This window comes from Brevibacillus laterosporus DSM 25 (genome assembly GCF_002706795.1).
Classification (GTDB): domain Bacteria; phylum Bacillota; class Bacilli; order Brevibacillales; family Brevibacillaceae; genus Brevibacillus_B; species Brevibacillus_B laterosporus.
This window is the reverse complement of the sequence record NZ_CP017705.1, coordinates 3,658,625-3,716,295: the sequence shown is the minus strand read 5'-3', so window position 1 is coordinate 3,716,295 and position 57,671 is coordinate 3,658,625. Positions and strand designations below refer to the sequence as shown.

Annotated in this window: 54 protein-coding genes and 1 other annotated feature (2 of these 55 running past the window's edge); of the genes, 15 read left to right on the top strand and 39 right to left on the bottom strand. The window is 41.2% G+C overall.

The annotated features are described in order from the left end of the window. From BrL25_RS17655 to hemW, 9 genes are all read right to left on the bottom strand, one after another. Window positions 1-96 carry the 5' end (the start) of an NUDIX hydrolase gene (locus tag BrL25_RS17655; RefSeq protein ID WP_018672902.1) on the bottom strand. It extends 336 nt beyond the left edge of the window, so 96 of the gene's 432 nt are visible here — the first part of the coding sequence; it begins with the start codon at window positions 94-96; its stop codon lies beyond the left edge, outside the window. Continuing rightward, window positions 93-1,454 (bottom strand): tRNA (N(6)-L-threonylcarbamoyladenosine(37)-C(2))-methylthiotransferase MtaB, encoded by a 1,362-nt coding sequence (mtaB, locus tag BrL25_RS17650; RefSeq protein WP_018672903.1) that lies wholly within the window; start codon window positions 1,452-1,454, stop codon window positions 93-95. The genes BrL25_RS17655 and mtaB overlap by 4 nt, the downstream gene beginning before the upstream one ends. 31 nt (window positions 1,455-1,485) lie before the next feature. Further along, window positions 1,486-2,217 carry a 16S rRNA (uracil(1498)-N(3))-methyltransferase gene (locus tag BrL25_RS17645; RefSeq protein ID WP_018672904.1) on the bottom strand — a complete coding sequence of 244 codons (732 nt, stop codon included), beginning with the start codon at window positions 2,215-2,217 and terminating at the stop codon, window positions 1,486-1,488. A gap of 21 nt (window positions 2,218-2,238) precedes the next feature. After that, window positions 2,239-3,177, bottom strand: a complete 939-nt coding sequence (gene prmA, locus BrL25_RS17640; protein ID WP_018672905.1) for a 50S ribosomal protein L11 methyltransferase — start codon at window positions 3,175-3,177, stop codon at window positions 2,239-2,241. A 35-nt stretch (window positions 3,178-3,212) separates the two neighbouring features. Next, window positions 3,213-4,334 carry a molecular chaperone DnaJ gene (gene dnaJ, locus BrL25_RS17635; protein ID WP_018672906.1) on the bottom strand — a complete coding sequence of 374 codons (1,122 nt, stop codon included), beginning with the start codon at window positions 4,332-4,334 and terminating at the stop codon, window positions 3,213-3,215. 146 nt (window positions 4,335-4,480) lie between these two features. Then, window positions 4,481-6,322 (bottom strand): molecular chaperone DnaK, encoded by a 1,842-nt coding sequence (gene dnaK / locus BrL25_RS17630; RefSeq protein ID WP_018672908.1) that lies wholly within the window; start codon window positions 6,320-6,322, stop codon window positions 4,481-4,483. A gap of 65 nt (window positions 6,323-6,387) precedes the next feature. Next, window positions 6,388-6,954: a nucleotide exchange factor GrpE gene (gene grpE, locus BrL25_RS17625; RefSeq protein ID WP_018672909.1), complete on the bottom strand. Its 567-nt coding sequence runs from the start codon at window positions 6,952-6,954 to the stop codon at window positions 6,388-6,390. A gap of 70 nt (window positions 6,955-7,024) precedes the next feature. Further along, window positions 7,025-8,083 (bottom strand): heat-inducible transcriptional repressor HrcA, encoded by a 1,059-nt coding sequence (gene hrcA / locus BrL25_RS17620; protein WP_018672910.1) that lies wholly within the window; start codon window positions 8,081-8,083, stop codon window positions 7,025-7,027. Between the two features lie 273 nt (window positions 8,084-8,356). After that, window positions 8,357-9,502: a radical SAM family heme chaperone HemW gene (hemW, locus tag BrL25_RS17615; protein ID WP_018672911.1), complete on the bottom strand. Its 1,146-nt coding sequence runs from the start codon at window positions 9,500-9,502 to the stop codon at window positions 8,357-8,359. 1,083 nt (window positions 9,503-10,585) lie between these two features. Here hemW and BrL25_RS17610 point away from each other — a divergent pair. Then, window positions 10,586-11,101, top strand: a complete 516-nt coding sequence (locus BrL25_RS17610; RefSeq protein ID WP_018672912.1) for a hypothetical protein — start codon at window positions 10,586-10,588, stop codon at window positions 11,099-11,101. 678 nt (window positions 11,102-11,779) lie between these two features. On the opposite strand, the gene lepA is transcribed toward BrL25_RS17610, so the two are convergent. Further along, window positions 11,780-13,594, bottom strand: coding sequence for a translation elongation factor 4 (gene lepA, locus BrL25_RS17600; protein WP_026315273.1), 1,815 nt, complete (start codon window positions 13,592-13,594; stop codon window positions 11,780-11,782). 299 nt (window positions 13,595-13,893) lie between these two features. On the opposite strand from lepA, the gene BrL25_RS17595 reads away from it, so the two are divergent. The 5 genes from BrL25_RS17595 (at window position 13,894) to BrL25_RS17575 (ending at window position 18,614) form a co-directional block, all read left to right on the top strand. After that, on the top strand, window positions 13,894-14,196 hold the full coding sequence (locus BrL25_RS17595) for a hypothetical protein (RefSeq protein ID WP_236848050.1): 303 nt from the start codon (window positions 13,894-13,896) through the stop codon (window positions 14,194-14,196). Window positions 14,197-14,622: 426 nt separating this feature from the next. Continuing rightward, entirely contained in the window at window positions 14,623-15,585 is a 963-nt protein-coding gene (locus BrL25_RS17590; protein ID WP_018672916.1) for a metal ABC transporter solute-binding protein, Zn/Mn family, read from the top strand. A 16-nt stretch (window positions 15,586-15,601) separates the two neighbouring features. Then, window positions 15,602-16,390, top strand: a complete 789-nt coding sequence (locus BrL25_RS17585) for a metal ABC transporter ATP-binding protein (protein WP_018672917.1) — start codon at window positions 15,602-15,604, stop codon at window positions 16,388-16,390. After that, entirely contained in the window at window positions 16,387-17,733 is a 1,347-nt protein-coding gene (locus BrL25_RS17580) for a metal ABC transporter permease (RefSeq protein WP_018672918.1), read from the top strand. Before BrL25_RS17585 ends, BrL25_RS17580 begins: the two co-directional genes overlap by 4 nt. Further along, window positions 17,730-18,614, top strand: a complete 885-nt coding sequence (locus tag BrL25_RS17575; protein WP_018672919.1) for a metal ABC transporter permease — start codon at window positions 17,730-17,732, stop codon at window positions 18,612-18,614. Before BrL25_RS17580 ends, BrL25_RS17575 begins: the two co-directional genes overlap by 4 nt. A gap of 94 nt (window positions 18,615-18,708) precedes the next feature. On the opposite strand, the gene BrL25_RS17570 is transcribed toward BrL25_RS17575, so the two are convergent. Next, window positions 18,709-19,467 carry a TrmB family transcriptional regulator gene (locus BrL25_RS17570; protein ID WP_018672920.1) on the bottom strand — a complete coding sequence of 253 codons (759 nt, stop codon included), beginning with the start codon at window positions 19,465-19,467 and terminating at the stop codon, window positions 18,709-18,711. A gap of 156 nt (window positions 19,468-19,623) precedes the next feature. Between BrL25_RS17570 and BrL25_RS17565 the strand changes: the two genes are divergently transcribed. Further along, complete coding sequence (locus tag BrL25_RS17565; protein ID WP_018672921.1) at window positions 19,624-20,790, top strand: MFS transporter; 1,167 nt, start codon at window positions 19,624-19,626, stop codon at window positions 20,788-20,790. 17 nt (window positions 20,791-20,807) lie between these two features. After that, window positions 20,808-21,443, top strand: a complete 636-nt coding sequence (locus tag BrL25_RS17560; protein ID WP_018672922.1) for an NUDIX hydrolase — start codon at window positions 20,808-20,810, stop codon at window positions 21,441-21,443. 116 nt (window positions 21,444-21,559) lie between these two features. On the opposite strand, the gene BrL25_RS17555 is transcribed toward BrL25_RS17560, so the two are convergent. The 9 genes from BrL25_RS17555 to gpr all read right to left on the bottom strand — a co-directional run bounded on the left by BrL25_RS17555 (window position 21,560) and on the right by gpr (window position 31,711). Continuing rightward, window positions 21,560-22,654: a M24 family metallopeptidase gene (locus BrL25_RS17555; RefSeq protein ID WP_026315274.1), complete on the bottom strand. Its 1,095-nt coding sequence runs from the start codon at window positions 22,652-22,654 to the stop codon at window positions 21,560-21,562. Window positions 22,655-22,879: 225 nt separating this feature from the next. Next, the gene (locus tag BrL25_RS17550; protein WP_035312156.1) at window positions 22,880-23,758 is read right to left on the bottom strand and encodes an ABC transporter permease; all 879 of its coding nucleotides are present in this window, start codon (window positions 23,756-23,758) and stop codon (window positions 22,880-22,882) included. A gap of 36 nt (window positions 23,759-23,794) precedes the next feature. Continuing rightward, window positions 23,795-24,799 carry an ABC transporter permease gene (locus BrL25_RS17545; RefSeq protein WP_018672925.1) on the bottom strand — a complete coding sequence of 335 codons (1,005 nt, stop codon included), beginning with the start codon at window positions 24,797-24,799 and terminating at the stop codon, window positions 23,795-23,797. Window positions 24,800-24,913: 114 nt separating this feature from the next. Continuing rightward, a complete protein-coding gene (locus tag BrL25_RS17540) occupies window positions 24,914-26,560 on the bottom strand; it encodes an ABC transporter substrate-binding protein (protein ID WP_026315275.1) in 1,647 nt (548 codons plus the stop codon). Between the two features lie 183 nt (window positions 26,561-26,743). Then, the gene (locus tag BrL25_RS17535; protein ID WP_026315276.1) at window positions 26,744-27,712 is read right to left on the bottom strand and encodes an ABC transporter ATP-binding protein; all 969 of its coding nucleotides are present in this window, start codon (window positions 27,710-27,712) and stop codon (window positions 26,744-26,746) included. Window positions 27,713-27,734: 22 nt separating this feature from the next. Continuing rightward, on the bottom strand, window positions 27,735-28,703 hold the full coding sequence (locus BrL25_RS17530) for an ABC transporter ATP-binding protein (protein WP_018672928.1): 969 nt from the start codon (window positions 28,701-28,703) through the stop codon (window positions 27,735-27,737). A 253-nt stretch (window positions 28,704-28,956) separates the two neighbouring features. Continuing rightward, on the bottom strand, window positions 28,957-29,262 hold the full coding sequence (locus tag BrL25_RS17525; protein WP_018672929.1) for a DUF3679 domain-containing protein: 306 nt from the start codon (window positions 29,260-29,262) through the stop codon (window positions 28,957-28,959). A gap of 8 nt (window positions 29,263-29,270) precedes the next feature. Continuing rightward, window positions 29,271-30,461: a stage II sporulation protein P gene (gene spoIIP, locus BrL25_RS17520; RefSeq protein WP_018672930.1), complete on the bottom strand. Its 1,191-nt coding sequence runs from the start codon at window positions 30,459-30,461 to the stop codon at window positions 29,271-29,273. Window positions 30,462-30,607: 146 nt separating this feature from the next. Further along, complete coding sequence (gene gpr, locus BrL25_RS17515) at window positions 30,608-31,711, bottom strand: GPR endopeptidase (protein ID WP_018672931.1); 1,104 nt, start codon at window positions 31,709-31,711, stop codon at window positions 30,608-30,610. A 244-nt stretch (window positions 31,712-31,955) separates the two neighbouring features. Between gpr and rpsT the strand changes: the two genes are divergently transcribed. After that, the gene (rpsT, locus tag BrL25_RS17510) at window positions 31,956-32,231 is read left to right on the top strand and encodes a 30S ribosomal protein S20 (protein WP_003338252.1); all 276 of its coding nucleotides are present in this window, start codon (window positions 31,956-31,958) and stop codon (window positions 32,229-32,231) included. Window positions 32,232-32,287: 56 nt separating this feature from the next. On the opposite strand, the gene BrL25_RS17505 is transcribed toward rpsT, so the two are convergent. From BrL25_RS17505 to BrL25_RS17485, 5 genes are all read right to left on the bottom strand, one after another. Then, window positions 32,288-32,551, bottom strand: a complete 264-nt coding sequence (locus tag BrL25_RS17505; RefSeq protein WP_026315277.1) for a CPCC family cysteine-rich protein — start codon at window positions 32,549-32,551, stop codon at window positions 32,288-32,290. Window positions 32,552-32,750: 199 nt separating this feature from the next. After that, window positions 32,751-33,794 carry a DNA polymerase III subunit delta gene (gene holA, locus BrL25_RS17500; protein ID WP_018672933.1) on the bottom strand — a complete coding sequence of 348 codons (1,044 nt, stop codon included), beginning with the start codon at window positions 33,792-33,794 and terminating at the stop codon, window positions 32,751-32,753. Window positions 33,795-34,298: 504 nt separating this feature from the next. Next, the gene (locus BrL25_RS17495) at window positions 34,299-35,606 is read right to left on the bottom strand and encodes a hypothetical protein (protein ID WP_018672935.1); all 1,308 of its coding nucleotides are present in this window, start codon (window positions 35,604-35,606) and stop codon (window positions 34,299-34,301) included. Beyond that, window positions 35,603-36,151 carry an RNA polymerase sigma factor gene (locus BrL25_RS17490; RefSeq protein ID WP_003338255.1) on the bottom strand — a complete coding sequence of 183 codons (549 nt, stop codon included), beginning with the start codon at window positions 36,149-36,151 and terminating at the stop codon, window positions 35,603-35,605. Before BrL25_RS17490 ends, BrL25_RS17495 begins: the two co-directional genes overlap by 4 nt. Before the next feature lie 72 nt (window positions 36,152-36,223). After that, the gene (locus BrL25_RS17485) at window positions 36,224-38,644 is read right to left on the bottom strand and encodes a DNA internalization-related competence protein ComEC/Rec2 (protein ID WP_026315278.1); all 2,421 of its coding nucleotides are present in this window, start codon (window positions 38,642-38,644) and stop codon (window positions 36,224-36,226) included. 154 nt (window positions 38,645-38,798) lie between these two features. Between BrL25_RS17485 and BrL25_RS17480 the strand changes: the two genes are divergently transcribed. From BrL25_RS17480 to comER, 6 genes are all read left to right on the top strand, one after another. After that, on the top strand, window positions 38,799-39,230 hold the full coding sequence (locus BrL25_RS17480) for a deoxycytidylate deaminase (protein ID WP_018672937.1): 432 nt from the start codon (window positions 38,799-38,801) through the stop codon (window positions 39,228-39,230). Between the two features lie 265 nt (window positions 39,231-39,495). Further along, complete coding sequence (asnB, locus tag BrL25_RS17475; RefSeq protein WP_018672938.1) at window positions 39,496-41,421, top strand: asparagine synthase (glutamine-hydrolyzing); 1,926 nt, start codon at window positions 39,496-39,498, stop codon at window positions 41,419-41,421. Between the two features lie 106 nt (window positions 41,422-41,527). Continuing rightward, window positions 41,528-42,340, top strand: a complete 813-nt coding sequence (locus BrL25_RS17470) for a ComEA family DNA-binding protein (protein ID WP_018672939.1) — start codon at window positions 41,528-41,530, stop codon at window positions 42,338-42,340. A 308-nt stretch (window positions 42,341-42,648) separates the two neighbouring features. Beyond that, window positions 42,649-42,981: a DUF485 domain-containing protein gene (locus tag BrL25_RS17460; RefSeq protein WP_018672940.1), complete on the top strand. Its 333-nt coding sequence runs from the start codon at window positions 42,649-42,651 to the stop codon at window positions 42,979-42,981. Then, window positions 42,981-44,513, top strand: coding sequence for a solute symporter family protein (locus tag BrL25_RS17455; RefSeq protein ID WP_018672941.1), 1,533 nt, complete (start codon window positions 42,981-42,983; stop codon window positions 44,511-44,513). Before BrL25_RS17460 ends, BrL25_RS17455 begins: the two co-directional genes overlap by 1 nt. 434 nt (window positions 44,514-44,947) lie before the next feature. Beyond that, the gene (gene comER, locus BrL25_RS17450) at window positions 44,948-45,772 is read left to right on the top strand and encodes a late competence protein ComER (RefSeq protein WP_018672942.1); all 825 of its coding nucleotides are present in this window, start codon (window positions 44,948-44,950) and stop codon (window positions 45,770-45,772) included. Between the two features lie 291 nt (window positions 45,773-46,063). On the opposite strand, the gene leuS is transcribed toward comER, so the two are convergent. The 14 genes from leuS to BrL25_RS17380 form a co-directional block, all read right to left on the bottom strand. Continuing rightward, window positions 46,064-48,535, bottom strand: a complete 2,472-nt coding sequence (gene leuS, locus BrL25_RS17445) for a leucine--tRNA ligase (protein ID WP_018672943.1) — start codon at window positions 48,533-48,535, stop codon at window positions 46,064-46,066. Window positions 48,536-48,687: 152 nt separating this feature from the next. After that, window positions 48,688-48,946, bottom strand: a binding site (T-box leader). Between the two features lie 39 nt (window positions 48,947-48,985). Then, window positions 48,986-49,729 (bottom strand): class I SAM-dependent DNA methyltransferase, encoded by a 744-nt coding sequence (locus tag BrL25_RS17440; protein WP_018672944.1) that lies wholly within the window; start codon window positions 49,727-49,729, stop codon window positions 48,986-48,988. Between the two features lie 9 nt (window positions 49,730-49,738). Further along, window positions 49,739-50,089, bottom strand: a complete 351-nt coding sequence (gene rsfS / locus BrL25_RS17435) for a ribosome silencing factor (protein WP_003338264.1) — start codon at window positions 50,087-50,089, stop codon at window positions 49,739-49,741. A gap of 11 nt (window positions 50,090-50,100) precedes the next feature. Next, window positions 50,101-50,670 carry a bis(5'-nucleosyl)-tetraphosphatase (symmetrical) YqeK gene (yqeK, locus tag BrL25_RS17430; protein WP_018672945.1) on the bottom strand — a complete coding sequence of 190 codons (570 nt, stop codon included), beginning with the start codon at window positions 50,668-50,670 and terminating at the stop codon, window positions 50,101-50,103. Then, entirely contained in the window at window positions 50,651-51,241 is a 591-nt protein-coding gene (locus BrL25_RS17425) for a nicotinate-nucleotide adenylyltransferase (protein ID WP_018672946.1), read from the bottom strand. The genes yqeK and BrL25_RS17425 overlap by 20 nt, the downstream gene beginning before the upstream one ends. A 16-nt stretch (window positions 51,242-51,257) precedes the next feature. Then, window positions 51,258-51,548 carry a ribosome assembly RNA-binding protein YhbY gene (gene yhbY, locus BrL25_RS17420; RefSeq protein WP_018672947.1) on the bottom strand — a complete coding sequence of 97 codons (291 nt, stop codon included), beginning with the start codon at window positions 51,546-51,548 and terminating at the stop codon, window positions 51,258-51,260. Further along, complete coding sequence (locus tag BrL25_RS17415) at window positions 51,549-52,382, bottom strand: shikimate dehydrogenase (protein ID WP_018672948.1); 834 nt, start codon at window positions 52,380-52,382, stop codon at window positions 51,549-51,551. 107 nt (window positions 52,383-52,489) lie between these two features. Then, window positions 52,490-53,629, bottom strand: a complete 1,140-nt coding sequence (yqeH, locus tag BrL25_RS17410; protein WP_018672949.1) for a ribosome biogenesis GTPase YqeH — start codon at window positions 53,627-53,629, stop codon at window positions 52,490-52,492. After that, on the bottom strand, window positions 53,608-54,135 hold the full coding sequence (locus tag BrL25_RS17405) for a YqeG family HAD IIIA-type phosphatase (protein ID WP_018672950.1): 528 nt from the start codon (window positions 54,133-54,135) through the stop codon (window positions 53,608-53,610). The genes yqeH and BrL25_RS17405 overlap by 22 nt, the downstream gene beginning before the upstream one ends. Before the next feature lie 111 nt (window positions 54,136-54,246). Further along, the gene (locus tag BrL25_RS17400) at window positions 54,247-54,441 is read right to left on the bottom strand and encodes a hypothetical protein (protein ID WP_026315281.1); all 195 of its coding nucleotides are present in this window, start codon (window positions 54,439-54,441) and stop codon (window positions 54,247-54,249) included. A gap of 5 nt (window positions 54,442-54,446) precedes the next feature. Next, entirely contained in the window at window positions 54,447-54,800 is a 354-nt protein-coding gene (locus BrL25_RS17395; protein WP_018672952.1) for a thiol-disulfide oxidoreductase DCC family protein, read from the bottom strand. A gap of 1 nt (window position 54,801) precedes the next feature. Further along, window positions 54,802-55,875 carry a DNA polymerase IV gene (locus BrL25_RS17390; RefSeq protein ID WP_018672953.1) on the bottom strand — a complete coding sequence of 358 codons (1,074 nt, stop codon included), beginning with the start codon at window positions 55,873-55,875 and terminating at the stop codon, window positions 54,802-54,804. Between the two features lie 73 nt (window positions 55,876-55,948). Further along, window positions 55,949-57,307: an MATE family efflux transporter gene (locus BrL25_RS17385; RefSeq protein ID WP_018672954.1), complete on the bottom strand. Its 1,359-nt coding sequence runs from the start codon at window positions 57,305-57,307 to the stop codon at window positions 55,949-55,951. A gap of 224 nt (window positions 57,308-57,531) precedes the next feature. Next, a protein-coding gene (locus tag BrL25_RS17380; protein ID WP_018672955.1) for a nitroreductase family protein crosses the window boundary here: on the bottom strand, window positions 57,532-57,671 show its 3' portion. 460 nt of this gene lie beyond the right edge of the window; the window shows 140 of its 600 coding nt (coding positions 461-600); its start codon lies beyond the right edge, outside the window — the gene reads right to left on this strand; it ends in the stop codon at window positions 57,532-57,534.

Sequence of the window (57,671 nt, the reverse complement as noted above, 5' to 3'; positions counted from 1 at the left end):
TACCGTTACCTTGCCAAAACGATCCTTAATCATCAATAAGGTAAGCTCCCCATCTTGTTTCCGATAGACGACGCCGCCTGCAGAGATTTCTTTCATACTGCTTTTCCTTTGCTGTCCATTTCGATAGGTAGGGATTCCAAAACTCGAACGAACGTTCCTGAACAATATTCAGCATCAACCTCATCCAGACGGACTTTACAAATTTTACCAATCATATCCTCTGTACCTTCAAACACTACGTTCAAGTAATTATCGGAATAACCCATTAGCTTACCGCTAGTTGGGTCTTCCTTATATGGACGCTCAGGAATGATTTCTAATACATCACCGATGAATGGTTGTGCATATTCCACAGCTAGCTGTTGATTTAATTCAATAAGTTTAGCTACACGTTCCTTCTTCACTTCTTCATCCACTTGATCTTCCATGCGTGCAGCAGGGGTTCCTGTGCGCATGGAGTACGGGAAGACATGCAACTCAGCAAAGCCTAGTTCTTTAATAAAGTTATAGCCCGTTACAAATTGTTCCTCAGTCTCGCCTGGGAATCCAACAATAACATCTGTTGTGATAGCAACCCCAGGTAACGCCTTACGTACTTTACGAATTCGATCCATAAATTCTGCAGTCGTATATTTGCGACGCATGCGTTTTAATACCGCATCATCGCCTGCTTGTAGTGGTACATGCAGATGACGACAAATCTTCTCGGAACGGTCAATAACTGCGACAACCTCGTCAGTAATTTGACTCGCTTCAATAGAACTAATACGAATACGTTTTAAGCCCTCCACTTTTTCCAATTCAACAAGTAACTTAGCCAGATTGTAATCCTCTAGATCCTCTCCATATCCACCTGTGTGGATACCAGTCAGAACGATCTCAAGATATCCCTCTGCGACTAGTTTTTGGGCCTGTTCGATGACGCTCTCAGGTTTACGGGAACGCATTAGTCCACGTGCCCACGGAATAATACAGAAGGTACAGAAGTTGTTACAGCCTTCTTGAATTTTAAGAGAAGCACGCGTACGATCGGTAAAGTTAGGCACATCCAACTCTTCAAATTCACGTGTTTTCATGATATTTCCTACCGCGTTGATCGGTGTACGTTCTCCACGGATCTGTGCGATATATTCCAATAAACGATCGCGGCCTTGTGTACCTACCACGATATCCACACCTGGAATTTCGGCTATCTCCTTTGGTGAGGTTTGTGCATAGCATCCCGTGACAGCAACAATCGCCTCGGGGTTACGACGGATAGCACGACGAATCACTTGACGGCTTTTTTTGTCACCAGTATTGGTAACCGTACAGGTATTAATAATGTATACATCGGCTACATCCTGCTCAAAGTCAACCCGTTCATAGCCATTCTGCTTGAACAGGTTCCAAATCGCCTCTGTTTCATAACTGTTTACTTTGCAGCCCAATGTATGGAAAGCAACCTTATTCATTGCTCTCCTCCTTTCAACTGTTACGTATGACTTATTCAAACTGATAAGAAACGGCACTTAGCAAATACTGACTAGCTGTTTCCGTGCGTAAAATTCTGGGACCAAGCGAAACAGAATGGATACCATTCTCTTCTGCATACTGAATTTCACTTTCAGAAAATCCACCTTCTGGTCCAATCATGACGAAAAGCGAGTCGCCAACAGACAAGTTTGACAGTACCTCGCCCAATCTTTTGGTATCTTCTTTTTCATAAGCAATAACGGCAGTCGTATAGCTTTTCGCATGTTCAACCACTTGCTTAAAGGAAAGCGGAGTTAAAACCTCAGGTAAATAGGCCCGATGTGATTGCTCAGCCGCTTCTTTTACAATTTTTGACCAACGCTCTAGCTTTTTTGCTTCTTTCTTTGCATCTAGTTTAACGATGGTACGCTCTGATTGAAACGGTACAAAGGAAGTAGCTCCAAGCTCCGTTCCCTTCTGTAAAATCCACTCTAGTTTGTCCCCTTTTGGCAAACCCTGACCAATCGTCACCGATACAGGTAACTCTGTTTGTTTTGTGATTTGCTCCACGATCTCAGCGCGCACTTCTTTGGGCTCCAAGGCAGAAAGACGGGCTTTAACCACCCGTCCTCTCCCATCGCTAACCAAAATATGATCGCCAATCTCTGTGCGCATAACCTTCACAATGTGGTGAACATCGTCCCCGGTAATAACCACATGATTGTCAAAAAATTGTTGGCTATCTATAAAATAACGTTGCATCTGATTATTAACCCCATTATTCTAACGTTTTTTCGCGATAATTGCTACCCAGTCTTCCATGTAAACTGTTTCTATAACTTCCAATTTCGAGGCTGCTAATGCCTCTTTTACATCGTTTTCACGCGCCCCAATAATACCAGAAGCAATAAATGTACCGCCTGGTAATAAGACACGATGAACATCATCCGTGAAACGAATAATTACTTCTGCTAAGATATTGGCAACTACTACTTCAACTTTTTCGTTGATTCCATCGAGCAGATTGTTCTGTTTCACTAAAACCTTGTCATCTACTTTGTTGATGACACAGTTCTCTTGCGCAGAACGAACCGCAATCTCATCTAAGTCCATGGCAGTCAAGGAAGAGGCTCCTAATTTAGCAGCAGCAATACTTAAGATCCCTGTTCCAGTTCCCACATCATAGACGCGATCCCCTTTTTTCAGGTAGCGTTCAATCGCACGAATACACAGCACAGTGGTTGGATGTGTACCTGTACCAAAAGCCATGCCAGGGTCCATCTCGATAATAAGCTCCCCTTCTCGCTTCGGTTTGTACTCCTCCCAGATAGGCGTGATCGTGATATGATCTGAAATCGCAACTGGCTTATAATATTTTTTCCAAGCAGATGCCCAATCATCTTCATGAACCTCTGTCATAGTAACAGTTCCTTTTCCGACATCCAATCCGAAGGTCAGAAGTTCGTTTACCTGTGTTTTAATCTCTTCAACGGTTTCACCCAAATAACTATTCACAGGAAAATATGCTTTGACAATCACACCATCAGTAGGAAAGTCATCTGGTGAGAGGTGGTAGATTTCACCAAAAGGCGTGCTCCACTCACGGGATAAAATTTCGGGATCTTCAATGACAACGCCACCTGCTCCCGCTTCGTACAAAATACTAGAGACAGCCTCAACCGCCTCTGCCGTGGTGTGAATACTAACTTCTGACCAATTCATGCTCTACCATCCCCCATCTAGCTTTCCACAACATATTATTCGCCGCGTAATCTACGCTTGATTTTATCAAAAAAGTTCTCTTCTGGCTGTTCATGTAGGGGAGCACCATCCTCTAATCCCCCTAATTCACGTAACAGATCTTTTTGACGATCAGTTAATTTCGTAGGTGTCACTACTTTAATCTTCACGTGCTGATCACCTCGCGCGTTTCCACGTAAGTGTGGCACACCTTTCCCACGTAAGCGGAAGAAAGTGTTAGTTTGCGTTCCTGCTGGGATTTTCAGCTTCACACGGCCATCTACTGTTGGCACTTCAATCTCATCACCCAAGGCTGCTTGAGCAAAATGAATAGGCATCTCACAAAAGATGTCGTTTCCATCGCGTTCGAAGAAGTCGTGTTTACGCACACGGAACATAACATAAACGTCACCCGCTGGTCCACCATTCACACCAGCTTCACCTTCGCCAGTAATTCGCATTTGCTGTCCATCATCTACCCCAGCAGGGATGTTAATGTGAATCGTGCGCTTGATTTTTTGGCGACCAGTACCTCTGCAAGTTGTACATCTTTCCTTGATCTGCTTTCCTTTACCATTACAAACAGAGCAAACACGACGATTAACGACGCGTCCAAATGGAGTGTTTGCCTGAACTTCCTCCTGTCCAGATCCATTACATCTAGAGCAGGTTTCTACCTTCGTGCCAGGTTTAGCCCCACTTCCGTGACACGTATCGCATTCCACTTCACGTTGAATCTCGATGTCTCTTTCTTTGCCAAACACAGCATCCAAGAAGTCAATGTTGATCGCATACTCCAAATCAGCACCACGGCGCGGTGCATTTGGATTAGCACGACGTCCACCGCCACCAAAAAACATATCAAAGATATCACCAAAGCCACCCATTCCAGAAGCATCAAAGCCTCCGCCAAAGCCTTGGTTCGGATCTTGATGTCCAAAGCGATCATATTGGGCACGTTTTTGGTCATCTGAGAGTACATCATATGCATCTTTTACTTCTTTAAATTTGGTTTCAGCATCCGCTTCTTTATTAACGTCTGGATGGTACTGCCTCGCCAATTTTCGATATGCCTTTTTTATATCATCTGCACTGGCGTCTTTTCCAAGTCCCAGCACCTCATAATAATCTCGTTTCATACTTGTCTATCACTCCCGTATCCAAGACAATCAAAGATAATCTTAGCATGTATACTTGCAAGCTTCAATAGAATCCCCATTCCATAAAGGAAAAGAGTCAAAGTCAACATTGTGACTTTGACTCCTCTAAATCTCTGTATCTATTCTTATTGTTTTTTCTCTTCGTCAACTACTTCATAGTCAGCATCTACTACATTGTCTTTTCCTGCTTGATCTGCACCTTCACCGTCAGCATTTTGAGCCGCTTGTTGTGCTTGTGCTGCTTGCTCATACAGTTTAATAGACAATTGTTGAACGATTTCAGAAAGCTCTTCTTTTGCCGCTTTAATCTCGTCGAAGTTACCGCCTTCTAAAGCTTTTTTCGTTTTTTCTTTCGCTTCGTTTGCTTTATCGATCTCGGCTTGCTCTACTTTACCTTCAAGATCTTTAAGTGTTTTCTCGGTAGTAAACACTAACTGATCTGCTTCGTTACGAATTTCTACTTCTTCTTTGCGCTTCTTATCTGCTTCGGAGTTTAGTTCCGCTTCTTTTACCATGCGGTCGATTTCCTCGTCAGAAAGACCAGAGTTAGAAGTGATTGTGATTGCTTGTTCTTTACCTGTACCCAAATCCTTAGCTCGAACGTTTACAATACCGTTAGCGTCAATGTCAAAGCTAACTTCTACTTGTGGAACACCACGTGGAGCTGGTGGGATATCGCTCAATTGGAAACGGCCCAACGTTTTGTTGTCTGCTGCCATTTGACGCTCCCCTTGCAACACATGGATATCAACCGCTGTTTGGTTGTCCGCTGCTGTAGAGAACACTTGAGATTTACTTGTTGGGATTGTTGTGTTACGGTCGATCAATTTTGTGAACACTCCGCCCAATGTTTCAATACCAAGAGAAAGTGGTGTTACGTCAAGAAGTACTACGTCTTTTACATCACCAGTTAAAACACCCGCTTGAACAGCAGCACCAAGAGCTACTACTTCGTCTGGGTTTACACCTTTATGCGGATCTTGACCAATGAACTTCTTGATTGCTTCTTGTACCGCAGGGATACGAGTGGAACCACCAACAAGAAGAACACGATCAATTTGGTTTGGAGAAAGACCAGCATCGGATAGAGCTTGACGAGTAGGACCCATAGTACGCTCTACCAAACCAGCTGAAATCTCTTCAAATTTCGCACGAGACAAGCTGATTTCCATATGTTTAGGACCAGAAGCATCTGCTGTGATAAATGGTAGAGAGATCGTAGTAGTGACAACACCGGACAAATCTTTTTTCGCATTCTCAGCTGCATCTTTCAAACGTTGCATAGCCATGCGATCTTGAGCTAGATCAATGCCGTTTTCTTTTTTAAATTCAGCTACCAAATAATCCATGATCACTTGGTCAAAATCGTCTCCACCTAATTTGTTATCTCCAGAGGTTGCTTTTACTTCAAAGAAACCTTCAGACAACTCAAGGATAGATACGTCGAATGTACCGCCACCCAAGTCATAAACAAGGATTGTTTGGTCTTCATTTTTCTCTAAACCATAAGCAAGTGCCGCTGCTGTAGGCTCGTTGACGATACGCAAAACTTCTAAACCAGCAATACGTCCAGCATCTTTAGTAGCTTGGCGTTGGCTGTCATTGAAGTAAGCAGGAACTGTGATAACTGCTTGCGTTACCGGTTGGCCCAGATATGCTTCTGCATCAGCTTTTAGTTTTTGCAAGATCATTGCAGAAACCTCTTGCGGTGTATAATCTTTGCCTTCTAATGTTTCTTTATGATTTGTACCCATCCAACGTTTGATGGAGATAACCGTATTATCAGCGTTTGTAATTGCTTGGCGTTTTGCTGTTTCACCAACAATGCGCTCTCCGTTTTTGAAAGCTACTACAGAAGGTGTCGTACGGTTACCTTCAGCGTTGGCAATAACGATAGGTTCGCTACCTTCCATAACTGCTACACAAGAGTTAGTTGTACCAAGGTCAATACCAATTACTCGACTCATAAATCTTTTCCTCCTCGATTATCTACAATATGTGAATGATTCTTTTGCTTAAAAGCACAACTTACTTACGCGTTTACTTTAACCATTGCAGGACGGATAACGCGGTCCTTAAATTGATAACCTTTTTGTAATTCTTCTACGACAGTGTTTTCTTCGTAATTAGAATCTTCCACTTGCATCACAGCTTGGTGTACATGTGGATTGAACGCATGCCCTACTGAGTCAATAGCCTGTAGGCCTTCTTGCTCGAATACTTGCACCACTTGACGGTACACCATTTGCACCCCTTGCAAAATGCTTTCAGCGGTAGCGGTACTAGGATCAACAGCAAGAGCGCGTTCAAAGTTATCAAGCGCCGGCAATAAGGATTCTACTACCTTTTGAGAAGCATATTTTTGCAAATCCTCTTGCTCTTTACGTGAGCGACGACGCATATTATCCATATCCGCCAAATTGCGTAGCAAACGGTTTTCTTGCTCTTGCAATTGAGCTTGTAGACGCTCTACTTCCATTGCTAGGTCAAGTGTTTCACCTGTTTCTGTTGCCTCAGTTTCAGCTTGCTCATTTTGCTCAGCGTGGTCTTGAGCCATTTCCTCTTGCTCAAGTTCAACCTTTGCTTTCTCTTCGCTCAATCTGATTACCTCCTCTGTGTGACTAATAATCTATGTAAGCGAGCAACCATAACCCGCCCGCCCTTGTTCGTCATGAATCCTCTTGCTCCTCTGAAGATCGTCCTTCTATCTGTGCATTTAACATCTGCGACAATCCCAAAGCAATGAAATCCAGGACAGCAATCACTTTACCATACTCCATGCGCGTAGGTCCAAGTATACCAATCGTACCTACGGGCTTACCGTTAAAGGAATAATTGGTCGTTACAATGCTACAATTCTTCATGGCGTCGAGATGATTTTCGTGACCGATGCGTATCTGTAATCCCTTCTCATTGGTTTCAAACAAATGCGTCATTTGATCACTGCGTTCAAACAGCTCCAAAATTTCTTTGACTTTTTCTACATCCTGAAACTCTGGTTGCTCCATGAACTTAGTAGTTCCTCTTAACAACAAACGCTCAGATGAATCACTTTCAATAGCATGACTAATCATGTTTAACATCTCTTCATAATGATCAACATGGCGTTTCAATTCATCTGATACTTCTTGATACAAGCGTTGGCGCAGTTGCCATAGTGGTGTATCTTGCAATTTTGTGTTTAAAACATTAACCAATTTCTCCATATCGCTCGGTGATAGTCCCGCCGGCAAATCAATACGCTTATTTTCTACACGCCCTGTTTGAGTCACAATAATCGCCACAGCTTGTGTGTCGCTCAATGGGATAATTTGCAGATGCTTCAAGCGATGTTCAAAGATTTCTGGTCCAAGAACCACTGCCGTGTAGTTGGTCAATTGTGATAGAACCGAAGCTGTCTGCTCCACGGCATTTTCAAAATGCAAGATTCGATCAGCAAACATTTGCTTCCAAGTGTTCGCATCTACATTGTTCTTCAGTACATTAGGCTCCACTATGTGGTCCACGTAAAAGCGATAGCCTTTCGTGGAAGGAACACGTCCCGCAGAAGTATGCGGCTGCTCCAAATAACCCAAATCCTCCAAATCAGACATTTCGTTGCGGATCGTAGCCGAACTGAAGGTTATTTCGGGCCGTTTTGAAATGGTCCTGGAGCCAACGGGTTCTGCCGAATGAATATAATTTTCAATAATAGCTTGTAAAATCAGCTTTTGTCGCTCCGATAACATACCTAACGCCCTCCTTCTGATAATGTTTGGCTATGTCGATTGACAACTTCTGGTCCGGTTTTGTTAGCACTCAGATCAAGCGAGTGCTAACGGATACTATTAACTTATCAAGTGACAGCTGATTTGTCAACTTCTCTCCTGTGAAAAATGCAAAAAAATAGGAGAAAAAAAGCACTTTTTTCGGATTTTTCCGCATAAAAGTGCTTCTTGAGCTGATTTTTTATTTATCGAAACCGAGCCTCTTATTCCTAGTTCATTCACATGCTCTACCAACTACACTCGTAAAAAAGCAGCAAATACTTCGTTGCCAAGAGGTAAGCCTTTTGACGTAAGACGTACATGATGATCTACGATTTCTAGCATTCCTTTCTGGAGTTCCTGCTGTAATGGCTCCCCGAACTCTTCTTGAACGGTTCGACCAAAACGCTTTGCAAAACTCTCCATGTCTACCCCTTCACGCAAACGTAAGCCCAGAATCATCTGCTCTTCCATTGCTTCCTTCTGCGTTACCTCAAATTCCTCTACACGTGGAGAGCCTTCCATAGCCATACGTGTGTAAACAGCTAGTGGTCCTGCATTGACATGTCTTCTGCCGTTTACATATCCATGTGCTCCAGCTCCAATACCATAATAATCCTGGTTTAACCAATACGTCTTATTATGTCTGCTCTGTTTACCCGACTTAGCAAAATTACTAATCTCGTACATGGACATCCCGTTCTTCTCCAGTGTTTCTATTAAAAGAAGATACATCTCTAGCTCTGCATCTTCTGTAGGCAGTGGTAATTGATCCTTTTGATACAAAGTATGAAATAGAGTATTCTCCTCTACCTTTAAACCGTAGGAAGATAAGTGTGTGATTGGTAGCTCCATCGCTTTTTCCAAGCTTTGAGCAAACATCTCCATCGTCTGATCTGGTAAGCCAAACATTAAATCAATCGAGATATTGTCAAATCCAGCTTGAACCGCATTATTGACACTTTGATAGACCTCATCCACATCATGAATGCGACCAATACGTTTTAATAAATCACTTTGGAACGATTGTACGCCAAAACTAATCCGATTTACTCCAGATGATCTCATTAGCTTTAATTTCTCAAGATCAGTAGTGCCCGGATTTGCTTCCATGGTCCATTCCAAATCATCACTAAAATATGGAGCAAGATGCTCATTAACCATATGCAAAAATAACGACATTTGCTCCTGATCTAAATATGTTGGGGTACCTCCACCAACAAAGATTGTGTTTATCTTCTCAGGAGGATTTTGCTGGAACGTTAATGCCATTTCCCGGCGTAAAGCTTCTAAGTAATCCCAGACCAATTGAGGATTATTGGTAACAAAAGAATTGAAATCACAATAATAACATTTATTCGTACAAAAAGGGATGTGGATATATACAGCATTTGGGGCCATCTCAACCCCTCCTTGTTTTCAAATTTTCACCTAACAAAGAGAAGACCTGACAGCCAGAACGGTGTCAGGTCACGACTCTTACTTATCATCTATACGTAAAACAGCCATGAATGCTTCTTATTGACATAGAGTATTTACCTGTATCTAACTGTATTCTGTTTTAATCTACAAACATTGACAGAGCAATGTTGTATGGGTGCTAGAACATCATAATGTATTCTTATCTATCACGTCAACTCGCTGTTTATCCACCAAGAATGGTGGGTCCACGGTGGCGAGATGTAAGAAATCAATCGAACAAAGGAGCGTTTTATATTATAGAGGAGTAAGTAGTGAAGAAATATCTAACCATTATCACAACTGTTTCATTAGTATTTTACGCTATTCACTGTAGCTAATTATAATAACTCAGAGAATCATGTAGTCTACAGTAGCGTAAAAAGCATATGTTGATAATCCACAAGGCTGATATAACTTCGTTCTTCACAAACCCTTTAGAGCGCTAAATAGCGTTCTTTTTATTTTGTCATAATTTGTCGATCGTATCCCATTTTTTTGAACAACAGAAATTTATAGGACATACAGTAAAGTAATACATTAGGAGGAAGAAAGGAGGGATTAAAAATAGTATGTTTATACTTCAAAGAGACGTTCCCCCAGTCGCTAAACTAATCGGAACGCCCCCATCATGAATAACAAAAATGTTATTCGTGTTAATTGTACCACTAATATAAAGAAATATAAAACAGAAAATTCAAAACCAAGGAATTATTCGCGTAATATTATAGAACTCCTCCGTAAAGAATTAGAACAGGTATATTTTCAAAAGGTTCATTTTTACCTCCAGCTGTACTGCATATGAACAAGCAACTAGATGAATACAAAGGTTACATTTCAAAAGCTTACAAAACACTAGTTGTCGATAGGGCAACACTGTATGAAAACCACCGGAGTCCTTTGGGGTAATTTGGGGTTCAATTATTCCATTAAGGCAATTATATTGATCGAGAAAAAGGAATTTCTGTAAGATTTCACGCAAAAATATCCCTTTATTGAAAACATTCAGAAAAGAGGTTACACTTTATGATAAGCAAAACATTAGTGAAAGGTATTGCAATTTTATCTACCGTCGGGTTTCTAGGGACTGCTATTGCTCCAGAAACCAGCGCGTTTGCTCAAGAAAAAGTGTCACAAACTGTTTCTTACCAAACTCCAATGTCGCAACAAGAAATGGATAAGATTATCCAAGAAACTGCTAATGAAATCTTAGAAACTGCACCAAGAGTAGTAGTAGAAAAAGAGCCTGCACAACTTGAAGCACAAGGTTTTGTTTCTCTTGGAACAAAGCTAATGAAATATTTTGGTAAAGGGTATGTAAAAAGGGATTTCCCGAAAAAAATATATGCTAAATTCCCAGACGCAGTAAAAAAAGAAGTGACAGAAGATATGTGGATTGGAACTTGGAACACCTATATTTTGATGGGGCCGTTAGAGGAAGTAAAAGAAACTGTAACTAAAGCTTTGGAGCCATATGTTTGGGGATGGGTTGCAAAATCTTGCGGGATTATTGCACAAGGTATCGTGTACGCTATACTTTAAAAACAGAAAGGAGATAAAATGAACTCAAAGACTTTAAAGTTCATTCTAACTATTTTTTCTGTATATGGTACTATGCAAGTTACAAAAGAAATGAATATAGCTGATAATTGGTTTATTACAGAGTTTGTTCGTTTCTTGATTGTTTTCGTAGTAGTCTTCGTTGTTTCTATCCTTTTAAATAAAATATACAAAGATAAGGATAAAGAGGAGTAGCCGCCTCTTTTAATCTTAACTGAAAAATCATTAAGTAGAAACGTCCGAATCTCCTTCGTATTCGGACGTTTTCTTGTTTCCTACTAACTGTTTACTTTTATCTATTTGTTCTGCGGCTCCTGTCTCACAACCTAAATACTGAGATACCGCCCAACGCCATCAAATAACAAGCCAACAAGTCTCCCCCGATCCCCCGCCAGAATTTAGTTATTTCCCTATACCATCCCTCTTTCTGAGCGCCGTATCCCCTTTTTAGATACAAAAAATGCCTCTCTCAGATGAGAAAGACGCTTTTTTCATTTCTACTTATAAAGATCAGTACTCGGCAACAAGAATGGACATATTCGAATGAATCATAAATGAGGTTAAATCCCCCCACCATTTTACCAATCCGGTGGCTATAGGGTGGGGGAAGTGAATTTTTGCTAGTAACACAAATCGTAAAAACCTTCTATTTATCAGCTATTACTTATCATCCATGCGTAGAACAGCCATAAATGCTTCTTGTGGCACTTCTACGGAACCTACCGCTTTCATGCGCTTCTTACCTTCTTTTTGCTTCTCTAATAGCTTCCGTTTACGGGAAATGTCTCCGCCGTAACATTTCGCTAATACATTCTTGCGCATTGCGCTAATCGTTTCACGTGCTACGATCTTTTGACCGATAGCTGCTTGAATTGGTACCTCAAACTGCTGGCGAGGAATTAACTTTCTTAGCTTCTCACAAATCACTTTACCACGCGGATAAGCGGTATCCTTATGAACGATAAAGGATAGGGCATCGACGATCTCACCGTTTAGGAGAATATCCATTCTCACTAGCTTGGATGGTTTATAGCCCGCCATTTCGTAATCAAAAGAAGCGTATCCTTTGGTGCCTGATTTTAACATATCAAAGAAATCATATACGATTTCAGACAGTGGCATATCATATTTCAATTGTACACGATTTTCACCTAAATATTGCATATCAAGGAAATCACCACGCTTGCCTTGGCAGAGCTGCATAACATCCCCAACATAATCCTTTGGTACCATGACCGTGGATGTTACATATGGCTCCTCAATTTGCTCAATCTTTTGTACTTCAGGCATTTTAGACGGGTTATCAATTTCAATAACCTCACCATCGGTTTGCGTAATACGATAAATTACGCTTGGCGCTGTCGTAATCAGATCAATATTGAATTCACGTTCAATACGCTCCTGAATGATTTCCATGTGCAAAAGTCCTAGGAATCCGCAACGGAAGCCGAAACCAAGCGCTTGCGATGTTTCTGGTTCAAATTGCAGGGAAGCATCATTAAGCTGCAATTTATCAAGAGCATCACGTAGATCATTGTAATCACTGGTATCAATTGGATAGAGTCCACAGAATACCATGGAATTAATTTTACGATAGCCAGGCAAAGCTCCCGTAGCTGGACGAGTTGCATCTGTAATCGTATCACCGACTCTAGTATCCCCAACGGTCTTAATAGCAGCGGCTACGTAGCCTACATCTCCAACCGTTAATTCATCCACTGGAGTCTGACGAGGCATAGAAGTACCTACTTCTGTAACCTCAAACGTCTTGTTGGTTGCCATCATCTTAATTTTCATACCTTTTTTCAAGGTACCATTGACAATACGCACGGAAGCAATAACACCTCGATACGCATCAAAATAAGAGTCAAAAATTAGTGCTTGCAATGGAGCCTCAGGGTCCCCTGTTGGAGCTGGTACTTTTTGCACGACAGCTTCCAGCACATCTTTAATACCAATTCCTGATTTTGCTGAAGTAAGAACCGCGTCGCTCGTATCAAGACCGATAACGTCTTCTACTTCTTGTTTAACACGATCTGGTTCCGCACTTGGCAAATCAATCTTATTAATGATTGGAATGATTTCTAGATTGTTATCAAGCGCCAGATATACGTTTGCTAAAGTCTGTGCTTCAATACCTTGCGCTGCATCCACGACTAACAGCGCTCCTTCACAAGCCGCCAAACTACGTGATACTTCATAAGTGAAGTCGACGTGTCCTGGTGTGTCGATTAAGTGAAGAATATACTCCTCGCCATCGTCTGCTTTGTAATTCAGGCGAACAGCGTTTAATTTAATCGTAATGCCACGCTCTCTTTCCAAATCCATCGTATCAAGAAACTGCGCTTCCATCTCACGAGCAGTCAAAGCTCCCGTCAGTTCAAGAATACGGTCAGCCAGGGTAGATTTCCCATGGTCAATATGGGCGATGATAGAGAAATTGCGAATTTTTTTCTGCCTTTCCAGACGATCCATTTCTTCGTTCCCTCCCACGAATAGAATGATCTGCTCATTCGTATCCGCTAAAAAATACACTAAGATTAATAATAGCAAAAAGGTAGTATTTGAGCAAGAAATGGCTATTGATAAACGCACCTATTTCTTTTCTGCGCTCCCTCCTCTCATGAACTTGTGATACATTGAAAGCAACGGTGTCCCCACTTTTATAAAGTACACATTATTGGCTGACTGTGAATCGTTCACGAAGGAGCCAAGAAGGCTACCCCATACATTTTTCTGGAACGCAGCAAATTGCGCTTCCTTCAGGGGAACAGATGATGATGCGTATGCTTGGTACATATGAACATCTGCCTTGGTTTGTTCAATATGAAAAACCAACAACACCTCGGCCTGGATATCCTCAAGCAGCTATCATCCGCACAGCATCATTGGTAGCTGATGTTCATTTGTTGGAAAAATTGGTTGGATTTTCAGTAACCATGGGACAATATCTGGATATGAAAACAGGTTTCCTCCCGCTTGCAAATGCATCCTTGCGTTTTGAATCAGCAGATTCTTACGGCTTTAGTTATTTTGAACCTAAAGGACTGCTCCTGGATAATACCAAATATGTGTAAGACTCTTACTTTAGGTATGTAAAACTTTGGTTTGGCACAAACTTCTTACCTCTTATGTAGACTATAACAAATTTGCTATTATACAGACTCGGTGCCAGCCGAGTTTTTTTATGCCAAAGAAATACTTCAGGCACACCTTCTCTCCCTGTACGCGACTACTTTATCGTTCAAACTACCTATTTATTATTGGTTACAGACAAGTTCCGTATGCTTATGTTTACCTGCTTCCAATCTGACTCTCAGAACTTGATATGCACTAGTCTAAAAGAGTTTAGGCATCCCCATCTCTTTGTGAACACATGGTCAGGCACCAATTCAGCCAAGGTAGCATATGGTAAAATTGTTGCACAAGGGCAAATATTTGTGATAAAGTTGACCTCAGGAAACTTTTTAGCATAAAGATAAAAAACTTGTAGGAGGACAACTATGCAACTGTTGAAAAAATCACGTTGGTTTTCATTCCTTAGTACTTCTGTCTTAGCTTTGTCACTTATGCTGACAGGTTGCGGACAACAAGTGATTAGCGGTGATAAACAACAAGCCCAACACGAAGGAACATGGAAAATCACTACCACTACTGGTATGGTCGCAGATATCGTGGCAAAGGTCGGTGGAGATCAAGTAGAGGTTACTCAATTAATGGGTGCTGGTGTAGACCCCCATTTATACAAAGCATCTCAAGGAGATATCAAACGAATTGAAGATGCCGACATCGTCTTTTATTCCGGTCTTCATCTCGAAGGTAAAATGGTCGATATATTCGAACAAATGAGCAAGAAGAAGCTTGTCATTGCGGTTACGAAACAAATCCCTAAAGAATTATTACATGCAGATCCTGAGTCACCAGATCAGCCAGATCCACACGTTTGGTTCGATGTATCCCTGTGGATGAAAGCTGTAGAACAGGTTCGTGACTCGTTATCTGAAATCGATACCTTACATAAAGATAAGTATCAGGCAAATGCAACAAACTATTTAAAACAATTGCAAGAATTACACGATTATGCCAAAGAGCAGGTTGCCACTGTTCCGAAAGAGCAACGTGTTCTAGTAACTGCTCATGATGCTTTTGCTTATTTTGGTAAGGCATATGATATTGAAGTTGTAGGCTTACAAGGGATTAGTACAGCTTCTGAATATGGATTAAAAGACGTTCAGAACTTAGTAACTACCCTTGTTGATCGAAAAATAAAGGCTGTTTTTGTGGAATCCTCGGTTCCAAAGCGTTCGATTGAAGCTGTAGTTGAAGGTGCTTCTGCAAAAAAACACAACGTTGTCATCGGCGGCGAATTATTCTCTGATGCAATGGGAACGCCAGGCACACCTGAGGGGAACTACATCGGTATGGTAAAGCATAATATAGATACAATTGTCTCTGCTCTCAAATAAAAAAGGAGGGTCCTATATGAATCCCGTTACATCATACGAACCACTCTCCGTCAGTAATTTGACGGTTGCCTATCAGAAAAAACCAGTCCTTCGCAATGTCACACTTACCATTCCTGAAGGCAAATTAATCGGAATTATTGGACCCAATGGTGCAGGGAAATCAACGTTTATCAAAGCCATTCAAGGGCTCATCCCTGCTGCCTCTGGCGAAGTCCACATCTATGGAAAACCCTATCGCGAGCAACGCAAGCTAGTAGGCTATGTCCCTCAACGTGAAACCGTAGACTGGGATTTTCCCACAGATGCTCTGGATGTTGTCCTAATGGGGCGTTATGGACGACTTGGCTGGTTCCGTAGACCTGGTAAAACAGACAAGGAATGGGCAATGGAATGCCTACGTAAAGTAGGTATGGCTGATTTTGCCGATCGTCAAATCAGTCAGCTTTCGGGTGGACAACAGCAGCGTGTCTTCCTAGCACGTGCTTTAGCCCAGGAGGCTCAAATCTATTTCATGGATGAACCCTTCGCAGGTGTTGATGCTGCTACGGAGAAAGCAATCATTCTCCTTTTGAATGAATTAAAGGAACAGAATAAAACCGTTTTGGTCGTTCACCACGATCTTCAAACTGTTACCGAATATTTTGACTGGATTATCATGATTAATAAACGAATGATCGTAAATGGTCCAACAGAAGATACCTTCACTACAGAGAATTTACAAAAAACCTACGGAGGCCGCTTACAAATCTTAGGTGATCGGCTGGCCCTTTCCACAGACAGGTCCAAGCAGGAGGGGTCAAAATGAGTTGGTGGCAGACTTTGCAAGATCCCAACACGCAATGGGTGCTAGCCGGTTGCATACTACTTGGAATCAGTAGCGGAGTACTCGGTTGCTTTGCCTTTCTCCGCGGTCGTTCATTGATGGGTGATGCTCTAGCTCATGCAGCATTACCAGGTGTTTGCCTAGTCTTTTTACTTACTGGCTCAAAATCAGTTGGCTTATTTTTACTTGGTGCAGGCCTATCCGGGCTAGTTGCTACTTACTTTATCAGCATGATTTCGCGTCACTCACGGATTAAAGAAGATACTGCCCTTGCGCTTATATTGTCTGTATTCTTCGGAATCGGAATCGTATTACTTACTTATATCCAGCATAGCTCCAGTGGTAATCAAAGCGGTCTGGATAAATTCTTGTTTGGTCAAGCTGCCTCTTTAGTAGGTAACGATGTCAATACAATGGTTGTTGTAGGCTCTATTTTAATTTTGTTAACAAGCTTATTGTTTAAAGAATTTAAATTACTTTCCTTTGACGCAGGATTTGGTCGTGGATTGGGATTGCCAATGGGGATGCTAGACGGACTATTAATGGTTATGTTACTGATGTCCGTCGTAATTGGTCTGCAAGCGGTAGGAGTTGTCTTAATGGCAGCCATGCTGATTACCCCAGCAGTTACAGCCCGCTATTGGACTAATAAACTTGGATCAATGGTTATACTCTCCGGTGTATTCGGGGCATTGAGCGGAGCTTTTGGAACATTACTTAGCACACAGGTTCAAAATTTACCGACTGGTCCTATTATCGTGCTAGGTGCCACAACTTTATTCTTGTTTTCACTCGTCTTTTCTCCAAGTCGTGGCGTATTGTTTAAACTAATTCGATTTTTACGTTTGCGGAATCAAGTCTTGCAGCAAGATGTCTTGCGCTCTCTATATGAATGTATGGAACAGGAGATTAAACAACGGCGAATATCCCATAATGTGTATATACCTGTGGAGCGAGTCAGTCAAAAAAGTGGAAAAGCACACGCTGCTGTAATCAAAGCCTTATCTAGCTTACAAAAAAAGGGCTGGGTTGCCTTTAACGAAAGTCGCCGGGAGCATTGGACATTTACTAAAACAGGTGTAGAAAAAGCACACGATCTCATTTTAGATCAGCGCCTCTGGGATTTATTCCTAATGAATGAACAAAAGTATCAAGGTTATAGTGTTGATCAGAATGAAGAGTTAATTGTAACTCAATTAACCAAACCACAATTGCAACAAATGATAGCAGAGTTAGAACACTATGACATGACACCTTTACTTCTCGGACATATGTCCCCCCCTACTTCCAGAAAAAAATCGGAGCAGGGAGGCGTTCCCGTATGAACAGTTTTTGGATTATTTTAACTGGATCATTGGTAGCCGCGACATGCGGCTTCCTCGGTTGTTTTCTTATTTTAAGACGAATGGCTATGCTAGGTGATGCGATAAGTCATGCTATTCTGCCTGGTATTGCCCTAGCATTTCTTATTACCAGTAGTCGAGAAACGTTACCTATGCTAATCGGTGCGGGGTCATTTGGCCTTCTGACTGTCTTTTTGATTCAACTTTTTCGTAACAGTGGTGTTAAATCAGATGCGGCTATCGGGGTAACATTTACCGCTCTCTTTTCCATTGGGGTGGTTATAATCTCCCTGTTTAGTTCGCAAGTCGATCTAGATTTGGATTGTGTACTATATGGAGAAATCGCATATGTACCGTGGGATACGCTAACGATTGGTGATTTGGAGCTGGGTCCAAGGGCAATCTGGGGAATTGGAATCGTCTTTTTAGTCAGCCTGTTGGTGATCTCTCTCTTTTACAAACAATTTAAGCTCTGCACATTCGATCCTGCAATGGCAGCAGCTATTGGTATTCCGGTCGCCTTGTTCCACTATCTCTTAATGGGACTTGTCTCCATGGCCACTGTCGCCTCTTTTGAAAGCGTTGGTGCCATCTTGGTTGTTGCCATGCTTGTTGTGCCCGGAGCAACCGCCTACCTGCTGACAGACCGTTTACCTGTCATGCTGGGGTTAAGTATGCTGATCGGAGTTCTATGCTCTGCACTCGGTTATGCATTGGCAACTTGGTTGGATAGCTCTATCGCTGGCGCTATGACAGTAATCGCAGGACTATTATTCGCCCTAGCCTTTGTATTCTCGCCACGATATGGTCTTATCTCTAAGCTACTTGCCCGCCGTAGCTTACGTGTATCCGAGCAGGAATAGTTGCTCGTCCTTTTTTAACGCTAACTAGCTAAGCCTCTCTCTTATATATCTAGGAGAGAGGCTTTTATTTATAAAACAGAGGCTAATTCCCCAACTAATACCTTAAATTTAACAATACATCTCGAATAGCCTGATCTTTCATCACGGTATCCCGATATTTTTGTGTTATTTCAGTTAAGGCGACATCATGATAGAAAAACTCGGTAAAGAACTTCACTAAGGGACGCGATCCTGTACGGATAGCTTGCCACTTACTATCTTCTATTCCTGCAAAAAGTAATTCCTGTTCATCTACGATAAGGATACGGCTTCTCTCTAAACTTGCGTGCTGTACATCAGGAATTAACGTAGATACCGTAGGAATCGTAGTTGAGAATTCACCAATCACATGAATATTAACGGTAATACCCTCGGCATATTTTTGCTCTAAAATGGGGAGAAAAGAAGCCAAATCATCAGCCCATCCCGAAATAAAAACCGATTGCTTGGCTTGTTGTAGCAGATCCTTTAGCAAGGATTGGATCGAATGATTATCTTTTAATGTCCATACTCTGTCATCTTTAGGTGCTTCTTTTTTTTGTGTGGTTCTTAATTTTTGAACATTCGTTTCAAAATCAGCTTTTAGTTTTTCAATGATAGACTCAATGGGAAGAGCCGTATACAACCGTTTTTTTTCGATTGTCGATTCAAGGATCATTCCCTTTTCAGACAAGCGATGAAGGACTTCGTATACTTTTGAACGCGGGACATTCGATCCCTTGACGATACCTGTTGCATCTAATGGCTGATCAACTGTTATAAGAGCTTGATAAACCTGACTTTCATATTGTGTAAAACCGAATTGTTGAAGCATAGTCTTTGACCCCTTGCTTAACCATTTAGTAGGTAGTAGTACCATCATAGCATATTCTCTGGTTTATTTTGTATGATGAAATTTACTCTTGTTTTCTCTCTTTTAAAAAGTTACTATTGCAGTGGTAACTTTTTTAAAAAGGAAGGTTGTTAGAATATGAATAAACGAGTTTATTTGCTAACAATTGTCTCTTTTGTTGTAGGGATGGTTGAATTGATTATAGGTGGTATTTTAGATTTAGTAGCCACTGATTTAGGGGTGAGTCTTGGTAAAGCAGGATTTTTGATTACAATGTTTTCACTTGTATTTGCCATTTCAGCTCCTATTCTATTAACATTAACCTCAGGAGTAGAACGAAAACGTTTAACCATGATTTCTTTATTAGTATTCCTTATCGGTAACGTAATAGCAGTCATCAGTCCAACCTATAGTATGTTGTTACTTGCACGTATCATATCGGCTGTAAGTGGTTCTCTGCTAGTTGTTTTATGTGTTACAATCGCATCAAGCATCGTGACTATACCATACCGGGCTCGTGCTATAGGAGTCGTATTTATGGGAATCAGTGCCTCTCTTGTGCTTGGCGTACCCATTGGATTAATGATAGGTAATGCCTTTGGTTGGCGAGCTCCTTTTATACTAATTTCTATATTGACCATACTTTCTTTAACTGGTGTGCATTTCTTCATGGATCGAATTGAACCAAAGCCTTCTATTCCGATTTGGAAACAGTTAGGCACATTGAAAAATCGTAAAGTATTATTTACTCAATTGACGTCGTTTTTGTTCTTAGCAGGTCATTTAACGTTATATGCGTATCTAACTCCATTTTTAAAAATGAAGCTAGGACTAGATGGGGATTGGGTAAGTATTGTATATGTCATTTTTGGTATTGCTGCCGTATTTGGCGGAGGTTTTGGTGGCTTTCTTGCTGATCGATTCGGTACAAAACGCACCATTCTATCTGTTATTTCTATCTTTGCTTTGACAATCTTTATGATTCCCTACACTACCTTCGCTTTACCGCTATTCTTAGTAGTGATGATTATCTGGAGCATGTTGAGTTGGGCAATCACTCCGGCATTACAAAGCTATTTAATTGAAGCTGCTCCAGAATCTTCTGATATACAACAAAGCTTAAACAATTCTGCTCTTCATTTTGGGATTGCTTTTGGCTCCTTTATTGGTGGAATCGTCATTGAGAGAGCATCCATTGATTGGAATGCTACTGTGGGTGGGCTAATCATTTTGTTAGCTTTAGGAACAGCTGTCTTCTCAATGGCTAAAGCTAGTCGTGTCACAGTATCGTTATCTAGACAATAGAAGAAGAGGTAAACACAATGGAAACAGAATTGCTTGCCATTTTTGATGAGTCTCACAATCAGGTAGGTTCAGCTTCACGTGCAGAGGTTCATAGTCAAGGTCTTTGGCATGAAACGTTTCATTGTTGGTTTATTAGTACTGAAAATGGAATTGACTATATTCATTTTCAAATCAGAAGTGAACAGAAAAAGGATTTCCCCTCTCTACTGGATATTACAGCTGCTGGTCATTTACTGGCTCACGAAACGATTCACGATGGAATAAGAGAAGTAGAGGAAGAATTAGGTATTCATGTCTCTTTCAATGATTTAGTATCAGTAGGTGTCATAAAGAACTGCATTATACAAAATGGATTTATTGATAAAGAATTAAGTCACGTATTTCTTTACCAAAGTAAGCATGCAATGAGTGATTATACACTCCAACCAGAGGAGGTTTCTGGTATGGTAAAAGCTGAATTTGCTGGATTTTGTGAGCTCTGGTTACGTGACATACAGAAAGTACTCGTTGAGGGTTTTGAAAAGAATACGAAGGGTGAGAGTATCCCTCTACAAAAAATGGTGGGCAAAGACGATTTTGTTCCTCATGAGAAGGCTTATTTTGAGAGTGTAATTCACTCCATAACACAATATCTTTCTGAAACAAAGGATTAAATACTAGTAGCAGATTTAAAAATACCCCCTATATGATAAAAGCAAAGACGAGCCATTCGCTCGTCTTTGTTTCGTAGATAAAGCAGATCGTATGATTTTTCTTTCATTGATCGGATTTACACACCGATGATTTGAAGCTCTTTTGGATAGCTTGTTAAAATTTCTACTCCTGTATCTGTTACAAGTACGTCATCTTCAATACGTACGCCGCCAACCTCTGGCAAATAGATTCCAGGTTCAATTGTAAATACCATACCACTTACCAATTTATCCTGGTTTGCCCCATGTACAGAAGGGTATTCGTGTACATCCATACCCATACCATGACCTAAGCGATGGGTAAAATACTCACCATACCCCTTATCTGCAATAACTTGACGCGCTACCTGGTCTAAATCAGCTAGTACAACACCTGGACGTGTAGCTTCAATCGCTGCTAGATTCGCTGCTAATACCGTTTGATACACTTCTTTTTGCTTGTCATTAATCTCTCCCACAGCAAATGTCCGTGTAATATCAGAGATATAGCCGTCTTGTAGCACACCCATGTCAAACAATAGGAACTCCCCGTTATCAATCTTACGGCTACCTGGCTTCCCATGTGGTAGCGCTGAATTAGGACCGCTTAACACCATAGTAGAAAACGAAGGACCTTGAGAGCCTAATTTTTTCATCAGGAATTCTAGCTCTGCTACAATCTCGGCTTCTGTTACACCTACTTTTACTTTTGGTAGGCATTGCCGTAGAACTTCCTCAATTGTTTCACATGCTCGCTTAATCCGAGCCACTTCATCAACCGACTTTATTAAACGCATTTGGCGCAACGGCTCTTCCACATCTATATATGTAGGAGCATCTAATTCTTTGACCATCGCTTCATAGATAGAAACAGTCAAATGACTCTTCTCCACAGCCAAGCTCTTGATATTCTGTGGTAGGGACTGCTTTAAAATCTGAAACGGATTATCCGTGTCTGTATGTGTCATAATTTTTTGTACGCTAGAAGCCGCTTCAGCTGCATTACGGTCTAACGCAGGTACGATTAATACCGGTTCTCCATCAGCAGGGATTACAAGTCCCATAAACCGTTCGTGCGGATCTGTAAAAAACCCTGTCAAATAATATACATGCATAGGAAGAGTAACGAGAATAGCTTCCGTTTGTTGTTCTTCCATGAAAGAACGAAGTTGAGTAAGACGTCTTTGATCCACTTCCTCCACCATACCTTTCTTTAGCTAACTTTCCCTATCTTGAGGATACCATAGGAGATGTACTGATACATCCTCCTTGTACAAATTAAATCTTCCTGCTCTCTCGTGATAGAGTCAACATATGAAAGGTATATTTATTCTCTCATCTGAATACTGGTGTAAAAAAAACAAGCTCCTACTTAGATGATAAATAAATTCATCGTAAGGCAGGAGCTATATTCATTTCTAATTCTTCATCCGCGGATCTAATGCATCTCGCAATCCATCACCTATCAGATTAAATCCAAGAACGGTCAGCACAATGGACAGGCCAGGAAAGACAACAGTCCAAGGTGCCTGCTGGATGTATTCACGGGAGTCAGCCAGCATTTTACCCCATTCTGGTTGCGGGGGTTGTGCTCCAAGTCCAAGGAATCCAAGCGCAGCCGCTTCCAAAATAGCGGTTGCGATACCCAAGGTCCCCGTCACAATAATTGGAGCTATGCTATTGGGTAATAGGTGTTGTGTAATAATCCGAGCATCCTTCATTCCAATAGCTTTAGCAGCCATAATAAATTCCTCTTCTTTTAAACTAAGTACCTTCGAACGTACCAACCGTCCATAAGTAGGAACATTGATAATCGCAATAGCCATAAGTGCATTCTGTAGAGAAGGCCCTAGAATAGCAACGATCGCAATGGCTAACAAAATGCTAGGGAAGGCTAAAATGATATCAAATGTACGAGAGATAAGCATGTCAATCCATCTTCCATAGTAGCCAGCAATCAGTCCAAGCAGCGTTCCCATGATGATAGAGCCTACTACCGAGAACGTTCCTACCCATAAAGAGATTTGTGCTCCATATACTACACGAGTATATACGTCTCGACCATTATAATCCGTTCCAAACCAATGCTCGGCAGAAGGCGGCATATTTCTCTCTTTTAAGGCACCTTCATCAAAAGGATACGTAGTGATAAGAGGAGCAAGAATTGCAATGAGAACAAAGAAGATGATGATCCCAAACCCTAACAAAGCCATCTTATTTTTCCGTAACGTTCGCCAGGCATCTCGCCAAGGAGACGTTGATTTTTCAACTTGCTCTTTAGAAGGAACAACTTGCATTTCTGGAGTTACTTGTGCCACTGTTGAAAAACCTCCTTAGCGATATTTAATACGTGGATCAACATATGCATAGAGTAAATCTACAATCAAGTTGATCAATACGAAAATGAAGGCAATCACAAGAATGCCGGATTGGATAACAGGATAGTCACGGTTACCGATCGCTGTATAAATGTAACGCCCAATCCCCGGCCAGCCAAAAATAGTCTCCGTCAGAATTGCACCGCCTAAAAGCATTCCTAATTGTAAGCCAATCACTGTCAATATAGGAATCAGGGCATTTTTTAAAGCGTGCTTGTACACCACGAAAAACTGGGCCAAGCCTTTAGCTCGGGCGGTACGAATGTAATCAGAACGCATCACTTCCAGCATGCTTGAACGGGTAATTCGAGCAAAGATTGCCATTGGAATGGTTCCTAGTGCAATACCAGGTAAGATAAGGTGCAAAATCACATCCTTGAATTGGTCCCATCTCCCTGCCAATATCGTATCGAGCATATAGAAATGAGTAATGGCCTCAAAAGCATCACGTGGATTATCTCGCCCTACTGAAGGCAACCATTTCAATTCTTGTGCAAAAAACCATTGCTCCATTAAACCGAGCCAAAACACGGGCATAGAAACACCAATTAAAGCAATTAGCATGCAGACATAGTCAAACCAAGAGTTTTGTTTCCAAGCAGATATAATTCCGGCATTAATCCCTACAATAAGAGCGAACAACAAGCTAATAATAGCTAACTCTGTAGTAGCAGATAGATAAGGAACGATCTCCTTGGCAATAGCTGCTTTGGTATGGAGTGATACGCCTAAATTACCTGTAATCACATCTTTTAGATAGGAAAAATATTGAACGTACCATGGATGATTTAATCCCAATTGTTCACGTAGCTCTTCAACGGCACTCGGACTCGCCTTCTCTCCTAAAATCGTTAAGGCTGGGTCCCCGGGGATGGCGTGAATAATGGAAAACACGATAATGGACATGCCCAAAAACACAGGGATCAGCATGAGCAATCGTCGTATAGTGTAAGCTAGCAAATGCCATCTCCTCGCTTTCCTTGCTTATTTACTAACAGGTTGTAATGTATAAAGGATTGGTAAAAGAAAAGGGTAAGAGGAAAGCTCAGCTCCTACCCTTTTGAATATGAATGCTTATTCGATATCTACCTCTTCTAAACTTTCATTACCTTTTGGATGCGGGACATAGCCTTTAACGGTTGCTTTTGCTGCGATTGGAGGCGTCGAGTGCACCAATGGAATAAGAATAGCTTGATCAAAGATGATTTGTTGAACTTCGTTGTATATCTCAGTACGTTTTGCCACGTCTACTTCAGATTGTGCTTTCACAAGTAGGTCAGTAACTTTCTCATCCTTGTAAAACGAACGGTTACTACCGCCTATGTTATTTTTATTAAAGTGGTTGTTTAAGAAGTTGTCAGGGTCGCCATTATCTCCCGTCCAACCAAGTAGATAAAGCTCCTGCTCCCCTTTTTTGGTTTTATCTAGATAAGTTGCCCAATCCATGGAAACGATCTCGGCATCAATACCAATTTTCTTAAAGTCCTGTTGTATTGCTTCTGCCATTTTTTGTCCATTAATAATGTATGGACGAGGTACTGGCATCGCCCAGAATTTCACTTTGAAACCATTTGGATAACCTGCCTCTGTCAATAATTGCTTCGCTTTTTCTAGGTTATATTCACGATCCTTAATCTGATCGTTATGGCTCCAAATAGAAGGTGGTAATGGATTGGTAGCAGGCTGGGCGAAACCGCTGTAGAAGGCCTCAATCATTCCTTGTTTATCTACGGCATGCCCCATTGCTTGGCGCACTTTCACGTTATCCAACGGTTTTTTCTCAATGTTAAAACCTAACCACCCAGCATTCATAGAAGGACGTACAAATAACTGTAGGTCTTTATTTTCTTTCACAGATTTGGCATCATCAGGATTTAAACCATCCATAATATCTATCTCACCGGATGTAAGCGCTGTTAAACGAGCAGAGTTATCTGGAATCACTTTAAAAATAACCTTGTCTAGCTTGGGAAGACCTTTTTGCCAATAATCTGTATTTTTCGAAATAGTAATACTATCATTGCGGTTCCATTTTTCAAATTTGAATGGACCAGTTCCAACAGGCTTCTCATTAAATTCCTTTGTCCCCTTCTTCACAGCATCTGGTGAAGCGATAGCAAACGGGAACATGCCTAAATTCTGCATGAGAGGTGCTAGAGGGCGATTTAATGTAAGGACCACAGTGTACTCATCTTTCACATCTACAGAAGCGATGACATGATCCTTGTCACCCTTATAGCCGCCGAACATGTCATTGTAATATTCATAGCCTTCTTTATCGTGGTATGGATTGTTTTTATCCATCCAACGCTCAAAGTTAAATTTAACAGCTTCTGCATTAAAAGGTGTACCATCGTGGAATGTAACACCTTTTCGCAAATGGAAAGTATATTCCTTACCATCTGGGGTAATGTCCCACTTTTCAGCAAGTCCTGGTATTACTTCCGTATTTTCTTTTTTGTATTTCACTAATGTTTCCATAATGTTCTCAGTAACACGTGCTGACTCTCCATCGGTAATTGTGATGGGATCAAGGCCTACAGAATCTCCACCCCGACCTACAATTAAGGTTTTTCCACCTTTTTTATCTTCTTTTTTTGTTTCTGATGTCTTCGTTTCACCCTGTTTAGCGGCGTTATTTGTATTACCGCCACACCCGGTTAATGCTACAGAAAAAGCCATTATTCCTGAAAGAGCTGCTATCAGCTTCCTTTTCTTCATATTTTTTAATCCCCCTTGTTTTCTATATTCATGAAAAGAAAGCAACATATAGGAACTGCTTCCTTCTTCATGCATTCATAACGTTTTCAGCTTGTAACAAATCAATTTGAAAAAATGGTTTTGTCAAAACAGTACGTTCTTTTTATAAAAATATGCTCAGTTATTTTCATAAAATTTAGAATATTAACTATATAAGTGACAAGCTACCAGATGATCTTCCCTTAATTTGAGCATCTCAGGACGTTTTTCCCTGCACACGTCCATCACATGTGGACATCGTGTATGAAATGTACAACCAGACGGTGGATTAGCTGGACTTGGTAAATCACCTTGCAAAATAATCCTTTCCTGCTTTTTATCAGGATCTGCTACAGGAACCGCTGATAACAATGCCTTTGTATAAGGGTGATGTGGATTAGCGTATAGCTCATCTTTATCCGCAATCTCCGCAATGCGGCCCAAATACATTACACCTACACGATCACTGATGTGCCGAACCACACTCAGATCATGAGCAATGAACAGGTACGTCAGGTTATATTCTTTTTGTAAATCCTGCATGAGATTAAGCACTTGTGATTGAACAGATACATCCAAGGCTGATACTGGCTCATCAGCCACAATTAATTTGGGATTTAAAATCAGGGCACGAGCAATTCCGATTCGCTGACGCTGTCCTCCACTAAATTGATGGGGATAACGTCCAACATGATAAGTCGATAAACCAACTACCTCTAGTAATTCATGAACACGCTTACTTCGTTCTTTTGAGGAATTGACACCATGGACAATCAAAGGTTCTTCTAAAATTTTTCCAACTGTATGTCGTGGATTTAGAGATGCAAACGGATCCTGAAAGATAATTTGCATATCCTTTCGAATCTCCCGCACTTCCTCCCTTTTCATCCTGGCGACATCTTTTCCTTCAAACAACACTTCGCCACTGGTTGGTTCTATTAATCGGAGAATAGATCTACCTGTTGTAGACTTGCCACAGCCGCTCTCTCCTACCAATCCTAGGGTTTCGCCTCTCTTAACATGAAAAGAAACATCATCAACTGCTTTTACAGCACCAATTTCCTTGGCAAAAACTCCACCCGTGATTGGGTAATATTTTTTCAGACGATTAACTACTAATAAATCCTCCACCAATCTGCACCACCTTCAGCTGTTATTATTCATGTTGAAAGCAACGCGCTCGATGTCCTGTGCCCACTTCCAGCAGCTCTGGCATCGCTATCCGACATTTGTCCATTACATGCTCACAACGCGGTGCAAACCGGCAGCCTTCTTTAATAGTGCCTGGGGGTGGAACATTACCTGGAATAGAGTAAAGGCGCTCCTTCTTTTCTTCTAAATGCGGAATGGATTGAAGTAAGCCTTGCGTATATGGGTGTTTCGGATTTTTCAGAATATTTCTGACATCTCCTTCTTCCACCACATTTCCGCTATACATAACAACCACTCTGTGGCACATTTCTGCCACCACACCCAGGTCATGGGTGATCAACATGATTGCGGTCCCCATATCCTCATTTAGACTGCGCATCAAGTCAAGTATCTGGGCCTGAATGGTAACATCAAGAGCGGTAGTAGGCTCGTCTGCAATCAATAGCTGCGGACTACAGGCCATCGCCATCGCAATCATGACCCGCTGACGCATACCGCCAGATAATTGATGCGGATACTCATGAATAATTTCCTCCGCACGGGGAATTCCCACACATTTTAGCATATCGATGGCACGCTTTGTTGCTTCTTTTTTAGAAACCCTTTTGTGTAGGATGACTGCTTCTCTAATCTGGTCCCCAATTTTGTAAACAGGGTTCAGAGAGGTCATTGGCTCCTGAAAAATCATGGCGATTTCATTTCCACGAATCTCACGCATTCGTTTTTCACTAGCAGTTAAAAGATTCTCACCCTTAAACAAAATGTTACCGCCCACAATTTTTCCTGGAGGATTAGGTACTAATCGCATGACGGAAAGTGATGTAACGCTCTTGCCACAGCCTGACTCGCCCACAATACCTAACACTTCACCTTGATTGATAGATAAAGTAATTCGATCAACGGCCGGAACTCGTCCACGATCCGTAAAAAAATGGGTCTCTAGATTCTCAATGTGTAAAATCTTTTGCGTCAAAGTGACCGCACCTCTCTATACCATTGTTCTTATGGGTTATTTTTTGATAACTTAGATAATTATTGCATTTATTTATAAAACTAGCAACATCAAAATAATATAGTATGAACAAAAATTAATTTTGTATAATTAAACCAGTTATTTTTTCCTAAAAAACTTGTTTTCTAGCTAAAAAGGCAACTTGCGAGCACATCAGCACAAATTGCCTTTCCAGTCAATCCTATTGGCTCCCCACTAGTTTCATCTCTTCGCATTATGGTTCAAAAAATCCTGAAATCCAACTTACAGTAGCTTCTGTCCCTTTTTTTACCCACTTTCCTACTGATTCTCCTGCTTCACTTACATAATTAACGACTCGTTTCGGTTCCGTTCGCACTTGTTTACCCATAACCGCTATCTCTACTTGATTGTTATCAACTTTAGTAATAGCAAACGTCTGGGATTGTTCTCGTAAGCTTCCATCCACTTTATTTATGCCCCGTTCAGCGGTTTGCATGCCGAGCACAATGCCAATTAACAGAAGAATAACCATACCTATAAATCGTATCGTATGTGCCATTCAAAGTTTCACTCCTTACTCTTACTACTTTTTGGCGTTTGCTCCTTGTTCACTCTCTCTGCTTTTTGGTAATATTCCGCAAAAACATCAGCAAATGCTTCTGCTGTATTGTAAGATTCCTCAAGCGTGTTGTTGATTCCGCCAACCTCTAGTAATAGACTACCCGGAGAGATAGACTGGTTATACTCGGCATTTCCCTCATGTGCACCTTTTGCGATTACACCACGAGATAATCCTGGGTATTTTTTCTCTACCAAAGCGTTTAATTCTTTAGCCATCCGTTCATTTTGCATGAAATTACGATTACGTGTTCCGATGACAAATAGGATTCGCGCGTACGTTTTTCCGTTTATCGTTATTGCCGTTTTGCTACGTGACACATCCCCATCCCTATGGATATCAAAATAGTACTCCAAGGCAGGATATTGTTTAGCAGCAGCTTTCACAGCTTTAAATGACTCAGCATATGCCATGGGATATGTCTTTTTCTGATCGATCAACTGTTGAATAAAATCATTTTCACTTACAATGTTATTTACCCCTTTTTCTTGCAGTAACTTTCCAAATCGTTTGCCAACTAACTGAATATTTTTTGTTGGATGGTCAACTGACGTTCCTACCGTAGGTGCGACATGCGTCCATGATTCTCGATTATGTGTATTGTAAATAAAAACACGTTTTTCTCCAGCTATACTAGGTGGACTTGGCGTTTTCGTTTCATCCTTTTCGATTTGTCCTGGTTGTACTGCGTCTCTTGATTTCGTACCTTCTTCTCTATTCACATCCTGAACAACTGCATTCGGTGCAGCAGATTCCACGTACAAATCCACTAGCTCTAGTCCTTGACCTGGCACAATAATGCGTGCATCATCATAAGTAAGCAATCCTGGCAACTCTCTGCCTAACAGACTGCGTAAATCTCCGGGATAAATACCAGTAATAAGTTGAAAGAAGAAGCTTTGCATCGTGGAGCTCTCAGGTTCTCCCTGCGCCTGAACGGTACGATGCAAGCTAGGGATTTCCATGCCCATCGCATCTAGAAACGTAATACTTGATACGTTGGAAGCGGCTCGTTGAATACTACTAGAGTACAGAAAATCCTGGTGATTGGAGCTTACAAGCAAAAGACTCACAAGCACAAATAACAGAGCTGTGCCGGCAGAGAGCGCAAAAAAATAGCGTTGTAAAAGGGTGACCATTTCATTTCTCCTCCTCTGACGTTTCTCTGCATATGCTTTATAGTATGCATGTCATAGAGTAGATAGAACGATCACCCTAGTAAAATAACGTTTAATTTGTGAAGCTTTTTTATTAGTTGTTATTATATGGAAGCAACCTACTTTTTTTAATGCGTATAGGCACTCACATTATCCTCTGAAACTGCTCTATGCAACGCTTGGTTAAGTCCTGTTGCTACTATATTAGAAATCCCTTCCATAAAATCATCTATTTCCTTAGGTGTTACAACTAATTCTTGCCCAAGTGGCCGCAGTACCTCATGAATTAACTGTCGCTTCTCATCCTCAGATAGCTGCCCAACTAATCCCATGAAGGTTCCCCTTTTTTCCATATCAGGCAAGTCTTCCTCCGTATAAGGTTCCTTACGCTCCGGCATTTCCGAGGCAGTGAGTCGATTGAATGCACGATTTTGCTCTTGCATCGATTGATTAAAATGACCTAATAAATAGGTAATCGCGTCATTTACGATGGTGGAAGCAAATACCACCGTTGGAACTCCAATAGAGATGACGGGAACCCCTAATGTGTCTTGGTCAATGGATTTACGCTTATTTCCTACACCCGATCCTGGATGAATTCCCGTATCCGCAATCTGAATGGTTGTATTGACACGATGTAGAGCACGGGAAGCAAGGGCATCAATCGCAATCACAAAATCTGGCTTGCTCTTCTCTACCACGCCAAAAACAATCTCACTAGTCTCAATACCCGTAATACCTAATACACCAGGAGACAACGCGCTAACTTCACGATATCCCTCTTGAACTGATTCTGGTGCTAGTTCAAACAAATGGCGAGTTACCAATAAATTTTCAACAACCTGCGGGCCTAGTGCATCAGGCGTTACATTCCAATTTCCAAGACCAATGACTAACGCCTTCTTGTCCTCTGTTAATCCGAGTTCATGTAGAAATCTAGCAAACTCTCGGGCAAATCGCTTGGTCACTCCCCCCTCCAACTCGGAGTCATTATCTCTTAGTTTTGGCACCTCAATCGTCACGTAATTCCCCGGGAGCTTACCGATTTGTTTACCTGCATCTTCATTCTCAACCTGTACTCTTGTCACGGTAATACCAGGCTCAGAACTATCTGTTGATAGGAAAACCCCCGGAATATCACTTTGATTCTGCTCACGAGCTATCTCATGTGCTTCTACTGCCAAATCAGTGCGGATTGCATACTTTGATAAATCAATGTTATGTACATTCATTCTATTCGCCTCCAAGTAGGGAAAAGTAACCGTACAATAAGCTAATTTGGCTCATTTTTAAGTCCTTGTTGTTAAGAACCAGATTATCGTGAGTTCTCTTCTTATTTCTTAGTACTAGGTTGCTTGCTTCTGTCATTTTTATTCGCAAAATCATTCCTTGCAAATGCACCAAACGCATGCTAGAATACTATTTGTTGCATTTCTTTTGCTATGGTCTTTTCTATTGTTTTAAGGAGGTGAAAGTATGCCAAACATTAAATCCGCTATCAAACGTACAAAGACGATCGAAAAACGCCGTGCTCAACGCGCTTCTCAAAAATCTGATCTTCGTACAACAATCAAGAACTTTGAAAAAGCAGTTCTTGCTTCTGACGTGGAATTAGCTAAAACAACCCTTCTTGCAGCTGTTAAGAAAATTGACAAGGCTGCTACGAAAGGTCTTATTCATAAAAACGCAGCTAATCGTCAAAAATCTCGCCTGATGAAAAAACTTAACGTTCTTACTGCTCCTGTAGCATAATTTCGTTTTGACAGGCCAAAAAACCCCGCAACCTTTGGTTTGCAGGGTTTTTTTATTTAGTGAGAAAACACCTTCCAAGCATGATCCCTTATATCTCGTTCATTTGGTGGGCGAACCACGTCCAGACAACACTCCTCACAAGCTCCATAGCTTAGGTAGTTTTGTTGTGCCTGCCTCAATGACAAATCCCCATTAGCACCTCCTACTTCATCTGGTCGTTCCCAGCAATTTGGATCGTCTTGCCAAAAGCAAATTTCACAAATATCATGAAGTTCACTCTTCAATGTGATATATCCACAGCATGGACATGTTTTTTTCATTTCCATTTTACCCCGCACATTACTTGTAAACTCTATTTTGTCTTGTTGGAATTCTATCATAAAAAAAGCCCTACATCGAGTATACGCACTCTGTAGAGCCCTCTTGATTTAATTTCAATAACACTACTGACACTGTCAGCCATTTCCTACATACTAATAGCCGAGTCCTCGTCGTGGTTGTAAAAGCCCTGTCTACTCTTTATCGCTGCAACTCTTGCCCTACCTTCGTTATAAATACCTCCAGAGCTAATCTCTTGTCAGTCTGTCCTGATTTCATCCGGTAATCTTCTTCTGCAAGAATCCCTAGCAATCGCCGTAAACTAGCTTCTGAAAAATGCCTCGATTGCTCCATCGCCTTTTTAATCGCATAAGGATGCATCTTTAGCATACCAGCTAGTTGCTGCTGCGTATAACCTAGTGGAGAACGGGTCTTAACATGATATATTAGTCTAAACTGTCTTGCTAATAACGCCATCAATTTAATCGGCTCTTCTCCCATCTTCAAGCAATCATATAGAGTACGAAACGCATCTGTTACTCTACCAGTAACAACAGCTTCAACGAGAAAAAAGACATCCTGCTCTAACGTCCGCGAGGCCAACAATTCAATTGTTCCACGGGTGATTTCTCCCGTTTGATTGTCAGTCGTCTTCACATAGAGCGCCATTTTTTCGATCTCTTTAACTAATAGCCGTAATTCTGAACCAACACGCTCTGCCAACAACATAGCATTCTCTCGTTCAATCTGTGCACCAAATCGTTGGGCAGTCCGTTCAATCCACCCATATAAATCGGCGTCTTGCAACGTTTGAAATCCAAGAACAACAGCGCGTTGTTGCAATTGCTTGGTTAATTTTTTTCGTTCATCCAGCTTATCTGCCTGTACGTCCAACACTAGTGAACTACTTGGTGTCGGGTCCTTTAAGTAATCTAGGAGGCCATCTGTGTTATGTTCTACTTTACTTGGTGGTTTTGCCCCAGTTAAAAAATATGCATTACTGGCAATAACCAGACGATAGTCAGACAAAAAAGGCAATGTATTTGCTTCTAGTAATATATCTTCAAAAGGTGTTTGAGCACAGTCGTACATTCCTATATTTAAGTCAGCGTATGTCGGGTCAATCATCTCTTTACGAAGCAAGGCCATAAATTCCTCTTTTAGATAAGTCTCCGGCCCATATAGTACATATACCGGAGCAAATCGCTTCTGCTTAATCTCCCGCATCGCCGTGCGTAACGGCATTCCGATCTCCCCTTTGTTACTCGCAAGTCCCTGGATTTTTTCAGTTCCCTTATTATAACACGCTTAGGCTTGCACGCAAAAAAACCACGACCTTCTCAGTCATGGTTTAACCAAGCAACATTCGCTTTTATGTAAACGCTAGAGAGAAAACCCCGGATGTTTTCTCTCTACACGGGAAGCAGGGGGTGCTTGATACTTTATCTTACGCAAAACGCACTTTTTGGTGTCAGTCTTATGCAAAATTTGGCGTTCGTCCTATCTTTGCATGATGACTCAATCTAAGAAAAGGGAAGGAAGACTACGCTATCCCCAAGCTTCGAAATGCTTATCGTTGCATAAATGAGAAACATCCTATTTGTTAATACAACTGAGGTTTCTTTTTTTAGCCCGTTTTCTTTCACCCAATGGCCCCTGAATGCAAGAATATACTCTGCTGTCTTTGCAAGCATTCTTGAATCGGTGCCTTCTGTTTTCCAGTATCTGATGGATATTGATTGCCAATCATTATTTATGCCAATTCCATCCATTTTGTAGATTGGTCCACTCTTCTAGGTGCTTTTCTGCATCTTTTTGTTGCTTTTCCTGCTGCTTCTCCCATTCTTTCATTTGTTTTTCCCATTCTTTTTGTAGCTCTTTTTGCTTCTTCTCTAATTCTTTCTGCTGTTTTTCCCATTCTTTTTGCTTATCTTTAGCTTGCTGCTCCGCTTTTTGCTTTTTTTCTTCTTCTCGTTGTTTCTGTTCCTTCAGCGCCCGCTCAATGGCATTTTGAATAACCTTTTCTAACTCTTTCTGATTTTTAACATTTTGTAAATCAGGATGCTCCTGCAAAAATTCTCGCACTTCCTTAGACGCTTCTTCCCACGCTTGAACCTTACCTTCTTGATCAAGCTTATTATAGTTGTCCACCTGATCAGGAATCAAAGAGAATAGTGCATCTTCTGATAACGACTGCTCATGAGCAGATGTTTTACCAGAAGTCGAAGCGTGGTTATCTTTTATTGTAGGAGCAATAGCCATCTCATGCTGTGTTTGGTTTCCATCCGTTTGGTTTCCATCCGTTTGGTTACCACCCTTCAGATGACCATCCTTCTGAGCCATTGCTATACTATTTTCGGCATCAGACTTATTATCGTTAGGCCTGTTCTGTTGGTGTTCCTGCTTGTTCTCCTCCAGCTTTTGATTTCCTTTTAATTCACTAGAGGTATCATCTGGTGTACTAACCGGAATCTCTTTTGAAGCATCCTGTGAATTTTGTCCCTTCTCGTTTACATCTGTGTTTTTATCAGAAGTAGTAGATTTAGGTTTTTCTGTTTTTGGTACGTCCTTCGTGATCAAGTCACCCGATGATTTTTTTGATACTTCCTCTTGTACATGACCAGAAGCCCCATTCGTAAGAACAATTGTTTCATTTTTGTCCTTATTGGCCATAACAAAAATTCCTAGCAACAAACAAGCTGCCGCAACTCCGCTCCCTACCTTGGCCATCCACAATGGCAAACGGCGGTTTTTAGCTGCTGATTTGTCTTGTTTCTGTTTTAACTCTAGACGAGGTGGTGCTGTCTGTGTAACAGCCGCTGGTTCAGGGGTTACTCGGGACTGCTCCAATTGAGGTAAGAGCGCATCAACAATACTAAACGGTGGTGTAACTCTTGGCAGGTTTGCCAATCCATCAGAAACTTTTTGTAAACGTTCGTACTGGAGCATATACTCTGGGTTCTCAGCTAACTTAGCTTGTAACATTCGTTTTTCTTCCACAGACAAATCATCGTCCAAATCTCTTTGCATCCAATCATGGATGTCATCCTGCGTCATCCTCTTATCCCCCCCTTCTCATATTCCTGCAGCAGTGTCTGCAATTGATGTCTAGCCCTAAACAGATAAGATTTCACCGTGTTGAGCGGTACGTCCAAAGTATCAGCAATTTCTTGATAGGAAAAATCTTGCAAATAGCGAAGCACAACAACTACTCGATAATGCTCCGGTAATTTGGCAATTGCTCGATGAACATCCTCTGACATGCTATGTAACAAAATCGTATCTTCAACATTTTGTTTGTCTTGTAGCGTCAGTTCATATTCATCGATGGATAAGGTCTCCTTTTTTGCCCGAAAGCGATCCATACAAATGTTGCTGACAATACGTTGAACCCATGTGGTAAATTTGGCTTTTTCCTGAAAGGTGCCAATTTTTCTAAAGACGCGTAATAAAGCTTCCTGGGCTACATCCATTGCATCGTGTTCGTTACCCGTAATATAGAAAGCGCTCCGATACACAGTGTTCTCAATGGAGCGAAGCAGTTCCACCAAAGCTTCTTGATCTCCTGCCTGCGCCTTTTTGATCAGGTCAGCTTCAATCATTAGCGCTCTCTCCTTCCTTTCAGACGTAGGCAACTTCATGAAAGTTGCAAACATAATCCATCATCATTTTAATTATTCTGGTTGTAATGTAGGAGTAATTTTGTATCCATTTTCATTAATCGTAATAGTAATCGCTCCATGGTGATCCGTGCGATAAATTTGTGTATTCTGTTGTTTAAAACGTTCTATTACTTGTTCGGAAGGATGGTGGTACCGATTGTTAGTTCCTACTGAAATCAATGAAACACCAGGGGTAATGGCATTCAGGAATTCCTCACTGCTTGAAGTCTTACTCCCGTGATGCCCTACCTTTAAAAGATCAATCGGAGGTAATGTATAGCGTTGTAACAATTCTTGTTCTCCCGATTCTTCCAAATCGCCTGTTAACAATATGTTTACACCATACGCAGATAAGAGCAGGACAACAGAGGCATTATTTTCAGAACTCTCTTGTGTCTCTTTAGGATCAGGGGATAGCCAAGTCCACGTAACATTCGGATTATCCTGCCAGGTATAGCCTGAATATCCCGTATAAATACTGATTTGTTCCCTATGTAAAGCTTGGAACCATTCTGCCTCAGCCTTTGGTTGTCTACCATTGGTAAGTACACGATCCACCTTTAGAGACGGTAGCAGTGCTTGTACCCCTCCTACATGATCATGATCACCATGCGTCAGCACTAGACAATTGATGCGTTCCACTCCTTTAGAGCGCAAATAAGGCAGTACGATATCCTTGCCGACTTCAAATGGATTTCTTCGTTTTTGCCAAGGCTCTTTTCCAAAGGAGATCGTTCCTCCTGTATCTATTACATATACGAAAGAATCGTCTATCTCAACTATTATAGAGTCTCCTTGCCCCACGTCAATAATGGTAATTTCTACCTCACCTTTTTTCCCCCATGATTCGCGTGCAATAATAACCAACAAAACGAAGATAAATGCTGTCACAAAAAGATCCTTTTTACGGTGATAACCGAAATGCCACATCGCCCAAAAACCAGCACAAAACCCTATATATAGTACATGCCACCACCAAACAGGATGTGTCCAATGCCGCAATGGAAATTTTGTTTGATGAAGGAATGTAAGAAAGGAATGAACAGAGGTTAAAAGATAATCAGCTACAACGGAGGGTATGTAAGTCAATGCAATATGTACATGAGAAAAAAGCAGCAACATGTATCCAAGCGGCAAAATAACATACGAATAAACAGGTACCAATAATACATTAACCAGCCATGAAATCGGTGAAAACAAATGAAAATAATGAATGAGAAAGGGGAATGAGATTAGTTGGGAAACGAGTGTAACTGCTAGTGTGGAAACCACCCAATTTGGCATAGGCCATTCTAGTTGTACTAGCAAAGGTACAAAGACCAATAATCCCATCGTAATAAAAAAAGATAATTGAAATCCTAGATGAAATAATTGATATGGGTCGTACATTAACATAATGAGCCCAGTGACACCTAGTATCTCTAGGCCTTGCGCAGATTTTTCCCTAGACCGTGCTAATAATCCTAGAATCCCCATAAAACCAGATCGTACAGCTGATACTCCCATACCTACCAAGCCCACATACATCAATATAAATAGTATTCCTATCACATAAGAAGCTTTTTTGGGAACACCAATCCTTTGTAATAGCCATAAAAAGCCGCTAGATACGATCGTGATATGTAATCCAGAAATAGCAAGCACATGAATAAATCCTAAATCTGCATAAACCGTTTGAAGATCGGCTTCTACCTCCGATTGCTGACCTAATAAAAGTGATTTAAAAAAGCCTATGATTTCAGGCTTCATTATTAGTTTCTCTAATTGTCTGGCTTCCGCTCTTTGCCATCTAGTAAAAAAGGCCCGCCAATCACCTTTGCCCTCCTGAACCTCCATGACCATAAAATCTATTTCAGCCAATACCGCTACTTTTTGGTAGTGAAGATAAGATCTGTAGTCAAACGCATGAGGATTACGCGCTGTACCTGGGTGCTTTATTGTAGCTTGAGCCTGAAATGTATTACCCGATTGCCAACGTTTTATGGTATCGATTTGTTCTTCTTGCTGTAGTTTGAGACGAACAAGAACTCGCTCCTCTATGTGAAGTCTCTGGGGTTGGGTCTTCATTCTTTGCTCACTTTTCACATGACTAATTCGTGCATAGAATCTCACCAAATCCCCATCTCGCTCTACGGGAGAATCAATTTTTCCTTGTAAAAAAACAGGTTCTTCCACTGTTGTATAGTGCACCAGCTCAGAAACATTACGACCATCGTACCAGTTAAAATAACAGGCTCCAGCAAGGATTGGACCCAATATTAACAAGCTCCATTTCCTCCTCTGGCCCTTCAACCAGATCGACGCCAATATTAATAGAACAAATCCGATCCATAAATAAGAAGAAGGTGGAAAGAGATTGAGCCTTCCCAAATTACTAAGCCCAATACCTACAATCCAACATAGTGATGTCCGAAAAAAATGATAGGTTGCCACCCATTTTCCACCTTTCTATCCATTCGTCAATCCATTATAGGAGTGAGAATAAGGACAAAATAATAGAGAAAACGGGAAAGGTTATAGTATAATAGAGCAAAATTATAATACATAGTAGTAAGAACAGTGTTTGGTGTCAAAGGAGAGAAGCAACATGGCGAGAAAAAGTTGGGATGAATATTTCCTAGATATTGCCGATCAGGTATCCAGCCGTTCCACCTGCCCCCGCCTTCATGTGGGTAGCGTAATTGTCAAGGATAAACATATTATTGCAACGGGCTACAATGGCTCCATCCATGGTCATGATCATTGTGATGATGGTGGATGTTTGATTAATGAAGCAGGACGTTGTGTACGAACAGTGCATGCCGAAGTTAACAGTGTTTTACATGCAGATCGTGATAGCCTGAAGGGAGCTACCGCCTACGTCACACATGAACCTTGTGAAAATTGCGCTAAGACACTCGCTCAATCAGGTATCGCACGGATCGTGTACCGTCATGCATATGCCAATAAATGGAATGAGCATTTCCTAAAAGGTATAGAGGTCGTTCACCTACCTTTTTCGGACGCTAGAAACAATTAAAACACGTTATCGAAATAGGTTCTCTTTCTGATAAGAGGACCTATTTTTTGTTTATAAGGTAAGATATAGAGGCTTTTCCATTCGAGCAAAAGAGATGATTTTTAGGAGAAACGAAAAAACAATACAAGGTCACCGTTCAGATTTTTTTGTCCACCCTCCCTACTTTAATCGAGTCAACTGTCGCATTGCGCTTGCTTGGAATCCATGTTAGATTAAGATAGTGTATTTTCAGGGGACCACCCTGTGAGAGGAAGAGTCTAAGAGAATGTGTGGAATTGTTTCGTTCTTCAATAAGCATCAAGCACCTGCACAACTAGAAACGATAAAAGCAATGACCGACGTGATTTTGCACCGCGGTCCTGACGACGATGGTTTCCATGTAGAAGATAATATTGCATTAGGCTTCCGCCGTCTTAGCATCATTGATGTTGCTGGCGGTCATCAGCCTTTGTTTAATGAGACAAAAGATATCTGGATTATCGGTAACGGAGAAGTTTATAACTACAAAGAACTACAGACATGGTTAAAGGAACAAGGTCACGTGTTCCAAACCGATTCAGATATTGAGACCATTCTTCATTTGTATGAAGAGGTTGGCTTTGATGCACCGAAAAAGCTTCGTGGTATGTTTGGCTTCACTATTTACGATAGCCGTAAACGCCTTCTGTTCGGAGCACGTGATCATTTTGGAATCAAACCGCTCTACTACACGGAAACAGCAGATTCGATTGCTGTAGCCAGTGAAATAAAGAGCTTACTTGAACTGCCCGGTGTACCTCGTGCAGTCAATCAACAAGGTTTCTATCATTATCTAACCTTTCAATATGTTCCTGACCCTGAGACAATGTATGAAGGAATATATCGCATTCCTCCAGGTCATTTCTTTATCATTCAAGATGATAAGATAACAATTGAACAATATTGGGACGTTCACTTTGAACCGGATGAAAGTAAGCCATTCTCATATTTTGTAGAAGGTACCCGCTCCATCTTGCTAGATTCTATAGATAAACACCGAGTTAGTGAGGTTTCTCGCGGTGCATTTTTATCCAGTGGTGTGGACTCCAGTAGTATCGTGGGCATGTTACGTAAGTTTGAACCAGTCAAAACCTTTTCGATTGGCTCTGATATCCCAGGATACAGTGAGCTAGATTACGCGCGTCGTACGGCAGAATATCTAGGTACAGAGCATCACGAGGTCACCATGAATGCAGAGCGTTATCTGCAGGAATTACCTCGTCTCATCTGGCATCAGGATGAACCAGTAGCAGATCCATCCGCTATTCTCCTATATTTCGTAGCAGAGATGGCTAGCGAGCACGTTACGGTTGTGCTATCTGGTGAAGGGGCAGATGAATTCTTTGGTGGATATAACATCTATCGTGAGCCTCACTCCCTTCGGATGTTTAAACATATGCCAGACTGGATGAAATCCTCCATGCGTAGCGTTGCTGAACATTTTCCAGATAGCATAAAAGGGAAAAACTTCTTGATTCGTGGCTCTAAAACCGTTGAGGAGCGTTTTTTTGGAAATGCTATGATCTTCAGTGAAGAGATTAAGGAGAAAGTAGTAATGGAGAATATTAAACATGCTTCCCATTACAAATCTCCACTAGATATCACCCAAAAAATTTATCAACGTGTCCAAGGTTATGACGACGTAACCAAAATGCAGTATTTAGATATCCATACTTGGCTTCGCGGTAACATCTTAATGAAAGCTGACAAAATGACGATGGCAAACTCTCTGGAGTTACGCGTACCGTTCATCGATCCAAAAGTATTTGAATTCGCAGCGACCATTCCGACCAAATACAAGATTGCAGAAGGTACAACCAAGCATGTTTTAAGAGAAGCAATGAAGGACTTTTTGCCTCCTGAAATCAAAACTCGTCCAAAGCTTGGATTCCCAGTTCCTACCCGTCATTGGTTAAAGAATGAATTCTACAAATGGGCGAAAGAATTGATTTTTGAAGCAAAAGTAGATCATTTAATTAATAAAGCTTATGTTTTGTACATGCTAGATGAACATAAGGAAGGTCACGGTGATTATAGCCGTAAGATCTGGACCATTCTAATCTTTATGCTGTGGCATCAGATCTTTATCGAACAGAAGTATTCCTTCCAACCCTATGTAAGCCCTGCCGTTCAAATTCGCAAGCAAAATAATGCATCAAGCATAGCCAGATAGTAACTTCTTACCTCGAAACCTTTCAATCGACTAGATTGAAAGGTTTTTTTGCACTCCCCTCTATCTTTTTATACGATGTCCTTAAAGATGTGAAGGAGCGATAATAATGGTTATGGAATTGTGGGATCGTTATCGAAAATGGATCTTTGTGAGTGCTACCCTTTTATTTATTGGTCTTAGCTTTTGGATATACCCCACTGACGAATCAAGCACTGTGTCTGGACTTACTCCTGTTGCCTTCGCAGAAAAGGAAAGCGCTGCAAAGACCGAATTACAAGCAACTAAGCAAATAGAACTTGAACTAAAAAATTCTACGGTAAGCAATAAGACAACCACAGGTAAAAAAGAGAATTCTGAAGAAAAGATACTGTCTGATACAAGGGACTCTTTAGCTATAGATACCTCTCTTGCTAAAGATGAGCGAATAAGTGACTCAAATCATTCATTTTATATTGATGTTAAAGGAGCTGTCACACATCCTGGTTTATATTCTTTTGTTTTAAATGAACGAGTAATGCATGTTATCCAAAAAGCTGGTGGTTTCTTAGCACAAGCTGATCAAAAACGAGTTAATCTGGCACAAAAGCTAACTGATGGAATGGTTTTATATGTTCCTACTTTACAAGAGTCAGCCACCGCTCATCCTAACCAACCTGCTAATTCATTTCTTCAACCCAGTTTGTCTCTCCAAACCATTTTGCCAGCTTCTTCACCTCCATCTTCATCTACTAAAATCAATATAAAAACCGCTACGTTGGAACAACTGATGAAATTACCAGGAGTCGGGAAAACCCGAGCAGAAGATATTATTTCCTATCGCGATAAGAAGGGCTTTGCTAAACTAGAAGATTTGATGAAAATTTCGGGTATAGGTAAGAAGACCTTTGAAAAAATAAAAAAGGTTGCAATTTACGAATAAATATTTACTGAATATTCAGTCATATGTATAATAGAAGGAACAAGGCTTGTGAAGGGACGATCACCCGTGGAGCAATTAACACTTGTTTTGGTAGAACGGATGGGGCTTCTTTTGATATTGACTTTTATCTTGACACATATCCCCCTGTTTCGCCAATTATTAGATCGGGAAATTCACTTTCATCTAGCCTTTAAATGTATGTCATTGATCCTGAAACAATTATGTATGCCATGAGAGAAGATCGTTCATTGCTCCTATACACAACTACGGCTACATACACCTCTACAATTACATTAAGGAGGGATGGTATGTCAAATCAAAAGAATCAGCCCAGTCTTATAAATTATACGGAAATAGCTAAATCAACTAAGTTTCAAATGCTAATGAAACAAAAAAATGGATTTGTATTACCTATGACGATCTTTTTCTTCATCTTTTATTTTCTATTACCCATTCTGACTTCATATGTACCTTCCATAAACCAACCAGCGATTGGCGCAGTAACATGGGCTTGGATTTTTGGCTTTGCGCAATTCATCATGACATGGGTGCTCTGTATGCTTTATTCTAGCAAAGCTAAAAAGCTAGACGCCATGGTTGAAGAAATCAAACAAGATATAGGAAAAGGAGTGGAAATGTAATGAATGTACTGGCCTTTTCGCTCTTTTTACTCATTGTATTAGGTACTTTAGTTATTACCTATTTTGCCTCTAAACGTACAAATACAACCAGCGAATTTTACACAGCTGGTGGTGGTTTAACTGGTTGGCAAAATGGCTGGGCAATCGCTGGTGATTATATGTCTGCGGCTTCTTTCCTTGGGATAGCAGGAATGATCGCCTTATTTGGATTCGATGGATTTTTTTACAGCATCGGATTTTTGGTCGCCTATCTTGTCGTTCTATATATCGTGGCAGAACCGTTACGCAATCTTGGGAAATATACTTTTGCAGACATGATAGCTGCCAGATTTAATGATAAGCGTGTACGTGGAGTAGGAGCATTAAATACCATTACCATAAGCATTTTTTACATGATTGCACAGCTTGTAGGTGCAGGTGGACTTATAAAGCTTTTACTTAATCTAGATTACACAACCTCTGTATTAATTGTTGGTACGTTGATGACTATCTATGTTGTATTTGGTGGTATGACAGCAACAAGTTGGGTACAGATCATCAAAGCGGTTCTTCTGATGAGTGGAACCTTTATTATCTCGCTAATTGTTTTTGCAAAATTTGGATTTAGCTTCAGTGCTATGTTTAATCATATTCAGACAGCAACACCATTAGGGGAAACATTCTTACATTCCGGCAACAAATTTACCAATGGGTTGGATACCATTTCATTAAATTTAGCACTGGTGCTGGGGACAGCCGGTTTGCCACACATTCTCATTCGTTTTTTTACAGTGAAGGATGCTCCTACTGCCCGTAGTTCTGTAGTTTATGCCACATGGATTATCGGAATCTTTTATGTCATGACAATCTTCCTTGGCTTTGGTGCTGCTGCTTTCGTAGGTCATGAAAGCATCCTTGCGGCGGATAAAGGAGGAAATATGGCGGCACCTCTACTCGCAAAAGTATTAGGTGGAGACATCTTATTCGCTTTTGTTTCAGCTGTTGCCTTTGCGACTATATTAGCTGTAGTCGCAGGATTAGTTTTATCAGCAGCATCTGCTTTTGGACATGACTTTTACACGCACATCCTACGTAAAGGTCAAGTAACGGAAAAGGAGCAGATGACGGTAGCACGTTGGGCGTCTGTTGGGGTTGCTATTATTTCTATTATCCTTTCCTTGTTCGCTCAAAAAATGAACGTAGCTTTCCTTGTTTCTCTTGCTTTTGCAGTTGCGGCTAGTTCCAATCTCCCTGTAATTATCTTTACTATTTTTTGGAGAAGATTTAACACTGCGGGTGCAATTAGTGGTATCTTGGTTGGCCTGATGAGCTGCCTTGTCATCGTCTCTATAGGTCCTAATATTTGGGGGGCTCCTGGTAAGGCAATTCTAGTTGGTACTCCTCTCCTGTCATTAACAAATCCAGGTATTATTTCAATTCCGTTAGGTTTCTTGGGAGCATTTTTAGGAACCTTCTTATCTAAAAAGCAGGATGCTGCCAAGTTTGATGAGATTTATGTAATAGCAAACACAGGCATCAAAGAACAAGCATAGATGCTACTGTCTCAATAGCATTTTGAAAAAAGCTGGCATCCTGCTCGTGCTCAGCTTTTTTCTTAACATCCTGTCATGCAAATTATTCTAATACTCATGTACTAACGAAGGAAATGTACTTCCTTCTTTTTTCACTGGGCTTCATACGAATCTCAGTTCCAATGTTGTTATGTTATCGTTAAAAGGAGTTCTTCATGAACATTTTCAGGATTTTTCTTTTTTAGTGCAATTATTGTTGGAACAATTGCGAAAACCATAGCGTAGAAAGATATTTTTGTTATTTTATTGGGTAGGTTTGTTATGAAAATATAAACCTTACCTCTTTTAAAAAAACATGAACCCCTCCTTTACCACATAAGATATAAAGACCTCTTTTAGAACGAAATGCATTGCTTGTACAGTTCTTTACAAAAAAGAAGTATGGAGGGATTATCATGCGACTTGGTTTTATTGGAACTGGGAGTATGGGGGGGATGCTCATACAATCGTTCATTCGTTCTCAGGCAGTACTACCCAATCAAATAAGAGCCTATAATCGAACTTCACACAAATTGTCAGCTCTACAAGAACAATTTCCAGGATTGCAAATCGCTACGAACAATGTTGATGTCGTTACTAATTCCGATCTTATTTTTTTATGTGTCAAGCCAAAAGAATATCGAACAGCATTAGCCGAATTTTCTTCTGCTCTTTCCAGTGAACAGGTTTTAGTTACAATTACCAGTCCTATAGTGGTAGAAGACCTGGAGAATTTAGTCCCTTGTCAGGTCATACGTGCAGTTCCAAGCATCACTAATCAAGCTTTAAGTGGTCTTGTATTGCTCGAATACGGCAGTTCTGCCACTGATGAGTCAAAAGAACGTTTGCTCCAGCTTCTATCACATATAGGTCTACCCTTGGAAATTCAGGCTCCGTTTTTGCGAATCTCAGCAGATATAGCCAGTTGCGGACCTGCCTTTCTCAGCTATACACTGCAACAAATAATTCGGTCTGCTGAAGAAGAAACTGGTCTACCCCATAAAACAGCTGTTCATTTGACAACACAAATGCTAATTGGAGTAGCTGAGTTATTAAAACAAGGTCATTTTACCTTACCAGAGCTACAGGCACGCGTCTGCGTACCAGGAGGAATTACAGGAGAAGGACTACGAATTTTACAAGGCTCCTTACCTGGTGTATTTCATCATGTGTTCCGCATTACACAAAAGAAATTTGAAGAAGATCAACATGAACTGAAAGAACAGCTGGAACATCGGTAGTCCAATATTGAAAGAATCATTTGTAACCATAGATAGTCGCGATGGTCACTAATCAATTACGTACTCCTGACACTAGTAGCATGGGGACTTTGTTACGTGGAATCTGATCTATTGACCTCGATTATTCATCTTACATTTCAATATGATCTACTATGAACTACTTATTACATGTACATAGGTAAATAGGGGAATGAAAGAGTGTCCACAATCCACAAAGGAAAAAAGCCCCCCTCCTTCTGCTAATTTCTAGCATCAGGAGAAGAGGCTTGCCTTTTTACATGAGACAGATGATTAACCTACTACAATATTAACCAACTTACCTGGAACGGCAATTACCTTACGTACTGTTTTACCGTCAATAAGGGCAATTCCTTTTTCGTGAGCAAGTACATGCTTCTCTAGTTCATCTTTGCTAAGTCCGTTAGCAACTACCAGCTTGTCACGTACTTTACCATTGATTTGGATGACGATTTCCACTTCATCCAGTACCAGTGCTTGTGGATCAAACGTTGGCCATTCCTGCATGTGTACGCTGCTAGTCTTACCAATCAATTGTTGCCACATTTCCTCGGAGATATGTGGCGCGATTGGCGCAAGTAGAATGACAAGGCTCTCCATTGCAAAAGCAAAGGTACCTCGGTCTGCTTCTGCTGGATAGCTGTACATCTTATTAACTAGCTCCATTATCGTACTGATCGCTGTATTAAAGGTGTAACGCTCACCAATATCTTCTGTTACCTTCTTAATGGTATGATGCGTGGTGCGATACAATTCTTTGGCTGCATCATCATTCGCTGCTACTTGATAAGGAGCTTTGAACAATTCTTGATTACTCTCTACCAGACGCCATACACGGTTCAAGAAACGGAAGCTTCCTTCTACTCCAGTATCTGTCCAATCTAGGTCTCGTTCAGGTGGAGCCGCGAACAGAATAAACAGACGAACCGTATCCGCTCCATACTTCTCGATCATTTCATCTGGGCTTACGACGTTGCCTTTTGATTTAGACATTTTAGCACCGTCTTTTAATACCATTCCTTGTGTTAGCAAGCTACGGAATGGTTCATCGAAGGAAAGCATCCCTGCATCGTGTAGCACTTTAGTAAAGAATCGGGAATACAACAAGTGCAAGATCGCATGCTCAATACCGCCAATGTATTCGTCGACTTGCATCCACTTGTCTGCGTTCTCTTTAGAGAAAGGCAGTTCATTGTTGCTTGCATCTGTGTATCGTAAATAGTACCAGGAAGAATCGATGAAGGTATCCATCGTGTCTGTCTCGCGTTTTGCAGTGCCACCGCAAGTTGGGCACGTCGTCTTCAGAAATTCATCAGAACTAGTCAAAGGATTACGTTTTCCATCAATGACTACATCTTCTGGTAATAACACAGGAAGTTGTTCTTTTGGTACAGGAACTACGCCACAACTATCGCAATAAATGATTGGGATAGGAGCGCCCCAATAGCGTTGTCGAGAAACCAGCCAATCGCGTAGACGATAAGTGGTAGACAATCCGCCTTTGTCTTGTTGCTCCAGTACATCAGCAATCGCTTTAATCGCTTCACGGTTTGGCATTCCATCAAATTGATCAGAGTTCATCAATGTGCCATCTTCTGTATAAGCGGCATCGACACCAATTTCTTCAGCAAGGATTTCTGGATTTTCTGGATTAATAACTACTTTAATCGCCAAATCATACTTTTTCGCAAATGCAAAATCACGCTCATCATGAGCTGGTACACCCATTACAGCACCTGTTCCGTAATCAAGCAGTACATAGTTGGCTACCCAAATCGGTACTTGCTCTCCAGTTAGTGGATGCTTTGCGTATGCTCCTGTGAACAAACCCACTTTTTCAGCATCAGTCGCTGTGCGAGTAATGTCACTCTCTTTCTTCATTTCTTCGACAAAAGCAAGCACAGAGGCTTCTTGCTCTTTACCAGCGATCAATTTTGGCACTAATGGATGTTCTGGTGCCAATACCATATAACTTACGCCATACAGCGTATCAGGACGGGTTGTAAATACTTTTACTTGCTCGTCATTTAGCTCTGGAATTGTGAAAGTGACATTAGCCCCTTCGCTTTTCCCAATCCAGTTTTTTTGCATCGTGCGTACTTTTTCTGGCCAACCAGTCAATTTGTCTAAGTCAGTCAACAGACGTTCCGCATAATCAGTAATACTAAAGAACCACTGTTCCAAATCCTTCTTAGTCACTTCTGAATCACAACGCCAGCACAAACCATCAATAACCTGCTCATTCGCAAGTACTGTTGAACATTCTGGGCACCAGTTTACAAAAGCACGCTTGCGATATGCAAGCCCTTGTTCTAGGAAGGTTAAAAATAGCCATTGCGTCCATTTATAATAATCCGGGGAGCAAGTCGCCACTTCACGACTCCAATCAATACTTACACCCAGACGATTTAATTGCATTTTCATAAAGTCAATATTTTCATATGTCCATGTAGCTGGCTGTGCTCCGAATTTAACCGCAGCGTTCTCAGCTGGCAGACCGAATGCATCCCATCCCATTGGATGCAATACTTGGAAACCATTCATACGCTTCAAACGAGCAATAACATCCCCGATTGAATATACACGCATATGACCCATGTGCAAACGCCCAGATGGATACGGAAATTGCTCAAGGCAGTAAAATTTAGGTTTGGAGGAATCCTCCACCGTTTTGTTTGTTTGTTGTTCGTTCCATTTTTTCTGCCATTTGACTTCCAGCTCTTGTGGATTGTACGGCATAGACATTTGCTACATCCTCCTTCTACTCTTTCACAAATCCTTATTCTACATTAAAATCATGTTTACAAGGTTACCCGTGTCTATTATCATCAGCAGACAAATACCGTCGCTACTAAGACACACAAAAAAACCTCACATCTCTAACAGCCGAAAAAGCTGCTAGGGACGAGAGGTTTTTTTTCTTCTCGCGGTACCACCCTAGTTAGCAAAGCAACTGTTTAACACTATGCAACGTTACCCAGTCCCCTGCTCCCTTCCTTTTCCGTAACGTGGACAGACGCTTTTGCCTACACAACTAAAGTCTTTCAGCAAAAAGGCAATGAGGGGAGTTCCAAAAGAATCGGGTTGACTCGCACCTACCGTCAACTCTCTTGTACCAGATCTAGCCTTTGTACTAGGCCTCATTATCGCTTTGTTCATATATGAGTCGATTATAGTCGTTTATACCGGAACATGTCAATCATGAGGACGTTTGGCTGAAAAAAATAGACGTTCGCTTTCAGCAACAGGCGGGAGATTTACAAAATCAGCAGTAAGCTTAATTTCTTCAAAGCCAGCTTCTCGTAACCACAATATGATCTCCATTGGCTGATAGGCTCTTTGGTATTGTGTTTCTTCCCGTTTTTGATAACATCCATTTTCTAAACGAATAAAGAAAGTAAGGTCATGCTCCACTTCTAATCGTTCTTCATCTGTATAGCATTGCCAGATGTAGTTAATCTCTTCATCTACATGTGTAAACGTGTTATTTCCAAAAAAGGTGAGAATTTTATAAGGACTATGTACATCAAAAAGGAACGTTCCACCTGGTTTTATATGCTGGTAGACACGCTGAAACGTAGCTTGCACAGCTTCTTTTTCCGTAACGTAACTAAGACAATCGCAAAATGAAATGACCGAATCAATCGGGCTGACTGAGAGTTCTGTCATATCCTGTTCAAGCCACGTTACATCAACGTGCGATGTTTTCATTTTTTCATAGGCAATTGCAAGCATCTCTGGCGACAAGTCAACACCTGTTACCTGATAGCCTTTTTGGGCTAGAGGAATGGCAATACTGCCTGTACCACATCCCAAGTCAAGAATTGTCTGTGGTTTACCGTGTATCTGCCAATAGTCCTCCGCCCAATCCAGCCAGTCCTGATAAGGCGTATCCGCCATCAACGCATCGTAGACTGTAGCTAAATGCGTATATGACATAGCCTTTTCCTACACTTCTACAGTGACGCGAGGTGCATCCGACCATAGTTTTTCTAGATTATAGAAATCACGCTCTTCTTTATGGAAAACGTGAACAACTACATCACCACAGTCAACTAATACCCAACGACCTTGCTCTTCCCCTTCAATTCCACGAATATTATACCCATTTTTGTGCACCTGATCACGAATTTCGCGAACAATTGCTTGTACCTGACGCTCATTGTTACCGTGACAAATGATGAAGCGATCTGCCATAACGGAAATTGTATGGATGTCGAGTACCACAATATTTTCTGCTTTCTTATCTTCACACGCTTTATATGCTAGTTGAAGTAATTGATTGTCTAATTGTACCATGGAAGGCCTCCTCATTCTTTTACAAGATCATTATAAGCAAGCAATGTGAGCGGATATACCCGCTGTTTTTTTTCAATTAAAAAACGTATCGTTCCTCCGAGTGCAAGAGCAAGTGCTTGATTCAAATCCTGCTCTGCTAGGCATCTAATCTCCTCTACACCAGGATAATTGCGATTGGGTTCAATGTAATCAGCGAGACAAACGACTTTCTCCAGCAAGGACATGTTCTCACGTCCTGTCGTATGATAACGAATCGCTTGCAGTATCTCAACATCTTGTATCTGTAACTCCTGTTGTACCACAATCGCTCCTACAAAAGAATGCCATAATTCTTTATCTCCTGATAGCAGATCCTGGGATAAATCATAACGAAGCAGATAATCCCGCAACCGAGAAATCTCCCAGCATTTGCAGTAATCATGCAACAATCCCGCTAACTCAGCTTTTATCGGATCTGCTCCGTAACGAACGGCCAGCTCTTTGGCTACTTCTGCTACGCCTAAGGTGTGCTGGTAACGCTTTTCATGCATTTGGGCTTTAATCTGCTTAAGCAAGGCTTCTCTATGTTGGATCAGCTGCATATAACCCGCTCTCCTTTATATAGCATTCCACCGCTGAAGGAACAAGATAGCGAATACTTTTTCCAATCTGGATCTGTTCGCGGATATGCGTAGATGAAAGCTCCCAAAGCGGAATCTCGATAAAATCCACATACGCTGTCCATCTTGAAGGTTGCGGTGCGGAATGAGGCCGATGAAACCCAATAAAACGTACCAGCTTCACCAACTCTTCTATGGCATGCCACTGTGGTAGCATCTCTACCATGTCCCCTCCAATAATAAATAAGAACTGGTAAGCAGGATGTAAATCCACCAATTGTTGCATAGTATCTACGGTGTAAGAAGGACCTTCTCGATCCAACTCTACCGTCGTGATCCGAAACTGTGGATGATTACGTATCGCTAGTCGTACCATTTCTGCTCGGTGGGTAGCGTTTGCCACATTTTTTTTCTGTTGTTTATGGGGCGGAATATGAGCAGGCATAAACCAAACCTCATCAAGTTTTGCCTGCTCTCTCGCCTGTTCTGCAATTAACAAATGTGCATTATGAATAGGATCAAATGTGCCACCCATTATCCCAATACGTTTCATATGCTTCCTTTAATCCTTATGGTAGCACAATCGTTTTGTTCTCTTTTGACTCTTTGTACAAAACAACGGTATGACCGATTAATTGTACCATTTCCGCACCTGCACCAGTAGCCAATTCTTCTGCTACTGCATGCTTGTCATCCATATTATTTTGCAAAATGGAGACTTTAATTAGTTCGCGTACTTCAAGAGCTTCTTGAATCTGCTTTACCATATTTTCATTTACTCCGCCCTTACCTACTTGAAAGATAGGTGCAAGATGGTGGGCCATAGAGCGCAAATAACGTTTTTGTTTACCAGTTAACATTTAATTTCCTCCTTGTTGCAAGTGCTGCAACACTATTTCTCTCATTTTATCAGTTGGCGCCGCTTCACCTGTCCACAATTCGTAAGCAAGCGCCCCTTGATTTATAAACATGCCAAGGCCCGAGTGATGAGTTGCTCCGATTGCTTTGGCATACTGTAGCAATTGTGTTTCTAATGGATTATAGATTAAGTCGCTTACAATTAGATCAGATCGTAAGCACATCCTATCCACAGGCATTTCTTGAATATGAGGGTACATTCCAATAGAAGTCGTATTGATTAAAAGAGTGCTATCTAGAATCGCTTGCTCCGCTTGAGCAAATGAATATACACGTATAGGGATTTGAGATCCAAGCGCCATCGCCAACAATTCTGCACGTTCTAATGAGCGATTAACGATCCGAATTTCTTTTACGCCTCGTTCTACCAATGTACATGCAACTGCGCGGGCAGCACCGCCAGCACCTAGTAGCGTAACAACTTGCTCTGTTAAATCAACCCCTGTTTCTTCCAACAACGAGCGAACATACCCTGTTCCATCTGTATTATAACCAATCAGGGTGCCATCTTCATTTACAATAGTATTAACGGCTCCAATCCGTTCTGCCAAGGGATCAATTTTATCCAAATACGGAATAACGGCTACCTTATGCGGAATGGTGACGTTAGCGCCTCGCATACCTAAAGCTCGAATAGCCTCGACCGCTTCTTTAATCTGATCATCATTAACTTCGAAAGCAGCATAAGCAAAGGGCAATTGTTTTTGTTCAAAAGCCGTATTATGCATCACCGGAGACAAGGAATGTCCCACAGGACGTCCAAACAATCCAACCATTGTCGTTTTACTATGTAACAGGAAGACCCCTCCCCCAAGTAAAGTTAGAAAAGCCCCTCCGCAAAGAAGGGGCTTGCTTGTTGTTCAAGTGATCGACACGGACTTGATTAAATTAAGCCTTTTCGTAATCCGACACTTACACCCTTAGGCACATGTACTTCTACGACCCCTTTTACTTTTCCCTGAAGCGCTATCCAGCCTAACCCAGCAATAACGATATCAGTTGGTACATTTGTATCAATTTTTAACGTATAACGGGTGAATGGCAATAACGCTTTAGCCGCTTCTCCTGAAGGCGGTGCAAGCATCTCCCCATGATGCTTCTCCAGCACTTCTTCCGCATTATCTAACTTTGTACGGTGAATATATAGATCATTAGCCAAATAGCAAGCAAATGGCTGACGTTCTCCTCTTACATAATCAACCCGTGCCAATCCACCCAAGAACAATGTCTGTTTATCGTTTAATTGGAAGACACGCGGATTAATCCGTGATTTTGGAGTAAGTTTACGTAGATCCTCTGGTGACACTAGGTGACCAATCTGATCGCGATTAATAATACCAGGTGTATCAAATATAGAACGACCATCCTCTAAAGGAATCTCGATCTTATCTAAGGTAGTTCCTGGGAATGGCGAAGTGGTAATTTCCATATCAGTCGCTCCGTAATCATGTAAAATCCGATTAATCAGAGTAGATTTCCCTACATTAGTTACACCCACAATATAAACATCGCGCCCTTTACGGAATTCTCCAATGCGAGCAAGCAATTCATCAATACCGGTTCCTTTTTCAGCACTTACGAGAACCACTTCATTTGGCTTTAAGCCGCGTTCTTTCGCTTCATGCTGAATCCAGTTTTTCACACGATTAAGATTGATATTACGAGGTAGTAAATCTACTTTATTTCCTACCAGCAAGATTGGATTTTGTCCAACAAAGCGTGGTAATCCCCGTAGCCAAGAACCTTGGAAGTCGAATAAATCAACTACCATAACCACTAAGCACTTTGTGGAACCAATTCCATTTAAAATACGGAGAAAATCATCATCATGCATCTCTACAGGTGCTACTTCATTATAGTGTTTAATACGAAAACAACGCTGACAAATGACTGCATCACGCGTCAATGCAGAAGCTGGTGCATAGCCTGACTTCCCCTTGTTTTCTGTCTGTATCTCAACTCCACAGCCCGCACAGCTGATTGGGCCCTCGAAGTCCTGATCTACTTCTTGTTGTTGTACCACGAAATCATTCCTTTCTTGCTCATCCAATGCAGGGCAAGTCGTTCCATTTTCCGGTTAAATCGCGTAAAAAAACCATCTGAATTTTTGACTGGGACAACTAAAATCGTATGAAAACCTAATAAATTGCCACCTAGCACATCTGTAAACAGTTGATCGCCAATAACCACTGTCTCCTCAATGCGAACATCCATGATCTCAATCGCACGTTTAAACGCCTGATTGGTAGGCTTTCGCGCAGCCGGAATATAGTGGCATTGTAAGGGTTCACAAAATTGTAAAACCCTCGCCTTATTATTATTGGATACAACCGTCACTTGAATTCCTGCTTCATCCAAACGCTTAAACCAATTCATTACCTCTGGAGTAGCATCTGGTGTGTCCCATCCAACTAACGTGTTATCCAAATCAGTTATCACCGCTTTGATGTTGCGTTTTCGGAGTTCATCTATATTAATGGAAAAGATGGATTCCACATACTCATTAGGGGTTAACTTCTGTAAAAGCAAATGCCCGTACCTCCCGTTCACCGTTCACTGGTCTTGCATGCACCACGAACGAGATATCGGGACTAACTATACCATATTTGGAAGGCTTGTTGCAAAACAAAATCAAATCTGCTATAAAGAAAGGTTCTCTTTTTCAACTAATTTGCAAACACGCTCTGTCGGTTGCCAACAATCAAATCGATAGGAAGGTTTCGTCTCATATCCCAGTCTGCCACAGGAGTAGGTGGTTTTTACACCCTTATCACCCTTGTTCACACAAAAATGCTGGCACGTCGCACAGCAATGAAACCGATTTGTATCTGCCATTTTGTTCATCCCTCTGTCCTTCCAAACCAATGATAGCGATTTCGAGCAACCCAAGCATATGCTTTCTCACCTATATAAGCAGCACCTGGTAAATAGAAAAGAGGCGATAGCCAGCAAAAATAAGTAAGAACAAGTAATTTTCTCACGGCATAAAATGCTCGCAACCGTTCTCCTGAGGGGAGGTGGACTTCCATCGCTTCTCCACACGCCTTATCTTGTAGATGACAAGCAGGTGCCTCCTCATAATGACGCCACTCTATTCGTTGTTTTTTCCCGGGCAACAATAAACTAGATAACCGTTCACGAATAAAGCAACACATGTTGCAATGTTCATCATAATAAACGATGATCTTACTCATTCTATACTCCTTCTTTCCATGCAGGGAGTGAAAAAATACTTAGCTGTTCAAATCTTTCCTTCTGCTCCTCTTCCCGCAGAAAATTAGAAAAACCAACTCCAATCAATCTAACACCATGCGAGAAATCAAATTCATCCAATAAAATTTCTAACCATTCTTCCCAATCCCAAGATGTTCCTGACACTACTTTACGCTGTTTACTTTTTGTTGTGAAGTCAGTAAATCTAACTTTCAACGTAAGCGTCTGAGGTTGAACTCCCTCTTGCTCCACTTCTTCTTTTATATGGGCAAGCAATTCTCGGGCAATTTCAGCGATTCGGTCACGCTCCTGCAAATCGTACACCAGGGTGGTTTCCCTACTAATTGATTTAACAGGGCGATCCATCTCGATTTCTCGTTGATCCACTCCGCGTGCACGCTCATATAGCGCATGTCCCCACTTGCCAAATAGTTGAACTACTTCCTCAAGAGACAACCCCCATAAATCTCGGACAGTCTCAATCCCCTTTTTAGATAAAACCTCCTGTGATTTTTTACCAACACCATGTAAGACACTGATTGGTAACGGAGCCAGAATATCCAAAGCACTTTCTGCACGAATAATGACAAAAGCATCTGGTTTTCTCAAATCGCTGGCGATTTTAGCGAGAGACATATTGTAGGATAAGCCGATACTACAGGTGAGGCCGGTTTCTTGTTTAATGCGTCTTTTCAACTCTTTGGCAATGGGAACTGCGTTTTCGTAGTGAGACACATCTAAATAAGCCTCATCTAGTCCAATGGGTTGATATAACTCCGCATACTCCGTATAAATCCGCCTAATTTCCTCGGATTTTTCATGATAACGAGCAAAGCGACAAGGAACAAAAATACCATGTGGACACTTTTTACGTGCAATAGCAACAGGCATAGCAGAACGCACACCAAACGAACGAGCCTCGTAACTACAGGTAGCTACTACGCCCCGATTGCCCGTACCTCCCACAATGACAGGCTGATTGCGCCATTCTGGATGATCCAATTGCTCCACACTAGCATAAAATGCGTCGATGTCCACATGAATAAATTTTTTCATAGCCGCTCCACCCAAACATATATTCTCATCGAATTCTATTGCTATTATAGAACACTGAGTGTAGCGATTCAATTCACTTGGTTGCTTGATTTACATTTTGGGTAGTATCCCAGGGTTTGTTTAACCATCTACGCATGGCAAAACACCCACGGAACCATTCATCCATTCCTTGTGCAATCCATACCCCTAGTAAGCCAAGCCCAAAATAGATACCAAGTGTATAGCTAAAGACCACTGCGATCCCCCACATTGCAATAATGCCAATGATCACTGGAAACCGAACATCACCCGCAGACTTTAACGAGCCCATTAAAACAATGTTCATCGCTCTACCTGTCTCGGTAAGGACCATGACCCATAGGACGGGAAGGGCCACTTCAATAATAGCTGGATCAGTCGTAAACATTTGTAAAATAGGCGAGCCGAATAACGCGATAATCAATGTCGTGGCAAACGAAGCACACATCGAAATTTTTAATGTACGCATCCCGCGACGTAAGGCCTTATCATATTGTCTCCCACCAATATAACGGGCAACCAGCAACTGTGTACCTTGTGCAATTGCCAGTGTGAATAGATAGCAAATCATAGAAATATTCAATACATAGACGCGTGCCGCCAGCGATGAAGCTCCCATCACGGCAATAAATCCCGTAATGATTACTTGTGATAGCTGATAGGACAAGTTCTCACCAGCAGAAGGAATCCCTATGGATAAAAGTCCTTGGATGTCCTCTTTTCTTACAATAAAGATATCTTTAAATCGAATGCGTAAAGCAAGCTGACGAAACACCAAATATAATAAAGCACCTACCGCAAAGGCCCGCGCCACCACCATTGCCCAAGCCACGCCAGTAACTCCCGTAATAGGCAATCCAAAAATACCTGTGATCGCGATGATATTACCGCCTACACTAATCATGTCCATCAGTAGGGTGACCATCAAGGAGTCCTTCGTGTATCCATGACTTCTAAGTACAGCACTTAATGCTAAAGCAATTGATTCTAGAAACAACGATGCCCCACAAATTTGTACAAACAAAAGTCCATAGTTTAAAACATCTCCCTTAAGCTCAAAGAGACTAAGGAATTGTTTACCAAACAGTACCACAATCACAGCAATAGCCATTCCAAACCAAAAATTTAAGCCAAAAGCAGAACGTGCTAACTGCCTTGCTTGATCTAATCGATTAGCTCCCAGTCTTTGACCAATCAGAATAGTCGCGCCAATTGACGTCACGTTAAAAATCAAAATAAAAATATTTAAGAGCTGATTTGCCACCCCTACACCCGTAGCTGCATCATCTGAATAATGACTTAGCATCAGAGTTGCAATAATCCCCATCCCCATATGTAGCGCTAGTTCAAAAAAGATTGGCCACGTAATTTGAAATAGAGTTTGACGTTGATATTTGTTGGTTTCTGTACTCACATTCACCCTTCTTTACTCCATTGACATCTATTCGTTCTAAAAGATTTGTTCATTATAACTCGATGTTAGGTGGATGGGAATAGAGATACGGACGTAGATAAAAAAATGAGCTACCCACAAGGTAGGTAGCTCTTAAAATATCCATTTTTACAAGTTTTTCTCCACTACACTGTTCATCCTGATCAAGGAAATCTTGTTACATGTCTTTATATGTTACGTGTTTCTTATTTAAACGTTTTAAAACGCTCATCTAGTGGTTTGTACTCTTTTTCCTTAGGAGCCATTGTTGGTTGACCAAATGGCATTTGGGCAATTAGTTTCCAGTGACCTGGAACATTCCATTCCTTTTTCACATCTTCATCAA

Excerpts from the sequence above, each read along its gene's own strand:
- mtaB (WP_018672903.1), bottom strand. The coding sequence starts at position 1,454 with ATGAATAAGGTTGCTTTCCATACATTGGGCTGCAAAGTAAACAGTTAT.
- BrL25_RS17645 (WP_018672904.1), bottom strand. The coding sequence starts at position 2,217 with ATGCAACGTTATTTTATAGATAGCCAACAATTTTTTGACAATCATGTG.
- prmA (WP_018672905.1), bottom strand. The coding sequence starts at position 3,177 with ATGAATTGGTCAGAAGTTAGTATTCACACCACGGCAGAGGCGGTTGAG.
- dnaJ (WP_018672906.1), bottom strand. The coding sequence starts at position 4,334 with ATGAAACGAGATTATTATGAGGTGCTGGGACTTGGAAAAGACGCCAGT.
- dnaK (WP_018672908.1), bottom strand. The coding sequence starts at position 6,322 with ATGAGTCGAGTAATTGGTATTGACCTTGGTACAACTAACTCTTGTGTA.
- hrcA (WP_018672910.1), bottom strand. The coding sequence starts at position 8,083 with ATGTTATCGGAGCGACAAAAGCTGATTTTACAAGCTATTATTGAAAAT.
- hemW (WP_018672911.1), bottom strand. The coding sequence starts at position 9,502 with ATGGCCCCAAATGCTGTATATATCCACATCCCTTTTTGTACGAATAAA.
- BrL25_RS17610 (WP_018672912.1), top strand. The coding sequence starts at position 10,586 with ATGATAAGCAAAACATTAGTGAAAGGTATTGCAATTTTATCTACCGTC.
- lepA (WP_026315273.1), bottom strand. The coding sequence starts at position 13,594 with ATGGATCGTCTGGAAAGGCAGAAAAAAATTCGCAATTTCTCTATCATC.
- BrL25_RS17595 (WP_236848050.1), top strand. The coding sequence starts at position 13,894 with ATGATGATGCGTATGCTTGGTACATATGAACATCTGCCTTGGTTTGTT.
- BrL25_RS17590 (WP_018672916.1), top strand. The coding sequence starts at position 14,623 with ATGCAACTGTTGAAAAAATCACGTTGGTTTTCATTCCTTAGTACTTCT.
- BrL25_RS17585 (WP_018672917.1), top strand. The coding sequence starts at position 15,602 with ATGAATCCCGTTACATCATACGAACCACTCTCCGTCAGTAATTTGACG.
- BrL25_RS17580 (WP_018672918.1), top strand. The coding sequence starts at position 16,387 with ATGAGTTGGTGGCAGACTTTGCAAGATCCCAACACGCAATGGGTGCTA.
- BrL25_RS17575 (WP_018672919.1), top strand. The coding sequence starts at position 17,730 with ATGAACAGTTTTTGGATTATTTTAACTGGATCATTGGTAGCCGCGACA.
- BrL25_RS17570 (WP_018672920.1), bottom strand. The coding sequence starts at position 19,467 with ATGCTTCAACAATTCGGTTTTACACAATATGAAAGTCAGGTTTATCAA.
- BrL25_RS17565 (WP_018672921.1), top strand. The coding sequence starts at position 19,624 with ATGAATAAACGAGTTTATTTGCTAACAATTGTCTCTTTTGTTGTAGGG.
- BrL25_RS17560 (WP_018672922.1), top strand. The coding sequence starts at position 20,808 with ATGGAAACAGAATTGCTTGCCATTTTTGATGAGTCTCACAATCAGGTA.
- BrL25_RS17550 (WP_035312156.1), bottom strand. The coding sequence starts at position 23,758 with ATGCAAGTTGTTCCTTCTAAAGAGCAAGTTGAAAAATCAACGTCTCCT.
- BrL25_RS17540 (WP_026315275.1), bottom strand. The coding sequence starts at position 26,560 with ATGAAGAAAAGGAAGCTGATAGCAGCTCTTTCAGGAATAATGGCTTTT.
- BrL25_RS17525 (WP_018672929.1), bottom strand. The coding sequence starts at position 29,262 with ATGGCACATACGATACGATTTATAGGTATGGTTATTCTTCTGTTAATT.
- spoIIP (WP_018672930.1), bottom strand. The coding sequence starts at position 30,461 with ATGGTCACCCTTTTACAACGCTATTTTTTTGCGCTCTCTGCCGGCACA.
- gpr (WP_018672931.1), bottom strand. The coding sequence starts at position 31,711 with ATGAATGTACATAACATTGATTTATCAAAGTATGCAATCCGCACTGAT.
- rpsT (WP_003338252.1), top strand. The coding sequence starts at position 31,956 with ATGCCAAACATTAAATCCGCTATCAAACGTACAAAGACGATCGAAAAA.
- BrL25_RS17505 (WP_026315277.1), bottom strand. The coding sequence starts at position 32,551 with ATGAAAAAAACATGTCCATGCTGTGGATATATCACATTGAAGAGTGAA.
- holA (WP_018672933.1), bottom strand. The coding sequence starts at position 33,794 with ATGCCGTTACGCACGGCGATGCGGGAGATTAAGCAGAAGCGATTTGCT.
- BrL25_RS17495 (WP_018672935.1), bottom strand. The coding sequence starts at position 35,606 with ATGACGCAGGATGACATCCATGATTGGATGCAAAGAGATTTGGACGAT.
- BrL25_RS17490 (WP_003338255.1), bottom strand. The coding sequence starts at position 36,151 with ATGATTGAAGCTGACCTGATCAAAAAGGCGCAGGCAGGAGATCAAGAA.
- BrL25_RS17480 (WP_018672937.1), top strand. The coding sequence starts at position 38,799 with ATGGCGAGAAAAAGTTGGGATGAATATTTCCTAGATATTGCCGATCAG.
- asnB (WP_018672938.1), top strand. The coding sequence starts at position 39,496 with ATGTGTGGAATTGTTTCGTTCTTCAATAAGCATCAAGCACCTGCACAA.
- BrL25_RS17470 (WP_018672939.1), top strand. The coding sequence starts at position 41,528 with ATGGTTATGGAATTGTGGGATCGTTATCGAAAATGGATCTTTGTGAGT.
- BrL25_RS17460 (WP_018672940.1), top strand. The coding sequence starts at position 42,649 with ATGTCAAATCAAAAGAATCAGCCCAGTCTTATAAATTATACGGAAATA.
- BrL25_RS17455 (WP_018672941.1), top strand. The coding sequence starts at position 42,981 with ATGAATGTACTGGCCTTTTCGCTCTTTTTACTCATTGTATTAGGTACT.
- comER (WP_018672942.1), top strand. The coding sequence starts at position 44,948 with ATGCGACTTGGTTTTATTGGAACTGGGAGTATGGGGGGGATGCTCATA.
- leuS (WP_018672943.1), bottom strand. The coding sequence starts at position 48,535 with ATGTCTATGCCGTACAATCCACAAGAGCTGGAAGTCAAATGGCAGAAA.
- BrL25_RS17440 (WP_018672944.1), bottom strand. The coding sequence starts at position 49,729 with ATGTCATATACGCATTTAGCTACAGTCTACGATGCGTTGATGGCGGAT.
- rsfS (WP_003338264.1), bottom strand. The coding sequence starts at position 50,089 with ATGGTACAATTAGACAATCAATTACTTCAACTAGCATATAAAGCGTGT.
- yqeK (WP_018672945.1), bottom strand. The coding sequence starts at position 50,670 with ATGCAGCTGATCCAACATAGAGAAGCCTTGCTTAAGCAGATTAAAGCC.
- BrL25_RS17425 (WP_018672946.1), bottom strand. The coding sequence starts at position 51,241 with ATGAAACGTATTGGGATAATGGGTGGCACATTTGATCCTATTCATAAT.
- yhbY (WP_018672947.1), bottom strand. The coding sequence starts at position 51,548 with ATGTTAACTGGTAAACAAAAACGTTATTTGCGCTCTATGGCCCACCAT.
- BrL25_RS17415 (WP_018672948.1), bottom strand. The coding sequence starts at position 52,382 with ATGGTTGGATTGTTTGGACGTCCTGTGGGACATTCCTTGTCTCCGGTG.
- BrL25_RS17400 (WP_026315281.1), bottom strand. The coding sequence starts at position 54,441 with ATGGCAGATACAAATCGGTTTCATTGCTGTGCGACGTGCCAGCATTTT.
- BrL25_RS17395 (WP_018672952.1), bottom strand. The coding sequence starts at position 54,800 with ATGAGTAAGATCATCGTTTATTATGATGAACATTGCAACATGTGTTGC.
- BrL25_RS17390 (WP_018672953.1), bottom strand. The coding sequence starts at position 55,875 with ATGAAAAAATTTATTCATGTGGACATCGACGCATTTTATGCTAGTGTG.